Source organism: Tenacibaculum piscium, assembly GCF_021390715.1.
Classification (GTDB): Bacteria; Bacteroidota; Bacteroidia; order Flavobacteriales; family Flavobacteriaceae; genus Polaribacter; species Polaribacter piscius.
Window position 1 is genome coordinate 58,285 of record NZ_JAJGWT010000001.1, and the last position, 57,671, is coordinate 115,955.

52 protein-coding genes and 1 tRNA gene (2 of these 53 only partly in view) are annotated in these 57,671 nt (G+C 29.4%); 18 read left to right on the forward strand and 35 right to left on the reverse strand.

Annotated elements, in window-relative coordinates:
- From L0U77_RS00255 to L0U77_RS00305, 11 genes are all read right to left on the reverse strand, one after another.
- Positions 1 to 1,619, reverse strand: the 5' portion of a protein-coding gene (locus L0U77_RS00255; protein WP_233897069.1) for a DEAD/DEAH box helicase. It extends 1,225 nt beyond the left edge of the window; 1,619 of the gene's 2,844 nt are visible here — the first part of the coding sequence; its start codon is at positions 1,617 to 1,619; its stop codon lies beyond the left edge, outside the window.
- A complete protein-coding gene (locus L0U77_RS00260) occupies positions 1,619 to 3,025 on the reverse strand; it encodes an EH signature domain-containing protein (protein ID WP_215046127.1) in 1,407 nt (468 codons plus the stop codon). Before L0U77_RS00260 ends, L0U77_RS00255 begins: the two co-directional genes overlap by 1 nt.
- A complete protein-coding gene (locus L0U77_RS00265) occupies positions 3,012 to 3,710 on the reverse strand; it encodes an OmpA family protein (protein WP_215046126.1) in 699 nt (232 codons plus the stop codon). Before L0U77_RS00265 ends, L0U77_RS00260 begins: the two co-directional genes overlap by 14 nt.
- Before the next feature lie 5 nt (positions 3,711 to 3,715).
- Complete coding sequence (locus L0U77_RS00270; protein ID WP_232152028.1) at positions 3,716 to 5,509, reverse strand: MotA/TolQ/ExbB proton channel family protein; 1,794 nt, start codon at positions 5,507 to 5,509, stop codon at positions 3,716 to 3,718.
- Positions 5,510 to 6,371: 862 nt separating this feature from the next.
- Entirely contained in the window at positions 6,372 to 7,571 is a 1,200-nt protein-coding gene (locus L0U77_RS00275) for a primase-helicase family protein (protein ID WP_232152029.1), read from the reverse strand.
- Between the two features lie 3 nt (positions 7,572 to 7,574).
- Positions 7,575 to 7,895, reverse strand: a complete 321-nt coding sequence (locus tag L0U77_RS00280) for a hypothetical protein (RefSeq protein ID WP_101907972.1) — start codon at positions 7,893 to 7,895, stop codon at positions 7,575 to 7,577.
- Position 7,896: 1 nt separating this feature from the next.
- Positions 7,897 to 8,190 (reverse strand): helix-turn-helix domain-containing protein, encoded by a 294-nt coding sequence (locus tag L0U77_RS00285; RefSeq protein WP_101907971.1) that lies wholly within the window; start codon positions 8,188 to 8,190, stop codon positions 7,897 to 7,899.
- Between the two features lie 228 nt (positions 8,191 to 8,418).
- Entirely contained in the window at positions 8,419 to 9,270 is an 852-nt protein-coding gene (locus L0U77_RS00290; RefSeq protein WP_232152030.1) for a hypothetical protein, read from the reverse strand.
- A gap of 11 nt (positions 9,271 to 9,281) precedes the next feature.
- On the reverse strand, positions 9,282 to 10,037 hold the full coding sequence (locus L0U77_RS00295) for a tyrosine-type recombinase/integrase (protein ID WP_233900676.1): 756 nt from the start codon (positions 10,035 to 10,037) through the stop codon (positions 9,282 to 9,284).
- A 206-nt stretch (positions 10,038 to 10,243) separates the two neighbouring features.
- Complete coding sequence (locus tag L0U77_RS00300) at positions 10,244 to 10,642, reverse strand: hypothetical protein (RefSeq protein WP_233861151.1); 399 nt, start codon at positions 10,640 to 10,642, stop codon at positions 10,244 to 10,246.
- 3 nt (positions 10,643 to 10,645) lie between these two features.
- Positions 10,646 to 11,029: a hypothetical protein gene (locus L0U77_RS00305; RefSeq protein WP_233861152.1), complete on the reverse strand. Its 384-nt coding sequence runs from the start codon at positions 11,027 to 11,029 to the stop codon at positions 10,646 to 10,648.
- Between the two features lie 787 nt (positions 11,030 to 11,816).
- Here L0U77_RS00305 and L0U77_RS00310 point away from each other — a divergent pair.
- Genes L0U77_RS00310 through L0U77_RS00330 form a run of 5 tightly spaced genes read left to right on the forward strand, consistent with a single transcriptional unit; the run spans position 11,817 to position 16,933 of the window.
- Entirely contained in the window at positions 11,817 to 13,214 is a 1,398-nt protein-coding gene (locus L0U77_RS00310) for a type III PLP-dependent enzyme domain-containing protein (protein WP_233900565.1), read from the forward strand.
- On the forward strand, positions 13,204 to 14,151 hold the full coding sequence (speB, locus tag L0U77_RS00315) for an agmatinase (protein ID WP_233884031.1): 948 nt from the start codon (positions 13,204 to 13,206) through the stop codon (positions 14,149 to 14,151). The genes L0U77_RS00310 and speB overlap by 11 nt, the downstream gene beginning before the upstream one ends.
- Before the next feature lie 28 nt (positions 14,152 to 14,179).
- Positions 14,180 to 15,715, forward strand: coding sequence for a carbon-nitrogen hydrolase family protein (locus L0U77_RS00320; RefSeq protein ID WP_233884029.1), 1,536 nt, complete (start codon positions 14,180 to 14,182; stop codon positions 15,713 to 15,715).
- A gap of 4 nt (positions 15,716 to 15,719) precedes the next feature.
- Positions 15,720 to 16,688 carry a deoxyhypusine synthase family protein gene (locus tag L0U77_RS00325; RefSeq protein WP_233897060.1) on the forward strand — a complete coding sequence of 323 codons (969 nt, stop codon included), beginning with the start codon at positions 15,720 to 15,722 and terminating at the stop codon, positions 16,686 to 16,688.
- 2 nt (positions 16,689 to 16,690) lie between these two features.
- Positions 16,691 to 16,933: a hypothetical protein gene (locus L0U77_RS00330; RefSeq protein ID WP_101916430.1), complete on the forward strand. Its 243-nt coding sequence runs from the start codon at positions 16,691 to 16,693 to the stop codon at positions 16,931 to 16,933.
- 173 nt (positions 16,934 to 17,106) lie between these two features.
- Here L0U77_RS00330 and prfA read toward each other — a convergent pair whose 3' ends face one another.
- The 3 genes from prfA to L0U77_RS00345 form a co-directional block, all read right to left on the reverse strand.
- Complete coding sequence (gene prfA / locus L0U77_RS00335; RefSeq protein WP_233884024.1) at positions 17,107 to 18,183, reverse strand: peptide chain release factor 1; 1,077 nt, start codon at positions 18,181 to 18,183, stop codon at positions 17,107 to 17,109.
- 228 nt (positions 18,184 to 18,411) lie between these two features.
- Positions 18,412 to 19,590 carry an AIR synthase related protein gene (locus L0U77_RS00340; RefSeq protein ID WP_233900567.1) on the reverse strand — a complete coding sequence of 393 codons (1,179 nt, stop codon included), beginning with the start codon at positions 19,588 to 19,590 and terminating at the stop codon, positions 18,412 to 18,414.
- 93 nt (positions 19,591 to 19,683) lie between these two features.
- Positions 19,684 to 21,867, reverse strand: coding sequence for a glutamine synthetase III family protein (locus tag L0U77_RS00345; RefSeq protein ID WP_233897056.1), 2,184 nt, complete (start codon positions 21,865 to 21,867; stop codon positions 19,684 to 19,686).
- A gap of 254 nt (positions 21,868 to 22,121) precedes the next feature.
- On the opposite strand from L0U77_RS00345, the gene L0U77_RS00350 reads away from it, so the two are divergent.
- Positions 22,122 to 23,144 carry a glutamine synthetase beta-grasp domain-containing protein gene (locus L0U77_RS00350; protein ID WP_101916426.1) on the forward strand — a complete coding sequence of 341 codons (1,023 nt, stop codon included), beginning with the start codon at positions 22,122 to 22,124 and terminating at the stop codon, positions 23,142 to 23,144.
- A 409-nt stretch (positions 23,145 to 23,553) separates the two neighbouring features.
- Here L0U77_RS00350 and L0U77_RS00355 read toward each other — a convergent pair whose 3' ends face one another.
- On the reverse strand, positions 23,554 to 24,498 hold the full coding sequence (locus L0U77_RS00355) for a calcium/sodium antiporter (protein ID WP_101916425.1): 945 nt from the start codon (positions 24,496 to 24,498) through the stop codon (positions 23,554 to 23,556).
- A gap of 203 nt (positions 24,499 to 24,701) precedes the next feature.
- Here L0U77_RS00355 and L0U77_RS00360 point away from each other — a divergent pair, with 203 nt between their 5' ends.
- Together L0U77_RS00360 and L0U77_RS00365 are read left to right on the forward strand one after the other, a co-directional pair.
- A complete protein-coding gene (locus L0U77_RS00360) occupies positions 24,702 to 24,926 on the forward strand; it encodes a putative signal transducing protein (RefSeq protein WP_101916424.1) in 225 nt (74 codons plus the stop codon).
- 80 nt (positions 24,927 to 25,006) lie between these two features.
- Positions 25,007 to 25,080: transfer RNA gene (locus L0U77_RS00365), tRNA-Arg, on the forward strand.
- An 810-nt stretch (positions 25,081 to 25,890) separates the two neighbouring features.
- Here L0U77_RS00365 and L0U77_RS00370 read toward each other — a convergent pair.
- The 8 genes from L0U77_RS00370 to L0U77_RS00405 form a co-directional block, all read right to left on the reverse strand.
- On the reverse strand, positions 25,891 to 26,163 hold the full coding sequence (locus L0U77_RS00370; RefSeq protein WP_233884018.1) for a hypothetical protein: 273 nt from the start codon (positions 26,161 to 26,163) through the stop codon (positions 25,891 to 25,893).
- A gap of 1 nt (position 26,164) precedes the next feature.
- A complete protein-coding gene (locus L0U77_RS00375; RefSeq protein ID WP_101917878.1) occupies positions 26,165 to 26,440 on the reverse strand; it encodes an ATP-dependent Clp protease adaptor ClpS in 276 nt (91 codons plus the stop codon).
- A gap of 21 nt (positions 26,441 to 26,461) precedes the next feature.
- Positions 26,462 to 27,301 (reverse strand): 50S ribosomal protein L11 methyltransferase, encoded by an 840-nt coding sequence (prmA, locus tag L0U77_RS00380; protein ID WP_101917879.1) that lies wholly within the window; start codon positions 27,299 to 27,301, stop codon positions 26,462 to 26,464.
- A gap of 51 nt (positions 27,302 to 27,352) precedes the next feature.
- A complete protein-coding gene (tpiA, locus tag L0U77_RS00385) occupies positions 27,353 to 28,111 on the reverse strand; it encodes a triose-phosphate isomerase (RefSeq protein ID WP_233884015.1) in 759 nt (252 codons plus the stop codon).
- 84 nt (positions 28,112 to 28,195) lie between these two features.
- Positions 28,196 to 28,687 carry a TlpA family protein disulfide reductase gene (locus tag L0U77_RS00390; protein ID WP_233884014.1) on the reverse strand — a complete coding sequence of 164 codons (492 nt, stop codon included), beginning with the start codon at positions 28,685 to 28,687 and terminating at the stop codon, positions 28,196 to 28,198.
- A gap of 46 nt (positions 28,688 to 28,733) precedes the next feature.
- Complete coding sequence (locus L0U77_RS00395; protein WP_233897049.1) at positions 28,734 to 29,273, reverse strand: TlpA family protein disulfide reductase; 540 nt, start codon at positions 29,271 to 29,273, stop codon at positions 28,734 to 28,736.
- A gap of 34 nt (positions 29,274 to 29,307) precedes the next feature.
- Positions 29,308 to 29,787: a TlpA family protein disulfide reductase gene (locus tag L0U77_RS00400; RefSeq protein WP_233897048.1), complete on the reverse strand. Its 480-nt coding sequence runs from the start codon at positions 29,785 to 29,787 to the stop codon at positions 29,308 to 29,310.
- 1 nt (position 29,788) lies between these two features.
- On the reverse strand, positions 29,789 to 30,865 hold the full coding sequence (locus L0U77_RS00405) for an ABC transporter permease (protein WP_233897047.1): 1,077 nt from the start codon (positions 30,863 to 30,865) through the stop codon (positions 29,789 to 29,791).
- A 96-nt stretch (positions 30,866 to 30,961) separates the two neighbouring features.
- Between L0U77_RS00405 and pyrF the strand changes: the two genes are divergently transcribed.
- Positions 30,962 to 31,816 (forward strand): orotidine-5'-phosphate decarboxylase, encoded by an 855-nt coding sequence (gene pyrF / locus L0U77_RS00410; protein ID WP_101917885.1) that lies wholly within the window; start codon positions 30,962 to 30,964, stop codon positions 31,814 to 31,816.
- Positions 31,817 to 32,219: 403 nt separating this feature from the next.
- Here pyrF and L0U77_RS00415 read toward each other — a convergent pair whose 3' ends face one another.
- The 3 genes from L0U77_RS00415 to L0U77_RS00425 form a co-directional block, all read right to left on the reverse strand.
- A complete protein-coding gene (locus L0U77_RS00415; protein ID WP_101917886.1) occupies positions 32,220 to 32,939 on the reverse strand; it encodes a DUF4197 domain-containing protein in 720 nt (239 codons plus the stop codon).
- Between the two features lie 56 nt (positions 32,940 to 32,995).
- The gene (locus tag L0U77_RS00420) at positions 32,996 to 33,160 is read right to left on the reverse strand and encodes a C1orf53 family protein (RefSeq protein WP_233897042.1); all 165 of its coding nucleotides are present in this window, start codon (positions 33,158 to 33,160) and stop codon (positions 32,996 to 32,998) included.
- A 101-nt stretch (positions 33,161 to 33,261) separates the two neighbouring features.
- Positions 33,262 to 33,819, reverse strand: coding sequence for a DUF4136 domain-containing protein (locus L0U77_RS00425; RefSeq protein ID WP_233900569.1), 558 nt, complete (start codon positions 33,817 to 33,819; stop codon positions 33,262 to 33,264).
- A 174-nt stretch (positions 33,820 to 33,993) separates the two neighbouring features.
- Here L0U77_RS00425 and L0U77_RS00430 point away from each other — a divergent pair, with 174 nt between their 5' ends.
- The 3 genes from L0U77_RS00430 (at position 33,994) to L0U77_RS00440 (ending at position 36,335) form a co-directional block, all read left to right on the forward strand.
- Complete coding sequence (locus L0U77_RS00430) at positions 33,994 to 34,317, forward strand: hypothetical protein (RefSeq protein ID WP_233900570.1); 324 nt, start codon at positions 33,994 to 33,996, stop codon at positions 34,315 to 34,317.
- A gap of 157 nt (positions 34,318 to 34,474) precedes the next feature.
- Positions 34,475 to 34,897, forward strand: coding sequence for a hypothetical protein (locus L0U77_RS00435; protein WP_233897034.1), 423 nt, complete (start codon positions 34,475 to 34,477; stop codon positions 34,895 to 34,897).
- 475 nt (positions 34,898 to 35,372) lie between these two features.
- The gene (locus L0U77_RS00440; RefSeq protein WP_101917890.1) at positions 35,373 to 36,335 is read left to right on the forward strand and encodes a WYL domain-containing protein; all 963 of its coding nucleotides are present in this window, start codon (positions 35,373 to 35,375) and stop codon (positions 36,333 to 36,335) included.
- On the opposite strand, the gene recQ is transcribed toward L0U77_RS00440, so the two are convergent.
- From recQ to L0U77_RS00480, 8 genes are all read right to left on the reverse strand, one after another.
- Positions 36,336 to 38,450, reverse strand: coding sequence for a DNA helicase RecQ (gene recQ / locus L0U77_RS00445; RefSeq protein ID WP_233900572.1), 2,115 nt, complete (start codon positions 38,448 to 38,450; stop codon positions 36,336 to 36,338).
- Positions 38,451 to 38,664: 214 nt separating this feature from the next.
- Positions 38,665 to 39,432 carry a tryptophan synthase subunit alpha gene (gene trpA, locus L0U77_RS00450; protein WP_233900577.1) on the reverse strand — a complete coding sequence of 256 codons (768 nt, stop codon included), beginning with the start codon at positions 39,430 to 39,432 and terminating at the stop codon, positions 38,665 to 38,667.
- A gap of 4 nt (positions 39,433 to 39,436) precedes the next feature.
- Positions 39,437 to 40,615 (reverse strand): tryptophan synthase subunit beta, encoded by a 1,179-nt coding sequence (gene trpB / locus L0U77_RS00455; RefSeq protein ID WP_233900582.1) that lies wholly within the window; start codon positions 40,613 to 40,615, stop codon positions 39,437 to 39,439.
- 29 nt (positions 40,616 to 40,644) lie between these two features.
- Positions 40,645 to 41,307, reverse strand: coding sequence for a phosphoribosylanthranilate isomerase (locus L0U77_RS00460; protein ID WP_233900583.1), 663 nt, complete (start codon positions 41,305 to 41,307; stop codon positions 40,645 to 40,647).
- 2 nt (positions 41,308 to 41,309) lie between these two features.
- Positions 41,310 to 42,098, reverse strand: a complete 789-nt coding sequence (trpC, locus tag L0U77_RS00465) for an indole-3-glycerol phosphate synthase TrpC (RefSeq protein WP_233900585.1) — start codon at positions 42,096 to 42,098, stop codon at positions 41,310 to 41,312.
- A 30-nt stretch (positions 42,099 to 42,128) separates the two neighbouring features.
- Entirely contained in the window at positions 42,129 to 43,118 is a 990-nt protein-coding gene (trpD, locus tag L0U77_RS00470; protein ID WP_233897021.1) for an anthranilate phosphoribosyltransferase, read from the reverse strand.
- Positions 43,119 to 43,143: 25 nt separating this feature from the next.
- Positions 43,144 to 43,722: an anthranilate synthase component II gene (locus L0U77_RS00475; protein WP_233897020.1), complete on the reverse strand. Its 579-nt coding sequence runs from the start codon at positions 43,720 to 43,722 to the stop codon at positions 43,144 to 43,146.
- Between the two features lie 341 nt (positions 43,723 to 44,063).
- Positions 44,064 to 45,464, reverse strand: coding sequence for an anthranilate synthase component I family protein (locus L0U77_RS00480; RefSeq protein ID WP_233900586.1), 1,401 nt, complete (start codon positions 45,462 to 45,464; stop codon positions 44,064 to 44,066).
- A 379-nt stretch (positions 45,465 to 45,843) separates the two neighbouring features.
- Between L0U77_RS00480 and asnB the strand changes: the two genes are divergently transcribed.
- The 4 genes from asnB to L0U77_RS00500 all read left to right on the forward strand — a co-directional run bounded on the left by asnB (position 45,844) and on the right by L0U77_RS00500 (position 51,998).
- Positions 45,844 to 47,508 carry an asparagine synthase B gene (gene asnB / locus L0U77_RS00485; protein ID WP_233900588.1) on the forward strand — a complete coding sequence of 555 codons (1,665 nt, stop codon included), beginning with the start codon at positions 45,844 to 45,846 and terminating at the stop codon, positions 47,506 to 47,508.
- A 299-nt stretch (positions 47,509 to 47,807) separates the two neighbouring features.
- Positions 47,808 to 49,745 (forward strand): DNA topoisomerase (ATP-hydrolyzing) subunit B, encoded by a 1,938-nt coding sequence (gene gyrB, locus L0U77_RS00490; protein ID WP_233900589.1) that lies wholly within the window; start codon positions 47,808 to 47,810, stop codon positions 49,743 to 49,745.
- A 147-nt stretch (positions 49,746 to 49,892) separates the two neighbouring features.
- Entirely contained in the window at positions 49,893 to 50,936 is a 1,044-nt protein-coding gene (locus tag L0U77_RS00495) for a DUF6588 family protein (protein WP_233900591.1), read from the forward strand.
- Positions 50,937 to 51,071: 135 nt separating this feature from the next.
- Entirely contained in the window at positions 51,072 to 51,998 is a 927-nt protein-coding gene (locus tag L0U77_RS00500; protein WP_233900592.1) for a malate dehydrogenase, read from the forward strand.
- A 112-nt stretch (positions 51,999 to 52,110) separates the two neighbouring features.
- Here L0U77_RS00500 and L0U77_RS00505 read toward each other — a convergent pair whose 3' ends face one another.
- Positions 52,111 to 52,791: a cell division ATP-binding protein FtsE gene (locus tag L0U77_RS00505; protein ID WP_101917903.1), complete on the reverse strand. Its 681-nt coding sequence runs from the start codon at positions 52,789 to 52,791 to the stop codon at positions 52,111 to 52,113.
- A 170-nt stretch (positions 52,792 to 52,961) separates the two neighbouring features.
- Here L0U77_RS00505 and L0U77_RS00510 point away from each other — a divergent pair, with 170 nt between their 5' ends.
- Both L0U77_RS00510 and L0U77_RS00515 read left to right on the forward strand, forming a co-directional pair.
- Entirely contained in the window at positions 52,962 to 56,012 is a 3,051-nt protein-coding gene (locus L0U77_RS00510; RefSeq protein WP_233900596.1) for a tetratricopeptide repeat protein, read from the forward strand.
- A gap of 95 nt (positions 56,013 to 56,107) precedes the next feature.
- On the forward strand, positions 56,108 to 57,671 hold the 5' portion of the coding sequence (locus tag L0U77_RS00515) for a porin family protein (protein ID WP_233900598.1). The gene runs 290 nt beyond the window's last position; 1,564 of the gene's 1,854 nt are visible here — the first part of the coding sequence; it begins with the start codon at positions 56,108 to 56,110; its stop codon lies beyond the right edge, outside the window.

Consider the following 57,671-nt stretch of genomic DNA (forward strand, 5'->3'; position numbering starts at 1 on the left):
TAATTTCTTACTTTATTACCCCATAATAGTTTAATATCTAAATTAGAGTTTTTGAAAAACTTCTTATGTTCTTGCTCCCAATTTTCTAATAATGATACAGGAGCAACAACTAAACTAGGTTTTGTATTTCCTTTTTGATAATACCATTCCATAAAATATAGTACTTGAATTGTTTTTCCTAAACCCATATCATCTGCTAAAAGTACACCTGGTAAATTATAAGGTGCTTCAGATAATGTTTGTAACCAAGCAACACCTTCACGTTGGTGTTTTTTTAATTGAATACCGTCTGATAAATTAGAAATTTCACGTAAACTATAATTTGCATTAGTAATTACTTCTATATTTTCGATATACTCTGTAATTTCGGTATTTTCTTTTATGATTAAAACTTTTCTAACCCCATTATTTTGATTTTCTTTTTGAGGAATAATAGAGCTTTGAGGCTGGCTTAATTGCTTTTCTGCATTTTCTATAACAGGTTTTAAATTTTCTATATCTAAACACTCTCCTTTAAAAAAAACATCCTTATTTCCGCTAGATTCTGCATTTTTAACACTTGTTTTTAAATCTCTTAACTGCTCATTATTTTCTATAGAGATAAGTCTAGTTCCATTAACTACATCTTCTATAGCAATACCTGGTAACCATTCTGATTTATAAGGACTAATAAAAGGATAAAATTTAGGTTGATAAATTCCTAATTCGGCAACTCTTTTACCAAAATCATCTAAATTTAAAAGATCTGTATTCCAAAATTTTGAAGGTGTTTCCACCATTTCACTAATTTCTTGATTAGAATATGTCTTTTGTTTTTTTATTTTTTCTAATTCTATTTTAACACCTTCTTTTTCAGATGAATTATCAATTAAAACCCTAATTTTATTTCCATTTTCAGAATAACTATATTCATCTTTTACTCTATTTAATAAATTAAATTTTTTATCAAAAAGAGTTTGATTAACTTCTTCAAATTTAGGAGTAATTCTATATTTATTTTCAGCTATTTTATGTACATTTAATTCTAAAGATTCAGGATTTAAAATAACCGTTTCTGAAAGTATTCTAGATAAAAAAACATTATTGCATTTTGATGCTAATAATTGCACATTCGAAATAAGTTTTAAGCGTTCTTTTTCTGATAAATCTGTTACAGTATTAAATTTATCTATTGCTTTTACAATATTTAAGTTTGTATTACCTAAAAGATAAGCACTATTTTCGTTTTCTAATAAAACACCATTTCTATCTGAAGTTTTAAAAATAATATTTCCAGTACCATTTTTATTGGTTTTATCTTGATAAGAATATTCTAAAACACTTTTTTTATCTTTTAATCCTGTCCCTTTTAAACTTATAAATATTTCAAAAGGATAATATTTTACCAATCCTAAAAATGAAAAATCTTCTTGTTCAATTAAATTTAAATCTTCATTTTTAATTATGATTTTATCATCAATTTCTTGAGCAATTCCATTAATTAATAAATCATTTAAAATATTGTAAACAATAGTATCTACATTATTATCAATCCAATTATAAAATGATATAATTTCACCAGAACCTTTTTCATAGTAAAACTCGATTACATCTTCTGTATATACTTTTAATAATTTCATTAATTGTAAAAATATTTATTCATCCAAACATTTAGCCTACTCTCCCAATCTCCTCTATGTCCTAGAGTTCCTTCAGGAAGTAAATTTAAATAATTAGAACCTTCTAGTTTAACAGCCCTCAAGCCTTTAGGCAACTTTTTTAGATCAGTAATTCGCTCAATATGTTTCAACCTAACTTCAGTATTAAATGTTTCAACTCTATAAATATAAAGAGCACCTGTATCTGAAAACTCAACAAAAACATATTCTTTTGCCCAAATAATTAATGCACAAGTACTTTGATTTGTTTTAGTACGATAATAACGTGAAGTCACATATTTTTTTATTAGTGGTTCATTGATAAGATTCTTATAGTTATTGTCATTTCCTACAAATTTTATATTCTCTATATTATCTATGAATTTTAACCAATATTCTTTTCTTCGAGAGTCTTGAACAAGTTTAGAAAAGAAAATATCTATAAAGTCTTTATTCATTAAAACAATCAACTTTTTTCGGGCAGTTTCTACAAAAATTGCTTCTTCTTGGTTTAAGTGCTTATTTGACCAATGTCTTTTAATAATAGGATCTCCAATAATATCAACAGCAACTTTTTGTATTAAAGTTATTTCAGAAGAAAACTTATTTTCTAAAAGTAATAAACTCAAAAGTAATAATTTATATTTTGACTTTGTTATTTTTCGTATTTCTATCACTATCTCTTGAACAAAACCTATAGAAATATCATTAAATTTAATACACTTTAAATACAATACAAAACCTTCATTATAATAGTATGTGTCAATTAAGTTTGTATTTAAATTTAAAGACTCACAAATGTTTTGTATTTTAATATTGTTAGAAATCAAATAATTAACAAATACATTAAGACCATCTTTTTCCCAAAAATAAAAATATGATTTTATAGCTAATACATCTTTTCTAGATTTATCATAAACATCACATTTGTTTTTCAACAGACTTGTGTATTCTGAAAACCTAGTTTTATTGTTTCTGAATGTATTCCAATTATTAAGTAATATATACCAAAGAGGAATAATGTAAGAATCCCTCCAATATTCATTAATTAAGTGAATAAATTTTGAAAATTGTGAACCAAATAATATAGAATCTTCTTCTTTATAATCTAAAGACCAAACTAATAAACGTACTTCTCTTCTTGAAAAATGCTCTATTAAAACTGCGATAGGTTCTGTTTCTAAAGATTTGAATTTATCATAAACTTCTTTTATCAATCCGTGTTTTGGTAACTCGTTAGTTTTATATTGCTGATTTGCTATATTATTTAACTCGCGAATATTTACATTGAGGGTTTCTTTGGTTTTATGCGTAATCAATTTCTCTGCATTACCTTTAAAAACAGAGTATAGTAATTTCCAATGTATGAGTTCTTTAATCTTTGCCATATAACAGCATTTCTCTTATTTGTTTTTCAGCATCTGTCTTAATTCTAAACTCTACACGTCTGTTTAGTTTCCTGTTTATTTCTGTATCATTTTTGGCGATTGGTTTTACAGATGACAAACCATTTGCTGTAGTTCTTAATTTAGTCCATTGATACACATTCTCATCTAACTGATTTAAAACAAAAGATAAAACAGACCTTGTTCTATCTTGAGATAATTTCATATTGTAAAAATACGCTTGCTCATCTGTCATTCCATTTTGTCCCTCTAATGATGTGTGTCCTTCTACTCGAATTTCTTCTATATGATCTTTATAATTAATACTATTTAAGACTTTTATATATCTTGGGAAAAAACTTTTTAAAATACCTCTAAATTCTTGTTTGACTTCACTTCGTCCTACTTTAAACAAAATATCAGGTTCTGTAAACCTAAATATTAATTGTTCTTTATCTATTTCTGCTCCCCAAATTTTTAAATCATCTTTAAACTCTTTTTGAAGATCTATATAGATCTGACTTTGTAACTCTTTGTAACGTTCTGCTACTTTACTTTTATCATCAAATTCTTCTTGTAATTGTAGCATAGTACCAATTAAACACAATACAAAAACCATTAAAATAGATGCCATTAAATCGCCTGTAGATAAATCGAATTGATTGTTTTTTTCTTCTAAATTATCCATTATTTTTAGTTAACTTTTCTTAGTTTATCTACAGATTCTGTTAAATCCTCTACCATATCATTTAAATTCCCCAAAATGCTATTTAAGCCATCTTGAGAATCTTTTAATGATGTAGAAAAACTTACTAAATATTCATTTAAAGTACCGCTTGTTGTTGTTTGATATTCTAATAATCCTTTTTGTAAATGTTCAAAAATACCTTGTAACCCTTCTTCTATAGTTTCAAAATTTTGGATATAAGTCCCCGATACGTTTTGAGTCTTATCTATTGTTTTATTAATATCTAGTAATAAATTATTTTGACTACTAGAAATACTTAACACCTCTTTTTTATGTGTATCTATACTCGACAATAGATTATTGGCTGTATTATCTATATGTTCTGAATTTAATTGAAACTTATTCGCAATGCTGTTGATATTTGCCACAACATCTTTAGAACCACTTAAAATTTGTTGATATTCTAGATTTAGGTTTTTATTGTGATCTAATGTTTTTTGTACTTCTTTTGTAATGTCAGAAAATAGCATTAAATTATTTTTTTGTTCATCAATAATCTTATCCATTCTATTATTAACTTCAGATAAGGTTTCTTTATAAACGGAGTTTGCTTCTTCAAAAAGTTGCTTATTTTCTACACTACTTGCTTTAGATTCTTGATTTGCTTTAGTAATATTATCTAATACATTATTTTTTAATAAACCAATAGTTTCCGTTATTTCATTAGAAACATTTTGCATTGTTTCAGGTACAGAAAGTAACGAATCTGAAACTTTAGAAAGACGTAATGATATTTGTTCCATTTCGTTTTTAGTATTTCCTGATACTTCTTCTTTAAAATTCTGCATCATATCTCTCATAGAGTTTGAAAGATTTTCAATAGCTGTTTCTATAATAGCTGTTCCTGAATCTTGTTTAATATCTTTTAATTCATTAAGCACTGGTACTAATTGTCCTTCTATTAAGTCGGTTAATTGTTTTCCATTCTCTTCTGTTAATTTTTCTAAAGTAGCCTCTAAAGTATCAGCAATACTTTCTCCTAAATCATCTGCAAACTTTTGTAATGCAACTGTTTGATTTTCGGATTCTTCTAGTAATTTTCTGAATACATTTTTTGGTAATTGCTTTCCTTCATCTGTATCTGCTACTAAATACTCATTAAACAACTCATGAATAACTGCTTTTTGTTTTTCTGCTTGAATAATATCTAATTCTTTAAGTTCAATTTTATTTTCACTATCTAAAATTAAACATAACTCATTTATTTTTTTAGATATTTTAGATTGATTATACTTGTATATAAATGTAAATATTATTGATAATAACATCCCCCAAATTGAGGTTGCAAAAGCTGTACCCATACCTTTTAATAGAGTATCAATACTTGCTTTTATGGTTGCTGTATTTGTTAATTGTATCGATGAAACACCTAATGATAATCCTATAAAAGTACCTAAAACCCCTAAACCAACTAATGAACTTGCTACATTATTTAATAATCGAACATCTAACTTTACATTAAGAGTTGCATACTCCGAAAAAAACTCTTTTGCATGGTGGTTTGTTTTTGTAAAATTTTGATATTCAATAAATGTTTTCTTGTATGCTAACCAAATAGGAGATAATTCTTTATCTTTTTCTATGTTTTGTAACTCAATAGAGTTGATTAATTTTCTTTTTCTATTATATAAGTAAAAAACTGCAGCTAAAAAACTAACAATTAAAATAACGACTACAACTGTACCTATAGGAAAATTATCATCTTTAGTATACGCAAAGACATTTTCTAATATTTTCATATTTTTTTTATATTTTTTGTTTGAAATAATTATTTGTAAAATTTACCCAATCATCCCTTCAATAATTTATCTAAGCACATAGTACATTTATACTTAATATAAATATTTTGTTTTATAATAAAGTTTATAAATCTAAGTAATACTAGGTAGATGTCAAAATATTTATATTAAAATAAGTAAGATAAATAAGTTTATTTTTAATAAACCTCTTTTATCACTTTTACATACTATTTATATAAATTCTACTTTTTCGATAAATTCACGGAAAACACACTACATAATACAGGCTATTATTCTAGCTAAACAATCAAATTACGGTACACACCCTACTCTATTTTCGATAAATTCTGCTTTTTCGGGAAATTCAGGAAAAATAGACTACATAATACAGACTATTATTCTAGCTAAACAATCAAATTACGGTACACACCCTACTCTATTTTCGATAAATTCTGCTTTTTCGGGAAATTACTATTTAATAACAACACTAAAACAGATGAACTAAAATTCATGTTGTACTGTTGAATAAACCCCTAAAATCAATACTATAAAAGGGCGCAAGCTAAAAACAGTAGTTCAACAATCTGTCAACAATAAAATAATTAAACCTGTTGACGGATTGTTGAACTACTGTTATCTGCTAAAACTCTTTCTGTATATGCTAATTATTGATATTTGTCAACAATCAACAGTTTTTCAATGAAATTACTTATATACTCTTCTATATTTTCAATAAATTCTGACTTTTCTATAAAATTACAGTATTTAGCAATGTTTTATCAAACGCAATAAAGCGCAAACACAAACGCAAAATCAAGAATTTAGTGTTATACTAAAAACTCTTTATATATACTGACTCTTACTATTTATCAAAAGACAAAGGCATCTCTATAAAATCACTTTTCTGAAACTCGTAATATCGTCCTTTTTTAGTTTCAAAATTTACCATTGTTTTTTGCAACGTATTTAAAGAAAGAAAATACTTTTGGTAACTTCCATTTAAAGAGGTTAAGTTATAATCATTTTTTAAGCTTTTAGTAATTTTAAAGCGAGTTGTCTTAAAACCTTTACTTAATTTATCAAATAAATCTGTTGCGGTGTATTTTAAAACATCAACTTCAAAAGTAATAAAATCATCCATTAAAATTTCTCTAATTTCTTGACTTAAATATGTTTTATTTCCTTTTACAACTTTATCTAACGCAGGTGTATAAATTTGTTGCTTTGTAAACCACATTCTTGTTTTTCTTTCTGATATAATTTTTCGATTATTTAAAAAATATAAAAAACTCGAAATTTCATTACTAAGTTTTTTTAGCATATCAACATCTTCTTCTTTAAAAGAATTTACTTTAATCACCCAATATCTAATTTCTTTTTCATCTATCTGAATAAAATTTTCTTCATTATTAGAACACAATATAAACTTTCCAAAAAAATTAGATTCAACTTTATCTTTTCCTTTAGATTCTGTTTTATATGAACCCGCTGTAGAAAGGTTTTTAATACGTTCACTATCTTCTCTCCTATCTAAAAGAACCTCATCTACAGAAATAATTAATTTAGATGCCCAATCACTATTAAATCGACTTCGAAAATCTTCATTTTTATTAATTGTCATATTTCCTTGAAACAACAATTTCAACCAATTTAAAAAAGATGTTTTTCCTGTATTCCTAGAATTACTAACCAAACATAAAATTGGTAAAATTTGCGTTGGTTGTTGCCATAATATAGTCAGGTAATCTAACCCTAATTCATACTGTTCTTTAAAAATATGCCTTAAAAATTCTTCGGTTTTATCAAAATTACCTTTTACTAATTTATGTTCTATTTTTTCATACTGATTATAAAACGAATTTATTTCCTGTTTATAATTTTGATGTGCAGGAATAGTAGTAAATCCGTCATACTTTTTTATAGATTTCAAAAAATCTTTTCCTTTATCTGTAATTATTTCTCCTTTAGCCCATTTAATTAAAGTCTTTGCAGTGTCCCCGCTTAAAAGAGGAACACTACAAATTTTAAAATAATCTGTACCTATTCTAACGTATTCCATCATTATTTAAAGTTTAAAATTAAGTAAAACTCTATTTGAAACTATACTTTCTTTCCAATCAAAAATAATATTTGCTCCTGTTAACGATTTATCTTTTTTAAAACTAGAATCTATTTCTTGTTCTAATAATTGCCATTTAAACCTTGGATTATTAACTGCTAAAATTTTAATTTTATCTATTTCTTTAGTATAAAAATCTAAATGCTTCATTAGTAAAAAATCCGATGCTCTATTGAATTTTAACTTATACATTTCAGCTTGTAAATTATCGGCTATAAGAATTAAATTATTCTTATCTACTTCACTTTCTATGTTAAAATCTTCCATCTTATCTACGATATTTTAAAGATTTAACTTCGTTTAGATTATTTTCTAAACTCTCTAAATTAATCACAATTCTACGTCCTATTTTAGAAGCATCAATAAATCCTTTTTTTATATAATTTCTTATTGTTAGCTCTGTAACGTTTAACCTTTTTGCAGCTTCTTTAACCGTTACATTTTCCTTCTGTGGATTTAATTTATTATTAATCAATTCCTGTAAAGGATTAATTCTTTTTGATATTGCTAAATCAATCATTCCAGAAAGTTCTTCTGATGTTGTTACTATTATACTTGCCATAATATGTTTTATTTATATAAATTAATATTTAAAAACACATCATATTCAGTAATTACTAATATCCATGGATTGAATATTTATGTTTTATTACTGCAAAGATTGTATATATAACTATAACAAATAAAGTTTAAATGGTTACTTAATGACACTAAAAAAAACCATAAACAAGTAAAAAACAATGATTTAAATATAAATAAAGAACAAAAAATCATATTATTTTGATGGTGTTTATTTCCTCTGTTTATACATTTTAAGACATGAAATAAAATTTTTTATACCCTTTACATCTTTAATTTTACTTAAAATAACATCAATCATAATATTTTTATCATAATTAGACTTTCTTGATGCGTTGACCCCACTTAAGAAATAATTATATTTACCTTTACCTGTTATTGCCTTATTAATGTCTTTTTCTTCCAAAATTCCAGAAACTAAAGACAAAACTCTAAAATATTCTGGACTTGGCTTCTTATAATTTTCTTTAACAAATCGATGTAATAACACATGTAAAAGAATCATTTTTTCATTTTGAGTTAAAGCGTACATTGATTCTTTTCTTATATCAACTTGTTTCTTAATTTCTTTAATATTAGCAAGAGTGTGTAATTCGTTTTTTTTCTTTACAATAGTTAAAAAATCTCCAATATTCCTTGAAAGAAACTTTTTATTTAATTCTTTATCGTTGTTCCTTATAAATATAAAATAACGACGAATTACTTCCCATTCAGAAAATAAAATGAGATAATCTAAATAATTTATTTTTAAGTTATCTTGTTTTTTCTGTAATATAAAACCTTCTTTTACTTCATCATTAATTAAAGAAATTGTTATATCAGAAATGTAATTGTATCTATAATTATTTAGAAATTTATGACTTTTTTCAAATATCTCTGACCTATTATTTAATGATTTAATAATTAATTCCATCTCTTTCAATAAAGGCTCTTCAATTAATTCTTTTGCTTTTCTAAAGGAATAATTAGTACTATAATAACTTTCAAACTGAATAGTAGATTCTGAAAGTATCTCCTTAAACTTATCATTAAATAATTTAACAAATTCTTCTCCGTAATTCATTTTTATTTTTTTTAAGATTTATTTTTTTCAGGAATAATTAAATCAAAAGTTTCATCAACAGCATCTTTTACATCTTCATTTGTAACTTGATAATATTGATTCAATGTTTTCATATCATTATGACCAGAAATTTCTGCAATTAATTTATCACTTTTACCTTTTCTTTTCATCATCGTAATAAATGTTCTTCTAGCTGTGTGAGAACTTATTCTTTTATAAAAAGGAATTTCTTCTCTTATTACTTCTTTACCTCTAGTAGATGTTTTCTCTACATTATGAGTATAACCAGCATATTCAAAAACATCTTTTATATAGTCGTTATATTTTTGATTTGCGATTAAAGGTAAACTGTAATCATATTTTTCTAAAATGTATAACGCAATACCACTTAATGGAATTTCTCTACTTTTTTTACCTGATCCTTTTTCTTCTTTAAGTAATAATGTTTTTCCATTTATGTTATTTTTAGAAACAAACTTTAGTTCTCCAAACCTCATACCCGTAACACAAGAAAAAATAAAAACATCTTTTACTTTTTCTAATTTCTCAGAACTCATTTCTACTTTTAATAACGTTTCTAAATCCTCTTTTCTAAGTGCTATTTGATTTGTAATTACTTTTGGTTTCTTTTTAAAATTTATAAAATCAGCTTTATAAGTATATCCATTTTTTAATGCCCAGAAAAGAAACGTTTTAACTAAACCTACATTTCTTGAAAATGTATTATTAATGTGTCCTCTACCTACCATACAAACAGGCGTCTCCACAAATAACAAACCCTGTAAATTTTATATTTACAGGGTTTGTTATTTTATACTGACAATTTTACTGATTTACTAACTTTTTATTTTTTAAAACTTTTACTTCCAAGAGAGAGATAATATCTCAGTCCATAAAAACATATTCAAAAACCAAAAGATTCAGAGCAAAAATAAATTTTAACTAAACCTTCCTAATCTAAAAAAGTAATATTTCATTTTTTTGTTTTTAATTGTTTTTGTAAATCTATAAATTCTTTCATATTAAAATTAAATACTTTTACACCTCTAAAAACTTTGAACTTATGTGTATGTTTTTTTTTCACTATTGAGTCTTTTAATTTTATTTTTTGAAAAAAATAATTATAAACATATACTCTTTTTCCATTATTAAGTGTTAATACAGGACTATTATTATTTAATTCATCTACACTTTTTTTAACAACAATTCCATTAAATTCCATATTATTACTATAAACTAAAGCTTTTTGATGGAGTTCATTAATTATTTTATTAGGATAATTTTCTTTATAAAGAAACCCTCCTATAATACAAAAAAAAACTACTCCTAAAAGAATCTCTAAATAAAAATCATATTTTTTTTCTGAAATCATATTTTAAAAATTAAACGCTTTATAGGTATCTACTTCAGGAGGAATAACAACGTTAAATTCATATATATGTTTATTACTAAATACCTTAACTGATAAAGATCCTTTCTTTTTTACAATAGAATCATTTACTTTTATTTTCTCGTAAAACTCTTCTCTCATATTAATTTTTCTTTTATTTTTAAGTATTAATATAGCTGCATTATGATTTATTTTATCTCTACTTTTTTTAATAACAACCCCTTCATAAAAGTTATTTTCATACATACGCAAATAATCTTCATAATTTTCTTTAGTATTATCCTTTAATAAAGAATATGCTACAACAATTACGAAAATTAACATTGCTTTTTTTAAAAGTATATTTAACATTGTCTCTGAAAACTCCATAGTTTATTAATTAATTTTAAATATAATCTCATTATAAGAAATATTTTCTTTATCCTCTAAAAAAGATATTTCTATAATAGATAACCACCAGTAATATTTATAACTACTAGTAGTATTTTTGAAAATAGTATTAATAGGGATTAAATTCATTGTTTTTTAAATTTGAAAAAAATACTCAATTGTATTGGCAAGCTACAAAATGATTTTCAGAAATATTAAAAAATTTTTGATACTATTATCCAGCTCTTTTCATCATTAAAAAGCAGTTAAATTGATTAAATAATATCTTTAATATAGCAACAGTAAATTATTTAAAGCGTAGTAATCCGTAAAATAAACCTAAATTAAACAATTACTAATCAATATTTTAGATATAAAAAGTAGTTCAAAAAAAAGATAGCATTATTTTTATCAAAAAAAATAAAAAAAAGTTTACATTTACCACATCTTATTAGATAGGTTCAATGCAACGTTTTACTTATTTCGAAAATAACTTTTGTTGGGAGATAAAAGGTTATTTTGTGTTTTGGAAACACAACGGAAAAATTAAGGTTTCTTCCTCTTCGTACAATTATTCATTACCACTGAATTTTCATAATCAGTCTGGTGATTGTCTTGCGTTAAGACTCTAACTATTCATTTTCTTTTTGGTCTAACAAATTCGCTATAAGATAGCCGTATTATTTGTTTTTTAAAATTTTATTAATTTGAAAAAGTTACAGCATTTTGTTGTTACTATTTTTTGAACAAATCCTGCTGTGCTTAAAACACAGCCAAACCAAAGATAATGAATACCAGATATAAAGATTTAATCGAACAAACTTTTGATTTTCCGCAAGAAGAATTTCATACTAAAAATGATAACTTATTTTTTCATAATATTGATATGATGGCTTTAGTAAAGCAATATGGTTCGCCATTAAAATTTACTTATTTGCCAAAAATATCAGAAAATATACATAAAGCAAAAAATTGGTTTCATAAAGCAATGGAAAAACACCAATATAAAGGAACTTATAATTACAGTTATTGTACTAAAAGTTCGCACTTTAAATATGTATTGGAAGAAGCTCTTAAAAATGATATCCATATAGAAACCTCATCGGCTTTTGATATCGATATTGTTAAAAACTTAAAGAAAGAAGGCAAGTTAAGCAACGATGCTTTTGTGTTATGTAACGGTTTTAAAAGAGATCAATATGTTACAAATATTGCGAATTTAATTGATTCAGGACACAAAAACTGTGTGCCTATTATTGATAATTATGAAGAACTAAGTTTACTTTTAAAAGAAACTAAAAGCAACTTTAAAGTAGGAATTCGTATTGCTTCGGAAGAAGAACCAAAATTCGAATTTTACACCAGTCGTTTAGGAATTGGTTATAAAAATATTGTATCGTTTTATCAACGTGAAATTGCCAAAAATCCACAGGTAGAATTAAAAATGCTACATTTTTTCATCAATACAGGTATAAAAGATAACGCCTATTATTGGAATGAATTATTAAAATGTTTAAACGTTTATACTGCTTTAAAAAAAGTATGTCCAACTTTAGATAGTTTAAATATCGGTGGTGGTTTTCCTATTAAAAATTCATTAGCATTTGAGTATGATTATGAATATATGGTTGATGAAATCATAAATCAGATAAATCTTACCTGTAAAGAAGCTGGAGTAGATGTTCCTAATATTTTTACCGAATTCGGAAGCTTTACCGTAGGAGAAGCTGGAGGTGCTGTCTATGAAATATTGTATCAGAAAAAACAAAACGACCGTGAAAAATGGAACATGATTAATTCCTCTTTTATTACCACTTTACCTGATGCTTGGGCGATTAACAAACGTTTTATTATGCTTCCTTTAAACAAATGGAATCATAGATATGAGCGTGTTTTATTAGGTGGTTTAACTTGTGATAGTGATGATTATTACAATTCTGAACAACATGTAAACGGTATTTATCTGCCTGCTTACGAAAAAGAAAATCCATTATATATCGGATTTTTTAACACAGGTGCTTATCAAGAAACTATTGGTGGTTTTGGCGGATTACAACATTGCTTAATTCCACATCCAAAACACGTGTTAATTTCAAAAGATATCAACGGAAATATAACAACTAAATTATTTAAAGAACAACAAAAAAGTGAAGCATTACTTGCTATTTTAGGATATGAAAAATAAAACAACATACGCAGGGATTCCTGAAAACTACGCAAAATTAGAAACAGCAAACATCGTTTTAATTCCTGTGCCTTACGACGGTACAAGTACTTGGCAAAAAGGTGCCGATAAAGGACCAGAAGCATTTTTAAAAGCTTCTGAAAATATGGAATTATACGACATCGAAACTGATAGCGAAGTTTATAAAGAAGGAATTTATTTAGCCGATGCTGTACTTGAAAACGCATCACCAGAAAAAATGGTAGAAGCGGTTCATCAAACAACTAAAAAGTACATCAATAAAAATAAATTTGTAACTCTTTTTGGCGGAGAACACTCAATTTCTATTGGAACAATTAGGGCTTTTAATGAATGTTACAACAACTTAACGGTATTACATATTGATGCACATGCTGATTTACGTAAAGAATATGAAGGCTCATCATGCAATCATGCTTGTGCTGTTTACGAGGCTAGTCAAAATACCAATTTAGTACAAGTAGGTATCAGAAGTATGGACGCTTCAGAAAAAACAGCTATGAACATGGATAAAACTTTTTTTGCTCATGATATGGCTGTCAATGAATATTGGATGGAAGATGTTATCGATCAATTAACAAACAACGTGTTTATTACTTTTGATTTAGATGCCATAGACCCATCAATAATGCCAAGTACAGGAACACCTGAACCTGGAGGATTGTTTTATTATGAAACACTAGAATTCTTGAAAAAAGTATTTACAGAGAAAAATGTTGTTGGTTTTGATATTGTAGAATTATGCCCTAATACAATTGATAAATCATCAGATTTTTTAGCTGCTAAATTGTACTATAAAATGTTGAGTTATAAATTTTCTTCAAATGATATTGATGAAGACAACGAAAAAGACACCAATACACAACGTACTTTTAAGATTGCTAAATTTAAAAATCATGATGATAACGAAACTATCTAGCACATTAATAAGTTTTTAAACGTTACAAATGATTCAAAATATAGAAAATATAGAACTTCAGTTTTTAACGCTTGATGATTACAAAGCTTTAAAAAAAGCAATGATTGAAGCTTATTCAACCATGCCTGATTCTTACTGGAAAGAATCACAAATAAAACGATTGATTGATAAATTTCCTAAAGGACAAGTTGTTATCAAAATTAATGGTGAATTAGCGGGTTGTGCCTTATCGATTGTAGTGGATTATGATAGTTTTGATGACAAACACACATATCAAGATATTACAGGAAAATACACCTTTGATACTCATAAAGAAGACGGCGATGTTCTATACGGAATTGATGTTTTTATAAAAGCAGAATACCGAGGCTTACGCCTAGGGAGAAGACTATATGATTATAGAAAAGAACTTGCTGAAAAATTAAATTTAAGAGGAATTGCCTTTGGAGGAAGGATTCCTAATTATCATAAGTTTGCAGCAACCTTATCACCAAAAGAATACATAACAAAAGTAAAACGAAAAGAAATTTATGATCCTGTTTTAAACTTTCAAATTTCAAATGATTTTCATCCAACAAAAATTTTAAATGGTTATTTAGAAGGTGATAATAATTCTGGAGAGTTTGCAGTACTATTAGAATGGGATAACATTTACTACAAGAAAATATCAAAAAAAGCAACGACTAAAAAAACAGTTGTTCGTTTAGGATTAATTCAGTGGCAAATGCGTTTGTATAAAAACTTAGAAGAATTAATGCAACAAGCAGAGTATTTTGTAGACGCCGTTTCGGCATACAGATCTGATTTTGCATTGTTCCCAGAATTTTTTAATGCTCCCTTAATGGCTGATAATAATCACTTGCCTGAATCCGAAGCAATTAGAGAATTAGCAAAGTATACGCCTAAAATTGTTCAAAAATTTTCGGAGTTGGCAATTACATACAACATCAATATTATTACTGGAAGTATGCCAGAGATTAAAGGTGAATTATTGTACAATGTAGGTTATATATGTAAAAGAGATGGAACTACAGAACGTTATGAAAAACTACACGTAACTCCTGATGAAGCAAAAGTTTGGGGAATGCAAGGTGGAAATGAACTTAAAACATTTGATACCGATTGTGGAAAAATAGGTGTTTTAATTTGTTATGATTCTGAATTTCCTGAATTAAGTAGATTATTAGCCGAAGAAGGTATGGATATATTATTCATTCCTTTTTTAACAGATACACAAAACGGATATTCAAGAGTAAGACATTGCGCACAAGCAAGAGCGATTGAAAATGAATGTTATGTTGCCATTGCAGGTAGTGTAGGAAATTTACCAAAAGTAAATAATATGGATATTCAGTATGCACAATCTATGGTATTTACACCTTGTGATTTTTCATTTCCTGCCAATGGAATAAAAGCCGAAGCTACCACAAATACCGAAATGATTTTAATTGCTGATGTCGATTTAGATTTATTAAAAGATTTAAATAAATTTGGTAGTGTACGAAATTTAAAAGATAGAAGAACAGATATATTTGAGGTACGTAAACTTCAAAAAAACAACTAAAAAAATGCAAAAACCAATTACAAATTTTATAGAAAAATATTTTTTACACTTTAACGCAGCATCTTTAGTCGATGCTGCCAAAGGGTATGAAACACAATTAGCTGAAGGATCTAAAATGTTAGTTTCATTAGCTGGAGCAATGAGTACTGCCGAATTAGGTAAAATATTTGCAGAGATGATTCGCCAAGAAAAAGTACATATTATTTCGTGTACAGGTGCAAACCTAGAGGAAGATGTGATGAATTTAGTTGCACATTCTCACTACAAACGCATTCCTAATTATCGTGATTTAACTCCACAAGATGAATGGGATTTATTGTTAAAAGGTTTAAACAGAGTTACAGACACGTGTATTCCTGAAGATGAGGCATTTAGGAGATTGCAAAAACACATTTTCAAAATTTGGAAAGATGCCGAAGATAATGATGAACGTTATTTTCCACATGAATACATGTATAAATTATTACTTTCAGGCGTATTAGAAGAGTATTATGAAATCGATTTAAAAGATTCATGGATGTATGCTGCTGCCGAAAAAAACTTACCAATTGTTGTTCCTGGATGGGAAGATTCTACGATGGGAAATATTTTTGCTTCTTACGTGATGAAGGGCGAATTAAAGGCTAGTACGATGAAATCAGGTATCGAATACATGACTTTTTTAGCTGATTGGTATACTGATAATTCTGATAATGGTATCGGATTTTTTCAAATAGGTGGTGGTATTGCTGGTGATTTTCCTATTTGTGTAGTGCCAATGTTATATCAAGATATGGAAAGAGAAGACACGCCTTTTTGGAGTTATTTCTGTCAAATTTCAGATTCAACAACAAGTTACGGTTCATACTCTGGAGCGGTACCAAATGAAAAAATAACTTGGGGAAAATTAGATGTTGACACGCCAAAGTTTATTATTGAAAGTGATGCGACTATTGTTGCGCCATTAATTTTCGCGTATCTTTTAGAGATGTAAATATGAAACGAGTAATTGTAGAATATAAAAAACTAACAACTGATATTTTAGATTTATTAATTGAAAAATATCCTGACGGTTATGATTATACGGATATTATTTCCTTTAAAAATAGCAAAGGAGAAACTATAAAAGCGGTAGAAGTTAAAACTGATGATACACTATATCTTGTAAAAATCAGTGCAATGTTAGAACAAACTATGGAAGATTATTTAGAAGATGAAGATTCTTTTGAAGAACTATAATCCGATAAATAAAAATTATTAGTGCTAGTTTTTTTTCAAAACGGTATCGAGAACTTTGCGGAGAAACTCAAATTCTCGATACTAATTTTAAGTATTGTATCATTATTTTCCAAAAAAACACGTAATCAAGTTGATTACGTGTTTTTTTATATATAATAGTAAGTACTATTTTATTAAATAGTTTCTCCTAATTCTTTTAATTTTGATGTATTTTCGGCAAGCATTAATTCGTCGATAATTTTCTGAATATCACCATTCATAATATTTGATAAATCGTATAACGTTAAACCAATTCTATGATCGGTCATACGTCCTTGCGGGAAATTATAGGTTCTAATTTTTGCAGATCTATCACCAGAAGTAACCATTGTTCCACGTTTTAAGGCATCTTCAGCATTTTTCTTTGCTAACTCCATTTCGTATAAACGAGAACGCAATACTTTAAAGGCTTTTTCCTTATTTTTATGTTGTGATTTTTGGTCTTGACATTGCGCAACTAAACCAGTAGGAATATGTGTTAAACGCACTGCTGAATACGTTGTATTTACCGATTGTCCTCCAGGTCCTGATGAACAGAAAAAGTCAATACGCACCTCTTTTGGATTAATTTCTACATCAAATTCTTCTGCTTCTGGGAAAACCATACACGTAGCTGCTGAAGTATGTACACGTCCTTGTGTTTCGGTTTGTGGCACACGTTGTACACGGTGTACTCCTGCTTCGAATTTTAGTGTTCCGTAAACGTCATCACCAGAAACCTCAAACTGAATTTCTTTAAAACCTCCATTTGTTCCTTCAGAATAATCTACTGTTGATACTTTCCATCCTCTACCTTCGCAGTATTTGGTATACATTCTAAATAATTCACCAGCAAAAATACTTGCTTCATCTCCTCCTGCTCCTGCTCTAAGTTCGACAACGGCATTTTTAGCGTCTTCAGGATCTTTAGGAATAAGCATGAATTTAATTTCATCTTCTAAAACAGGAATACGTTTTTTAGCATCATCCATTTCCATTTTAGCCATTTCGGTCATTTCGGCATCACTTCCGTCGGCTATAATTTCTTTTGCTTCTTCAATTGCATCGGTTAAGCTTTGATACTCCTCTCCTTTCTTAACAACTTTACCTAAATCTTTATATTCTTTACTTAACGCAACGTAGCGTTTTTGATCCATTATAACTTCTGGTTGGATAATTAAATCCGAAATTTCGTCATAACGTTGCTTTATAATTCTTAATTTGTCTAACATCTTCTAGCTTTTCTGGTGTGCGAATTTACGGATTTTATCGGAATTAATTCTAAAATTCATTTTACTAAATTATCTATTTAAATTTTCTATTGCTATTTTGTTGATAATTTTTGATACTAAAAAACCCAAAAATCAACAACTAAGTTTAATAATTGTTGGGTTTTGGGTTTTTTTAGATTTTCTCTAGAAGTTTTTTTTAGTAAATTAGCTTATTAATAAGCTAAAAAATTAATATTCAAAAGTTCCAAATTCACTATTTATGGTTAATTTTTTAGTTGCTGATGCTTCTACACGTCCTACAATTTGTGCGTTTACATTGTATGATTTTGAAATTGCGATAATATCTTGGGCAACTTCTGGCGATACATAAAGTTCCATTCTGTGTCCACAATTAAATACCTGATACATTTCTTTCCAATCTGTTTTCGATTGTTCTTGTATCAGTTTAAATAAAGGCGGAACTGGAAACATGTTCTCTTTTACAATATGTAATTCATCAACAAAATGCAAAATTTTAGTTTGCGCTCCACCAGAACAATGAATCATTCCGTGAACTATATCAGCATTAAATTTTGATAAAATTTCTTTAATAATTGGTGCGTATGTTCTTGTTGGCGATAACACTAATTTCCCAGCATCAATTGGAGAATTTTCAACAGCATCTGTTAATTTCATTTTCCCAGAATACACTAAATCTGCAGGAACTGCATCGTCAAAACTCTCTGGATATTTGGTTGCTAAATAGTTATCAAAAACATCATGACGTGCCGATGTTAATCCATTAGAACCCATTCCGCCATTGTACTGTGTTTCATAAGTTGCTTGTCCGAAAGATTCCAAACCAACAATTACGTCACCAGCTTTAATGTTTGCATTATCGATAACATCGCTACGTTTCATGCGTGCTGTTACGGTCGAATCGACAATAATGGTACGAACTAAATCACCAACATCGGCAGTTTCGCCACCTGTTGAATGAATTGTTACACCAAAACCTTTTAAATCTTCGATTAACTCTTCCGTTCCGTTGATAATTGCTGCTAATACTTCACCAGGAATTTTACTTTTGTTACGTCCGATTGTGCTAGAAAGCAGTATATTATCGGTAGCTCCAACACATAATAAATCATCAATATTCATGATTAAAGCATCTTGTGCAATTCCTTTCCAAACAGAGATATCACCTGTTTCTTTCCAGTACATATAGGCTAACGAAGATTTTGTTCCTGCTCCGTCGGCGTGCATTATTAGGCAATAATCTTCATCATTGGTTAAATAATCAGGTACGATTTTGCAAAAGGCTTTTGGAAATAATCCTTTATCGATATTTTTTATTGCATTATGAACATCTTCTTTAGATGCTGATACGCCTCGTTGTGCGTAGCGTTTAGAAACTTCGTTACTCATTATGTTCTGTGTGTTCTGTTGTTGTTGGTTGCAAATTTAATTAATCTTTTTAAATAAACTTTTTAATTAAATTTTTAATTGAATTTTTATTTTTTATCTGATAAATAATAATTCTCGATATTTTGTTAGTGGCCATAAATTATCATCGACCATTAATTCTAATTTATCGCAATGATATCGAATTTGGTTAAAAAACGGTTTTACTTTATAGCAATAATTATCGGCATTTTTTTGTCCGTGTAATTTATTTGCCTCTTTACGTTCTTCTGTCATTTTTTCAACATTGGAATTTATTCCTGTAATATGTGCTGATATTTTTTTTATAAGTTCGATTTGTTCTTTGGCATAATTTTGAAAATCATTTCCGAAGATTTCTTTCAATCCTTTTACGTTTTCTATTAAGGTATTTTGATATTGAATTGCCGTTGGGATTACATGATTTCTAGCAATATCTGCGAGTACTCTGCTTTCAATTTGGATTTGTTTCGAATATTTTTCGAGTTCAATTTCGTGTCTTGCGATAACTTCGATGTTGCTCATTACTTTCATTTCTTGAAAAAGTGCGATTGATTTTTCAGAAATTTTAGTTTTTAATGCTTCAGGTGTTGTTTTATGATTGCTTAATCCTCTTTTTTCGGCTTCTTTTTCCCATTCGATTCCGTATCCATCGCCTTCAAATCTAATTTTTTTGGATGCTTTAATATATTCTCTTAATACATTAAAAACAGCTTCATCTTTTTTCAGATTTTTGACCTCTACTAATTCATCAACTTCAATTTTAAATTCTTTTAATTGCTTTGCGATAATGGTATTTAAAATCGTCATTGGTTCGGCACAATTTGCCCATGAACCTACGGCACGTAATTCGAATTTATTTCCTGTAAAAGCAAAGGGAGATGTTCTATTTCTATCGGTATTATCGAGTAAAATTTCGGGAATTTTCCCGACAATATTTAATTTCAGGTCTGTTTTTTCTTTGGGTGATAATTTTCCTTTGGTTACGTTTTCGAGTTCGTCCAATACGGCGGATAATTGCGAGCCAATAAATACCGACATAATTGCCAAAGGTGCTTCATTTGCTCCTAACCTGTGATCGTTACTAGCACTTGCGATAGATGCTCTTAATAATTCTTCATAATCATGAACAGCTTTAATTGTATTTACAAAAAAGGTTAAGAATTGTAAATTTTTCATAGGAGTTTTCCCAGGACTTAATAAATTAACGCCTGTATTGGTTACTAGCGACCAGTTATTATGTTTTCCTGAACCGTTAATTCCTTGAAATGGTTTTTCATGAAACAATACTTTAAATTGATGACGTTGTGATACTTTTTCCATGACATCCATCAATAATGAATTATGGTCAACGGCTAAATTAGCTTCTTCAAAAATGGGTGCTAATTCAAATTGATTTGGTGCTACTTCATTATGACGTGTTTTTACAGGAACGCCTAAAAGCATCGATTCTTGTTCTAAATCACGCATAAAACTCATGACTCTATCAGGGATTGACCCAAAATAATGGTCGTCTAATTGTTGTCCTTTTGCGGGAGAATGTCCTAAAAGTGTTCTTCCTGTCATCATTAAATCTGGTCGAGCAATTGCTAAAGCGGTATCAATCAAAAAATATTCTTGCTCCCATCCTAAAGTTGCATTTACTTTTGATACATTTTTATCAAAATACTTACAAACTGCCGTTGCTGTTGTGTCGAGTGCTTGCAAGGCTTTTAATAACGGTGCTTTATTGTCTAGTGCTTCGCCTGTATAGGCGACAAAAACTGTTGGAATACATAATGTTGTTCCATATATAAATGCAGGTGATGTTGGATCCCAAGCAGTATATCCACGGGCTTCAAAGGTGTTTCTTATCCCGCCGTGCGGAAAACTAGAAGCGTCAGGTTCTTGTTGCACTAATTTACCACCGTCAAAATGTTCCATCGCGCCTCCACCCTGAACTGTTTCAAAAAAAGCGTCGTGTTTTTCCGCTGTTGCGCCCGTTAAAGGCTGAAACCAATGTGTATAATGAGTCGCATTTTTAGATAATGCCCAATCTTTCATACTTACCGCAATTTGATCGGCTATTTTTCGATCTATTTTAGTGCCAAATTCAATAGCATCCATCACACTTTTATACGCATCTTTTGTCATATATTGACGCATCGCTTGTTCATTAAAAACATTTTTTCCAAACAATTCTGAACGACGTCCTTTCTCTTCTATAAAAACAGGTTTTCGATGTAAAGTTTCTTGTAAAGCGCTAAATCTTAAAGTTGACATTATATATAGGTGTTATAAAATAGTTATAAAGTGTGAAAAATGAAATAAAAGATATGAAAAATATAAAAGATATGAAATCGAACATCAAAAGTACACAATTTTATCAATTATAAAGAATACCCCTATAAAAAACAGGGGTAAATTATTTTAAAGTTAATTTTAAGTTTTTTACCCCTATAAATTTTAACATATAATATAAATTATTTATTTTTGCATCGAATTTGATTATAAAAAATATAGATTCTTATAGTATCATGGCAAAAATTAAGTTAGAGTACATTTGGTTAGACGGTTACAAACCAACGCAAAACCTACGAAGTAAAACAAAAGTTGAAGAACACGAAAATTTTCAAGGAACTCTTGAGGAATTAAAAAATTGGTCTTTTGATGGCTCATCAACAAGACAAGCTTCAGGAGGCGCTTCTGATTGTGTTTTAAAACCTGTTGCAATTTATCCTGATCCTGCTCGTATTAACGGATATTTAGTAATGAATGAAGTATTAAATGCTGATGGAACTCCGCATGAATCTAACGCTCGTGCTTCTATTAATGATGATAATAACGATTTCTGGTTCGGTTTTGAACAAGAATATTTTATCATGGATAGAAAAACACAACTTCCTTTAGGATTTCCTGTTGGCGGATATCCTGGACCTCAAGGAATGTATTATTGTTCAGTTGGCGGAAAAAATACACATGGAAGAGATTTCGTAGAACAACATGCTGATTTATGTATCGATGCAGGTTTAAATTTTGAAGGAATTAATCAAGAAGTTGCTTCAGGACAATGGGAATTTCAATTATTTGCAAAAGGTGCTAAAATAGCTGGTGATGAAATCTGGATTGCTCGTTATTTATTAGATAGATTAACTGAACAATATGGTTATTATATTGAATATCATCCAAAACCTGTAAAAGGAGATTGGAATGGTTCAGGAATGCACGCAAATTTCTCAAATACCGTATTAAGAACTTGTGGTTCTAAGGAAATTTACATGAAGGTTTGTGAAGCGTTTAGACCAGTAACTAAAGAACATATTGATATTTACGGAGCTTATAACGACCAACGTTTAACAGGTTTACACGAAACGGCAGCTATTACAGATTTCAGTTATGGTATTTCTGATAGAGGTGCTTCAATTCGTATTCCTATTTTAACAGTTGATAGCGGTTGGAAAGGATATTTAGAAGACAGAAGACCTGCTTCAAACGGAGATCCTTATAAAATTGCATCAAGAATTATACAAACAGTAAAACCAGTTTGTGATAATTTATAAAATCTTATAAAAAATTATAAATTTTAGATATCAAAAAAGCCTTTAAAGTAATTTAAAGGCTTTTTTATGTGATGTTATTTTATACTAAAAATTATTTGAAGCTATTTCCCGCTTTCCGCACTCGCTTTTTTTATTTTTCAAAAGAAAAAAATAAAAAAGAGCTCAAACAATTGCTTCAATCGGGGCTAGGCATTTTTGCTAATTTTGATAATTTTAGAAATTAATTATAATTTTATCACAAAAATTCATAAATAAACTGTCAGTTCGAGTGATTTTTTTCCTTTAAAAAAATGGTATCGAGAACTTTTTAAGTATCAATTTCTCGATACAATATTTAATTCCTTCTTGTCATTAAAATCACTCGAATCGACAAATTCAATTTAAACAGACTCTAGCTTAAAAAATATATTTAACTCAATTTTAGATATACAAAAACAGTATAAGCTACTAATAATAGGATTCCGTGTACCCAATTTAAACGCAATTTCTTTGGAAAAAACGCAAATGGTAATACGATAAATGAAATGGCAAGCATCCAATAAATATCGCTATTTACTAAACTTAACGCATCATTTTCCAATTGTATCGGTGTAATAATGGCGGTAATTCCTAAAACTGCCAAGATATTAAACACGTTCGAACCGATTAAATTCCCTAAAGAAATAGCTTTTTCTTTCTTCAAAACTGCAATTATTGATGCCGCTAATTCTGGTACACTTGTTCCTACGGAAACGACAGTAACTCCAATAATAGCATCACTTACACCCATATTTTTAGCCAAACTTGTTGCTCCTTCGATTAACCATTCCGAACCCAACCATAAACAAAAACCACCAATCACTAAGAATAAGATAATTTTATACAACGGCATCTCCTCTTCCTCTTCTGATATTTCATCAACAACAACCGTATTTTTTTGAAAACGTAATAAATACACTAAAAATGCAATTAACATTGTAAATAAAATAATACCTTCATAGCGTTGAATCGTATAATCAAAGGCGATAAAAAAATATAACAATCCAGAGGCAAGCATCATTACGGGCCAATCAGTTTTATAAAAACTTTTTTCAACTTCAATGGTGGATAAGATTATCGTAATCCCTAAAACCAAACCTAAATTTGCAATATTAGAACCAATTACATTTCCTACCGCCAAGCCAGTAGCACCACTTAATGCCGATTTAATACTAACTATTAGTTCTGGTGCAGAGGTTGCAAAAGAAACTACCGTCATCCCGATGACAACTTTAGAAATATTTAATTTTAATGACAATCCTACCGCTGCTTTTAACAACCAATTCCCTCCAAGAACCAGTAGTAACAACCCTAATACTATGTAAATGATACTCATTTTTTATATTTTTTTACAAAGATAGTACATTGATTATAATTTTTATAGCAAAATAAAAATGCTATATTTCACTTAAATTTTAAAACTGATTTTTATAAAGATATTAAGTGATTAATTGTTAAAATATACTAGAATATGACAGAAAAAAGAATAAAATTTTGTATTTTAATTACTTGTAATCTATAAAACTAAAAAATTCAACGATGAAAGAACACATAAAGGTATACACAGGAACAACAATTTTAACAAATCGACTTGCTTTTTTATTAGATGAGGCAAAAATTCCGACATTAATTAAGGACACAAAAGAATCTGGAAGATTAGCAGGTTTTGGTGCTACGGGAGATTCTTGTGAATTATTCATTTATAAAGCTGATTATAAGGATGCTGAAAAAATAATTATCGACTTTAAAAAAGAGGTAAATTAAATTTCTGAAAATAAAATAAAAAAAAGTGCTATTTTATTTTTTAGAACCGAAAAACAGTTGTAGATTTGCACTCGCAATACGGCCTCGTGGCGCAACTGAATAGCGCACTTGATTACGGCTCAAGAGGTTGCTGGTTTGAATCCAGCCGAGGTCACAAAAAAACACTAAGAATTATATTCTTAGTGTTTTTTATTTGACCACATTTTACCCGTAAACACTGGTTAAATGCCTTATTTTTAAATTTTATTTAATATAGTTTTATTCCAAAACGAGTGGTTTACTTACTAAAATTGGTACAATTAAGAAAAAATAGTATAAAAATATACCATACTAAAATGGCTTTTTTCCAGACAATCGAATTAATTTGAATGATTAGACTATATAAAACAAAATTCAACAAGTTTTTTCGTTTCTAAATTGATTACCTTAATATCCTTTGAATTAAATTTTCTTCTATTACTTTATCTAGCAATTCAAATTAATTCCCATTCATTGCACGATTACATAAAAATCAGAAAAGTAAACGCTAAAATTATTTTTTATCATATTTCGTATTGTTTTTAATCTTTTTTGAAGTTTTAAAACCAATAAATATATGCTACTTTAAAAAAATCACAAGAAATTAGGATAAAATAATCAACATAAAAACAACTGCTATAAAAAAGACCCTAAGCTTTCGCTTAAGGCCTTTTCGTCTAACCAAACTTAGTATAAAAACTAACTACTACTATCTTTAAACTCTTAAATTTTTTTTAAACTTCTCTAAAACTTCTCTTTTATTGAATTATCCTAAAAAAGGATACTGTAAAAACGCTTCAACAAAGAGAAGTTTAAAAAGGGGACTTCAATTTAAGGCTATTATATTTTACTGATATTTAATAGATTCTACACACTTATGACACATTTATTAATTAAAGGTCACATAAAAACAAAAAAAAACTCAAAAAATTTTTTTTTTGAGTTTTTAATATAAGTATTTTCTTAAAAATACCCGATGTTCAGGAATTGATTTATCATAATTTCTCACTAAAACCTCTAGTATTTCTGGAGGCTTAACACCAATTTCTGATACTTCTTTATATTTAGAAACATATAAATTATAGGTTTCTTTATCTTTTTCAAAAATTAAAAAATGTTCTTCATTTAAAATGGCATAACAAATTTCATTTCCTAAAAAACTTGCTGATTCATCCTTAAAAAAATCAGAAAATTCGTAATACCTAAAAATATTTTCCATATTAAATTATTTCTGCAGATAATCCTAATTCTAGTAATTTACTACATCTTGGTTCTAAGTCTTTATATTCGCCTGTTTTCACGGCACATTTTCCTTTATGATGAACCAAAATAGAACATTGTTCTGCTTGTTCCAATGTGTGTTCACAAACATCGACCAAACTATCAATTACAAAATCGAACGAATTTACATCATCATTATGTAAAATAATTTCATGCTTTTTTGTTTCTTGAATTAAAACATCTAGCTCTTCTTGTATTTTTTCTATTGTGCTCATTTGTGGATATTTAGTACTATTTTATGCTTTTTTTTGATACTGCAAAGCTACCCAATTATTTCTTTTTATTGTTTTATTTAATGTTAAACCGTATTTTGAAACTTCGGCATCTATAATTGGAATATCTTCACTATAAAAACCGCTTAACAATAGAACACCTGTTTTATTTAGGCAATTTGTATAGGTTTTCATATCGTTTAATAAAATATTACGATTGATATTCGCGATAATAACATCATATTTTTTATCGGTTAAAAGTGATGAATCACCTTCAAAAACTGAAATATTTTTACAACCATTTCTTGTTACATTTTCTACGGAATTTTCGTAACACCAAGCATCGATATCGATAGCATCAATAGGATTTGCACCTTTCATTTCAGCAAAAATTGCTAAAATTCCTGTTCCGCATCCCATATCGAGCACTTTTTTATCCGCAACATCTAGATTGATTAAATGTTGTACCATCATGTGTGTTGTTTCGTGATGTCCTGTACCGAAACTCATTTTCGGTTCGATAACAATATCGTATTTTAATTGAGGATTTTCATGAAATGGCGCTCGGATACTTACTAAATCATCTACTTGAATTTGATTAAAATTCTTTTCCCATTCGGCATTCCAATTGGTTTGTTCAATTTCTTTTTGTTCAAAATTGATGGTAAAATCAGCAGATTTTAAAATAAAAATAGCATCTAATATAGTTTCTTTCCAGTCATTTTTTTGAATATATGCGGTAACGCCATTTTCATTTTCGACAAAACTTTCAAAACCAACGTCACCTAATTCAGCGATTAAAATTTCTGTTGCGGGTTCTTTTGGGCTTATTTCAAAAATATATTCTATATAAATATTATCCATTTTTTTTAACTTCTCTTGATTTTTTTGTTGATTTCTGTTGATTTCTCTTACTTAAATTGCGTTAACAATTGCTAAAAAATCTTTAGCATTTAAAGCTGCACCTCCAATTAATCCGCCATCGACATCTTGTTTTGAAAAAATTTCTTTGGCATTTTCGGGTTTTACGCTTCCGCCATACAATATTGAAATATTTTCTGCTATTTCATTTCCGTATTTTTTAGCGATTGTTTTCCTTACAAAACTGTGGATTTCTTGTGCTTGTCCAGCCGATGCTGTTTCTCCCGTTCCGATTGCCCAAACAGGTTCGTAGGCTAAGATAATATTTTTAAAATCTTCTTTTTTTAGATGAAATAAGCCATTTTTCAATTGATTTTCAACAATTTCAAAATGATTTTCAAGTTTTCTATCTTCTAAAACTTCGCCAAAACAAAAGATAACTTCTAAGTTATTTTGAAGAGCTGTTGTTACTTTTTGAGCAAGAATTGCATCGGTTTCGCCAAAATATTCTCTTCTTTCAGAATGTCCTAAAATCACTAACTTCAAACCTAAATTAGTCAGCATATCAGCAGAAATTTCGCCTGTAAAAGCACCATTATCAGCTTGATGCATATTTTGTGCGGCTACTTCAATATTTGATTTTTTTGTTTTTTTAACAGCCGTATTTAAATTCACAAAACTCGGTGCTATAATTACTCTGGTAGTATCACTTATTTGCTTGTCTGCCTGCTTTTTAAGTTCCTTGATTAACGTTTTAGTTTGGTCAAGATTATTATTCATTTTCCAGTTACCTGCAACTATCTTTTTTCTCAAAATTATGTTCTAATTTATAATTTAAACGTTACTAATTAGTGTTTTACTATTAGTGTTTTTATGATTAATATTTTATCCTTTTTATTATTCTTTTAAAGCTGCTTCTAACCTTGGATCAAACGGTTCTGTTACATTTGATAACGAAATAATTCCAAGCTCATTAACGACCATATAACCTGGTATATCTTTAATTCCTAATCCTTTAGCATATCCTCCTTTTAATGCATTAGACATAAAATAATGATCTCCTTCTATATTAAAAAATCGTTCTATTCCTTTTTTCCAATGTGGAATTGTTTTATCTATTGATAAGAAAACAAAAACAACGTCAGGATTTTTGGCTTTTAATTCTTTAATTTTTGGCGTTCCAGAAACACATTCAGAACACCAAGAGGCACATACCTCAAACATTACTTTTTTACCTTTATATTTTTCTAAAATTTCTCTAAAAGTGATTGTTTCCTCTTGAATTGTTAAAAATTTTTCATTTAAAACTTCTTCAGGAAATGGTGATGGTTTTTCACCACCACAAGAGGCTAATACAATAAAGATAAATGCGTAAATAATTTTTTTCATAACTTTTTTTTTAATATTTTCACTAACTATTTCGGCTAAAAATACGTTATTTTTTTAATATTTTACCTATAAAATCATCGGTAATTTTTGTTTCATTAAAAACAGTTATTGCTCCATTTTCAGCAATTAATAAATAGCGAGGAATCCAATTTACCCCCAAAAACTTCGCAAATTTTCCTTCCCAGCCCGATTGCATAAAATAATGTTGTCCTTTTAGATTTAGGCGATGAACAGCAGTTTCCCAGGATTCTAAATCTTTATCAAGCGACAAATATACAAATACTACCGTTGGATTTTCGGCTTGAAGTTTTTTAACATCAGGCAGACTCTCTAAGCAATCTTTACACCACGAAGCCCACACATCAATCACTATTTTTTTTCCTTTATTTTGTGATAAAATATCTTTAAAAAGTACTTCTTCTATTTCTCTTTCTGTTTTATTTTGATTTTGATTTTGATTTTGATTCTTTATACCGAATGAAATAAAAGTATCGTTTAAGGCTTCTTTTGAAAATTCGGTAGGGTTTTTAAGAGAACAATTCCCTAAAAAAAATCCTGTAAAAATTAATAGTATATATTTTATCATCTTGATTATTTATTTTACTTAAAGTTGGTTTAAATTATTTTACTTTTGAAACTTTTGATGCTTTAAAAAGCGTAATTTTCTGTTTTTCATCAATCATGATAAATCTCGGAATTGTTTTGAGTTTTAAAAATTTCGCTAATTTCCCTTTTCCTTTTTTCGGAATATAATAATATTCTCCTTTTATGTTGTTGTTTTTTTTGATGTTTTCAAGTCCTCTTTTCCAATCAAAATAAGAATGATCGACCGATAAAAACACATATTTTATCGCTGGATTTTTTTGTTGAAATTCCAAAACCTCTTTAAAACTTCGCTGACTAATTGGGCAATAGGTTGCAAAAATTTGTATAAATTGCTTCTTATTTTTATTTTTTTGAAAGATTTCTCTTAAAGTTATCGAATCTCGATGTATGGTTACTAATTTTTCTGATAACGCATCCGAAGAAAAATATTTAGGCTGAAAAACAGCACAACTTTGTAATACTAAAAACAGCATAAAAATAAAAAAATACTTCATTTTAACTTAATTTAATCCGTGGATCTAACCAACTATAAATAACATCTACTAAGATATTTATCAAAATAAATAACGTAGCGATAACCAATACACTCCCCATTATTACGGGCAAATCGAGTGTATTCAACGAATTTACGATTTCTTTTCCTAATCCGTTCCAATTGAAAATATATTCGACAAAAACGGCACCTGCCAACATCGAAGCAAACCAACCTGAAATTGCCGTTACTACTGGGTTTAACGAGTTTTTTAAGGCGTGTTTTTTAAGTACTTGATATTCAGTTAATCCTTTTGCTCTTGCGGTTCGGATATAATCTTGTTGTAGGGTTTCTAATAACGAATTTCGCATCAATTGAATCACCACCGCCAATGGACGAATGCCTAATACAATCGCTGGTAACACCAAATTTTTCCACTCAATACGGATTCCTTCGCCAAAATCATCGACTTCATATAAACTTCCTGTCATTTCTAATCCTGTGAATTTATGCAATACAAATCCGAAGAACCAAGCCACTAAAATTGCCGAAAAAAAAGACGGAACACTCATTCCTAAAGTACTGATAATCGCTATGATTTTATCAAAAAAAGTATCTTTATATAATGCCGATAAAATTCCTAAAATAATTCCTAAAAATAACGCAATCGCAATGGAAAAAATGGCTAAAACGGCCGTATTTGGCAACGTTTCTACAATAACTTCCGATACATTTTTACCGTTTTTCTGAAAAGATTGTCGTAAATACGGATATTTTAATACAATATTCGTTCCATTTATTTGGATTATTTTCTGAAAAGAATATTTTTCTTCGGATAAAAAAGTATAATCTCCCGAAAAATCACTGTGAAATGATAACGGCGAAACATCATTTAAATAATATAAATATTGCGTAGATATCGGCTTATCAAAACCGTATTTCTTTCTGATATTTTCAAGCTGTTTGGTATCTTCTCGTTGATCTAACATCATTCTAGCAGGGTCGCCTGGCAACACATTGAACAAAAAAAAGATAACTGTAACAACTCCAAAAAGTGTTAAAAATCCGTAGAAAATTTTATGAATTATATATTGAAACATACGATACAAAGATAGAATAAGATATAAGAAAGTCTTAAAAAAAGTATTTAAAAAGTGTACTTTTGCCTAACTTTTACCATAATTTTAGAACAACACATGACCACACAAGAATTAGTTGCACAAATTAAAAAAAAGAAGTCGTTTTTATGCATCGGTTTAGATGTCGATTTAACCAAAATACCGCAACATTTATTACAGAAAAAAGACCCGATTTTCGCCTTCAATAAAGCCATAATTGATGCGACACATCATTTATGCGTTGCCTACAAACCAAACACCGCTTTTTACGAAGCTTACGGAATAAAAGGTTGGAAATCTTTGGAAAAAACTATCAAATACATCAACAAAAAGTACCCTGAAATTTTTACCATTGCAGATGCAAAACGTGGCGATATCGGCAATACTTCTACCATGTATGCCAAAGCTTTTTTGGAAGATTTAGCCTTCGATTCGGTAACCGTTGCCCCGTATATGGGAAAAGATTCCGTAGAACCTTTTTTAGCTTTTCAAGATAAACATACCATTATGTTGGCATTAACTTCCAACCAAGGTGCGTTTGATTTTCAAACAAAAAATGTGGTAGAAAGTAATAAAATTGATAAAAATAATAAAATTGACACTCCAAAAGAATTATATAAACAGGTTTTAGAAACGTCTAAATCTTGGAAAAATTCTCAAAATTTAATGTATGTTGTCGGAGCAACAAAAGCGGAATATTTCAAAGAAATTCGAAAAATTGTGCCTGATAGCTTTTTATTAGTTCCTGGAGTTGGAGCGCAAGGTGGAAATTTACAAGATGTTTGTAAATTCGGAATGAACAAAAATATCGGTTTATTAATTAATTCTTCTCGTGGAATTATTTATGCTTCGGATAAAAAAGATTTTGCTGATAAATCCGCAGTAAAAGCACTAGAATTACAACAACAAATGCAAGATATTTTAAACCAATAAGTATCAAAAAATAAGCATCAAAAAAAGCATAAAAACCTAAATACTTATTTTAATATTTTAAGTATTTAGAGCCTGTTTAAATTTCATCAAAAAAAGTTTTATAGCAGGAAAACAGAAAATCGAATCGTCAAACTGAATTTATTTCAGTTTCGCATCCTGATTTGCCGTAGTTCTTTTCTTTTTTTTGATGATTCTTGTCAATTCGAGTGATTTTAATGACTAAAAGGAATTAAAATTGTATCGAGAATTTGAATTCTTTTATGTTGATGAATTTTGACGCTAAAAAAATTCTCGATACAATTTTTTTGAAGGAAAAAAAATCACTCGAACTGACAGTTTATTTAATTTTTAAACAGGCTCTTAGGTTTTTATTTGTTGTTTTTTAAATTTCAATAACTATTTTTTAGTATTTATCTTGTAACGCAAATACTTGACGCAATAAAGCCGTATTTCGTAACGCCGATTTTTCACGGATTCCTTTTTCTTCCACAGCAATCATTTTAAAAACACCTTGCAACGCTTGCTTGGTTACATAATCTGTTAAATCAGGATTTACCCTTTTTACAAAAGGAATGCTGTTATATTTATTGATTAAATTTGTCCAAATTTTATCGGCACCAACTTTCGAAAATGAGTTTTTTATAACAGGATTAAATTTGCTATATAAAGCCGTATTTGTTTTTGATTCTAAGTAAGAAGTTGCCGAATTTTTATCGCCTAATAAAATAGTTTTGGCATCGTTAAAAGAAATTTCTTTCACTGCTTTTACAAAAATTGGCGTGGCAGTTTTAACGGCATCTTCCGCAGTTCTGTTCATCGCTTTTATACCTTGATCTGCCAAATTACTTAATCCGATTTTACGCAATCCTTTATCAACGGCTTTTAATTCTTCTGGCAATACGATTTTCACCAAATTATTTTTATAAAAACCATCGGTTGCCGTTAGTTTTGCAACTTGATGTTTAATTCCGTTATCCAACGCTTGACGCAATCCATTTCCTATTTGCTGTTGCGATAAAACGCCTCCCGTTCCTTGTGGTAATTGACTGACTACTTTTTGTAATTCGGCACATCCTGTTAAAAATGTTACGGAAAACACAAATATTGCTATAATTTTTTTCATTCTTACGAGTTTATTTTGATGTTAAATTTAATGTTAAATTATTTCTTTAGATATTATCATTGAAAACTATCGGTTTTTTTATCATATCCGAACGGACAATGTTTACAGCCACTTTTACAGCAATATCCACGCCTTAAATGATACGATTCTTTAAAAACTCGGTATCCTTGTTCGTTTAGATAATATTCGTCGGGAGTTGCTTTTAAAATGATATTTCTCATAATGCAAATATCAAAAAAAGATACATTATATAATGTATCTTTTAATTTATTTACAGTTAATTTATTTTAATTTGTCTTGATTTATCTTGATTTATTTTGATTTATTTTTTATTTTGATGTTTTTCTGGCGGATATACTGCCATTATTTCAGCGACAAATTCTTTAATTCTCGCTTGTTTTTGTTCCACATTTCGAGTGCTTAAAGTCCCTGTTCCAATGCCTTGCCAAACTAATTCTTTTTTCTGAGCATCTAATATATCAATAAAAAGTGTTCCTTGTGTGTATTTAGAAACTTGTATCGGATTGATGCCGTAATAATACGGATAATAAAACCCACCGTAAAGATTATCAGTAACCATAATTCGTTCTGTTGATTTTGTAAAAATACTTACTAAAATATCAGGCGAATCGGATTTTGTCATTCCCTTTGCCGTTAATTCTTGCTCGATAGCACGCATAATCCGTCTTTTATCTAAATCGGAAATCGTTGCTTTATCGATGCCTTTTTTATAAAATGCAAATGTTTTATAATTTTTGAAATTTACCTTCGTATCGTAGTCTGTTGCTACGTTTACTGAAACACAGGAAGTTATCAAAAATAACACAATCAATAAAATTAATGATTTTATCGAAAAAGAAAATAAAGTAGCTGATTTCATAATAATTAATTTTTTAAGGATAAAATGTTAAAAAAATATAGCAATAAATATGCCAAATAACTGATTTACAAACAATAAAAATTAATACAAAAAAATAACAGTTACGATGCAAACAAGAAACATCATCCAAAATATAAATGAGTATTTTTGTGGCTAAATCCCTTCCATTTTAATATGATTTTTATAGCAAAATATATTATTCCTAAAGGTTTTTCGGGCATTGCCTTATTTCCTTTTATCTTTTTAAAAACTAAGGATTTAAAAGAAAATGATGTGTTAATAAATCATGAAAAAATTCACCTAAAACAACAAGTAGAATTGTTCATTATTTTCTTCTATCTTTTCTACGCAATCGAATGGATTTTTAAATATATAAAATACAAAAATGCCTATTTAGCCTATGAAAATTTAAGTTTTGAAAGAGAAGCGTATATCAACGAAGAAAATTTATATTATATTGAATCTCGTAAATTTTGGGCTTTTATGTATTATCTATAATATATCAAATTAATGATAAAATCAACAACAAAAACAGCAATAAATAATGATAAACAATGATAAACAATGATAAAAGTCATTTAAGAACATAAATAGTAAGCGTAATTTTGCAGTATCAATTAATATGTGATTAATTAACAATTAAAAAAAACTACTTATGAAATTAAATATAACAGACGGAGAATTAAAAATTGTAATGGATACGCCTGCTTTTAACAAATTTTCTCTTAAAGATGCTGGTTTAAAAGAAGATTCATACACTGTTGAAGGTGGTAATTTACGTTTAAATATCGCTTTAGGATATATTCAAGATTACAACTTTTATAAAATGCCTGTAATTGAATTAGAATATGAAAATAATATCCACGAAAGTGAATGGATTGTAGAATTTAACGGCGAAAATATCTTAGAGAAAAAAGACCATTCTGGAACTAAAACGATTTTATTATTAAACCGTAATAAAATGAATAAATTAGTACATCGTCATGAAAATAATTTAATTATTCATGGTGATTTTTCTGAAAAAGTAAACATCAAAAATTCTAGTACACTTAACTTACTAGAAGAACCTGGACAATAATATTGTTATCCCCCATTTATCATTATTTTTTATAATTTATCATTGATAAAAACACTAAAAAATCCTTCAAAAATATATTGAAGGATTTTTTTTTGATAATTTGTCTTAGGTTATCTCATCATAGCGGTGCGTTGATAATCTAAAATAAATGATATGCTTTTTTCTTTTTCTAAATTTTCCCACTTAAAATAAAATTTTACAAAATTGCAATTTTTCTATAATTTTCATATTCTCTATTTTTAAATAGTTATTTTTAATAATTGTATTTCTTTCTTTTAAATTCCAATCATCGGCGATGTATAATTTAGCATCATTATAAGGCGTTGTTCTTGTTTATTTTTTTCTTGAGAAGCATTTTCTACTTCATTTACTTCTTGCACTTCATTCATAGTAACTTTTTTTTTGATTTATTTATACTACAAAGTAACAGCTTCATTTTCCACGAAATTAGGAAAATAAAAGATTTCCCATTTTTATGGAAAATCAAAGCGTATCTTTGATTGATAAAAGAAATATCAACAATAAAAAAGAAGAAAAAATTATGAAAAATAACATCAGTAAAAAAATACAACGGCAAATTACTATCATCAATTTTCTAAAAACAGAAACAAAATCTAGTAATGCAATTTTACAGCATCTCGCACTAAAAGGACACAGTAAAAGTACCAGTACTTTAAGTAATGACATTAAAAGTTTAAAAGAAAGTGGCTTCAAAATTGATGACAATACCAAAGGATATTATACCTTATTTTTTGAGGAATGTAACGAACTTTTTTCACATTTTGTAAAATATCAATCCATGGCAATTGCCTATGAGAAAGCTTTACAAATCCCCGAAAAATATATGCAATATATTTTATTTGAACCCAATGCTCTAGAATTTAATTTAGATATTTTCAGTACTATTTTTGATGCAATTATCAAAAAAGTAGCAGTAACTTTTAATCATGTAAATTATAAACGAAATAACGCTGTAAAAAAATATATTTTTGAACCCTATGTATTAAAAGAATTTCAAAATAGATGGTATGTTATCGGTAAAACCGAAAAAGGATACCGAACTTTTTCTTTGGATAGAATTTCAGATTTAGAACTTACCAAAAATAAAATCGCTATTAATTTAGAACGTATTGAAGAAAAATTACGCTATACCGTTGGTGTTAGTTTTAATGAAGAAACCATCAAACCGATACAAATTAAATTGAAAATTAATAACAGTCAGAAAGAATATATAAAAACAACCCCTATTTTTAAATATCAAAAAATAACCGAAGAAAATCCTGATTTTTTTATCTTGAGTTTATTTGTTGGAAATTCGATTGAACTGCATCAAAAAATATTAAAATACGGACATCGAATTGAAGTTTTAGAACCGCTTAGTTTACGAAAAGAAATTGCAGATGAAGTAACAGGATTAATGAAAAATTATCATCTTTAATTACTTATTCTTTTGTAAAATAGTCAATCCGACACGTATTTCTCCATACGGAACTTTTTCTCCTAAAAACTCAAAATAAGGTTTTAGTGTTGGTTCATTTTTTAAAACTTTTTTAGCATTTGCTATTAATTTTAAGGTATCTACACTAATAAATTTATTTAGATTTACATCTTTTCCTTCTAAATATAATTTTGATAAATGAGAAAATATTGTTGGTGATTTTAAATTTCGTTTCTCCGCTATTTCATCAATAGAAAAACCTTCTTTGTATAAATTATACGTTTCTAAAGTAGTATCTTTTTTTCCTTGTTTTTTATGTTTGATAAATTTTTTAATTTCTTCCATAAATTCACCTCCGTACACTTCTAACTTTCTATTTCCTACACCACTAACGGCTAAAAATGCCGAATCTGTTTGCGGACGTTCGTTTTCTAAGGCTCGTAATGTAGCATCACTAAAAACCAAATAAGCAGGAATATCTTCTTCTTTTGCAATACGAGTACGTAATTTTCGTAAAGCTTCAAATAAACTACCAGTTGGCGTTTTTATTGCTGATTTTTTCTTTTTTACACCTGCTACTTTTACTTCTTTCTTAAATTCAACAGGCGTTGTTAATTGCACTTTTTGACCATCAAAAAGTACTTTTTTTGAAAATTCTGTTAACTGTAAGCTATTCTTTAAGTGAAAAGCAATTCGGCAATACCCTTGATTTATCAACTGAACAATATAATGTTGCCAATGCTGCCATGAAATATCATTTCCGATGCCGTAAGTTTTTAAAGTTTGATAATTCTTATCAAAAACATTGGCGTTTTTTGCCCCTCGAAGCACGTCAATTACAGTTCCCATTCCTTCTTTTTCTCGCAATCTGTAAATTGCCGAAAGCGCTTTTTGAGCAATAATAGTTCCGTCAAAAAACTGTACTGGATTTTTACAAACATCACAATTTCCACAATTTTTCTCGATTAATTCACCAAAATAACTCAGTAAAATTTTTCGTCGGCAAACCGTTGCTTCAGAAAATTGTTTCATGCGATCTAATTTCGCATTTTCTAATTCTTGATTATTTCCATTTTCAATAAATTGACGCAACTGAATTACATCTGCATAACTATGAAATAGTAAGGCTTCGGCAGATAAACCATCTCTTCCTGCACGTCCTATTTCCTGATAATATCCTTCAATATTTTTGGGCATATTATAATGAATTACCCAACGCACATTCGATTTATCGATTCCCATTCCAAAAGCAACTGTTGCACAAATAATTTGGACATCATCTTTAATAAAATCTTCTTGATTTTTTGCACGTTCTTCAAAAGTTAAACCTGCATGATACGCTTTTGCATTGATATTATTTTGCTTTAATTTACTTGCCAATTGCTCTGTAGCTTTTCTACTTAAGCAATAAATAATTCCTGCATCATTTGGCTTTTTGTTGATAAATTTAATAATCTGTTGCACTCTATCATTTGCAGGTCGGACTTCTAAACTGATGTTTTCTCGATTAAAAGAACTCACATATTTTGTAGCATTTGGTACAGCTAATTGTGCTAAAATATCTTCTTGAGTCGCTTTATCAGCAGTAGCAGTTAAAGCGATAATTGGCACATCGGGTAAGGTTCTTTTCAGAAAAGATAACTGTTTATAAGAAGGTCTAAAATCATGACCCCAAGAAGAAATACAATGTGCTTCATCAATCGCAACACAACTAATATATTGCTGATTTAATAAGTTTTGAAGCAATGCTAAACTCTCAGGAGCAACGTATAAAAGCTTCACTTTTTTATTGATAACCGCATCAAAAACGGCTTTTTGCTCTTCCGAAGATTGACTACTATTATAATACGTTGCAGGTATTCCGTTGGCTTTTAAACTATCAACCTGATCTTTCATCAGCGCAATTAATGGCGATATTACCAAAGTAATTCCTTCAAAAAATAATGCAGGCAACTGAAAACAAATAGATTTCCCTCCTCCTGTTGGCATTATTACTAAGGTATCTTTTTTAGCTAAAACATTTTCAATAATTGCTTTTTGCTGTAACCGAAAACTGTCGTATCCAAAATTAGTTTTTAATTTTACTAATAAATCTTTTTCTGTTAGCTGTATCATTTCACAAAAATAATCATAAAAAAAAACGTAGAAATTAAATTCTACGTTTCTTTTAAATACTTATTAAAATATTTTGAAGCTATTTCCCGCTTTCCGCACTCGCTTTTTTTTGAAAAAAAATCAAAAAAAGAGCTCAAACAATTGCTTCAATCGGGGCTAAACATTTTTACTTTATTATTTACAACTATTAAAACAAATTGCATCTTTATAGAAATTAAGCGTTAATAACAGTACTAACAAAATTAGAAATACCTGCTACTCCATTTTTATCTAAATCTTTAATAAAAGCAGAACCTATAATTGCACCATCGGCATAACTACAAGCAGTTGTAAATGTTTTATTGTCTGATATACCAAAACCAACAACTAATTTACTCTTTAAATTCATTGCTTCAATTCGCTTAAAGTAATCAATTTGTTCTGTTGATATTTCTCCTTTTGCTCCTGTAATAGATGCCGAAGCAACTACATAAATAAAAGCATCAGTAAGTGCATCAATTTTTCGAATACGTTCTTCAGATGTATGAGGCGTAATTAAAAACACATTAGTAATTCCGTACTTTTCGAATAATGCTTTATAATGATTTTCATATTCAATCATTGGTAAATCAGGAAAAATAACAGTTTTCATACCGCAATCTTTTACTGCTTGACAAAATTTATCCTCACCATATTTAATAAGCTGATTCAAATATCCCATTAAAACTAATGGTGTTTTATTGGTGTCTTTAATTGATTTTAATTGCTCAAAAACAACATCTAAATTCATTCCGTTTTGTAAAGCTCTATGGCTACTGTCTTGTATCGTAGTACCATCTGCTAAAGGATCAGAATACGGCAAACCAACTTCTATAAAATCAACACCATTTTCACTTAAATCGTGTATAATTTTGGTGGTATCATCTAACTTTGGAAAACCTGCTGTAAAAAATATAGAAAGTAAATCTTTCTTTTCTTGAAATATTTCTTTTAATAATTTCATGGCTTTATTCTTTTAAATACTTCATATACGTTTCTAAATCCTTATCACCTCTTCCTGATAAGTTTATAACAATTACTTGATCTTTTTTCAAATCCATTTTAGATAAAACAGCCAATGCATGTGCTGTTTCTAAAGCAGGAATAATTCCTTCTAATTTGGTTAATTCAAAAGCAGCAGCTAAAGCTTCATCATCTGTTGCATTCAAAAATTCGGCACGCTTAGTTTCATGTAAAAAAGCATGTAAAGGACCAACTCCAGGATAATCTAATCCTGCAGAAATAGAATATGGCTCTGTAATTTGTCCGTATTCATCTTGCATTAAAATAGTTTTACTTCCATGAATTACACCAACTTGTCCTAATTGAGATGTTGCTGCACTTTCACCAGAATCAACTCCTAAACCACCAGCTTCTACTGCTACTAAACCTACTTCTTCATCTTCTAAATAATGATAAAAAGCACCAGCCGCATTACTACCACCTCCAACACAGGCAATAATTGTATCAGGGTTTTCTTTTCCTGTTTTTTCTTTTAGTTGCCATTTCATTTCTTCTGAAATAATAGCTTGTAAACGTGCTACCATATCAGGATACGGAGCAGGACCAACAACAGAACCAATTAAATAATAACTATCTGGATGTTGAATCCAATAACGAATTGCTTCGTTTGTAGCATCTTTTAAGGTTTTACTTCCACTTAATGCAGGCACAACTTTAGCTCCTAACATTTTCATTCGAGCAACATTAGGCGCTTGCCTTGCAATGTCTTTTTCACCCATAAAAACAATACACTCTAAACCCATTAAAGCACAAACTGTAGCTGTTGCAACACCATGTTGTCCTGCTCCTGTTTCTGCTATAATTTTTGTTTTACCTAGCTTTTTAGCTATTAAAATCTGTCCAACAGTATTGTTTACTTTGTGTGCTCCTGTATGATTTAAATCTTCACGTTTTAAATAAATAGTAGCACCATATTTTTCTGATAATCTTTCTGCCAAATACAACGGAGTAGGACGTCCAACATAATCTTTTAACAATGCTTTGTATTCGTCTTGAAACTCTTTAGATTCGATAATTTTAATATAATTATCTTCTAACTCTTGTACGTTTGGATGTAATAATTCAGGAATAAATGCACCACCGAATTGCCCGTAATATCCTTCTTTAGTTGGTTGATATTTCATTTTTTATCTATTTAGTATTCCTCACGGGTTTAAAAAACATTGAGGTCTTTTTTAAATTTTGTTATATCTTCTACTGATTTTAAGCCAGCTGATGTTTCAAATTTACTATTTACATCTAAAGCATAAATAGGTAAATTTAATGATTGTATTTTTTTTATTTCTGATACTTCTTCTAACCCAATTCCTCCACTTAAAAAAAATGGTTTTGTTAAATTATATTTTTGAAGTACAGCCCAATCAAAAGTAATTCCATTTCCTCCACGCTCTTTTCCTTTAGTATCGAATAAAAAGAAATCAACTAATGATTCGTATGGTTTTAAAACTTCAAAATCGAACGCATCTTTAATTCCAAATACTTTTATCAATTCTGGAATTTTATATTTAAGATGTTGCTTTTTTTCAGCAATACTTTCTTCAAAAATGATTCTTAAACGCTGTACATATCCTGGAGATTCATCACCATGTAATTGTAACGTATTTAAACCATATTCTTCAGTTAATGAAACTACAATTTCTGGAATTTCATTCACAAAAACACCTACTTTTTTTATCTCCTTAGGTAAATCGGGAATAATTCCTTCAAAATTTCTTTTTGATTTTTCATAGAAAATAAACCCTAAATAATCAGGTTGCAATGCTGCAACTTGTTGGATATTTTCTACATATTTCATTCCACAAACTTTCAATTTCATATTTATCTTATTTGAGCGATAAAATCTTTACAAGCTTCTCCAGGGTTTTTTGTTTTCATAAAATTCTCTCCTATTAAAAATCCTTGAAAACCATATTCTTTTAAGCCTGTAATAATTCTAGGATCTGAAATTCCACTTTCTGAAACCTTAATTGCGGTATCAGGAATTTGCCCTGCCAAGTTGATAGAATGTTCTAAATCAACTTCAAAAGTTTTTAAATTTCTATTATTAATTCCGATAATTTTATTATCCAAATCACTAATTTTATCTAAATCCTCTTGTGTGTGTATTTCGTATAAAACTTCTAAACCTAAATCGGTTGCTAATTGTCCGTAATTTTTAAGTTCTTGTTTTGTTAAACAAGCGGCGATTAATAAAATTACATCCGCTCCTATTGCTTTTGCTTCAACAATTTGAAAACCATCAACAATAAAATCTTTTCTTAAAATTGGTATTTGCTGATTTACAGTTCTAGCTTCTAACAAATCTGCCATTGTTCCACCAAAAAAATTCGTATCCGTTAAAATAGATTGCGCTGCTACGTTGGCATTTAAATAACCTTCTGTTACTTCTAATATTGATGAAGTATCATTGATAATTCCTTTTGATGGCGATTTTCGTTTAAATTCGGCAATAATTCCTGTTGAACCTGCTTTTAATAAGGACTTTTTTAATGAAAAAGGGTCATTTTTAAAATTCGGACTTTTCACCAATTTACTCACAGGAACTTCCGCTTTTATTTTAGCAACTTCTGTTTTCTTAAAGGCAATTATTTTATCTAAAATTGTCATTTTTTTGTACTTTTTTTATGCTTTTTATTTTTACAAACCTGTAATTGCCGATAAACAAGATTTTGCTTTCAATCCTAATAAAGAATCTTTTGCTTCTTGATATGCATCTTCAAAACTCTTATTTTCATCAACAATTTTCAGAGCAAAAGCGGCGTTTGTTAAAACTACGCTATTTTGTGCTTGAGTTCCGTTTCCTTCGATAATATTTTTGAATATTTTAGCCGCATCAGCAACCGATTGTCCTCCAAAAACATCGGATTGTTGCAATCTTTTTTGCCCTAAATCTTCTGGATTTATTAATTGTTCGCCATTTTTAGTGAACAATTTAAAACCGCTTGTTAATGAAATTTCATCATAGCCATCAAGCGAATGTACAATTCCGTAATTTGTATTTTCTTCTTGCAAAATATAATTATACAGACGAGCAACTTCTAAATTAAACGTTCCTAATAATTGATTTTTTGGCGAACTTGGGTTTACTAAAGGTCCTAAAATATTGAAAAACGTTTTTAACGCTAATTCTTTTCTTGTTGCACTTACCGCTTTCATTGCTGGATGAAATTTCGGCGCGTGTAAAAAGCAGATATTTGCTTTTTCTAAATGCGATTTTAAAACCGCTTCATCGTTGGTAAATTTATAGCCAAAACTTTCTAACATATCCGAAGAACCCGATTTTGATGACACCGAATAATTACCATGTTTTGCCACTTTTTGCCCAGTTCCTGCCACGACAAAAGAAGTCATTGTTGAAATATTAAACGTATCTTTTCCATCGCCACCAGTTCCGACAATATCGATGGTATTATAGTCTGATAAATCTACTTTTATTGCCAATTCTATTAACGCATTTCTAAAACCCGCAAGCTCATCCGCCGTAATTGGACGCATCATAAAAACCGTCATAAAAGAAGCTAAATGTGCTTCGTTAAATTTTCCAGAAGAAATATCAATTAAAACCTGTTTTGCTTCTTCTTTTGATAATCTTTTATGTTGATATAAATTATTTAAAATTTCTTTCATGATTTTAAAAGACTTTTATAAGGTTTTATTTTTTGATATTTTCTAAAAAGTTTCGAACTATTTGCTCACCAACTTCTGTTAATATTGATTCTGGGTGAAATTGCACTGCGGATAAATTAAATTCTTTATGCTGAATTGCTTGAATTCCTCCTTGCTCATCTTTTGCCGTAATCATTAATTCTGATGGAAAATTTTTGTGCGATGCTGTCCAAGAATGGTATCTAGCAGCTTTAAATTTCTGTGGAATATCTTTAAAAATAACCGCATCTTTTTTGATGATTTCCATTTCCGTAGCAACTCCGTGAAATACTTCGCCCATGTTTTCGATTGCTCCGCCAAAAACTTCAGTAATTGCTTGTAAACCTAAACAAACACCAAAAATGGGTTTTTTCCCTGCATAATTTCTGATAACTTCTTTTAAAATTCCTGCTTCGTCAGGAATTCCTGGTCCTGGCGATAAAAAAATCACATCATAACGGTCAATTTCTGCTATTGAAATTTCGTCATTTCTAAATACATCGGGCAAATTTCCCGTAATATCTTCGACCATGTGCACCAAATTATAGGTAAATGAATCGTAATTATCTAGTATTAATATTTTCATCTTCTTTTAAAAATTGAATGATTAAATAATTTTTAGAGCCTGTTTAAATTTCATCTGAAAAAAAAAATATCACAGAAAAATAAGGAATCGCATCCGTCAAACTGAATTTATTTCAGGTTCGCATCCTGATTTGCCGTAGTTCTTCTGTTGATGCGATGCTGAAATAAATTCAGCATGACGAGAATCTAGTCTTTATTTAATTTTTAAACAAACTATTAATCTTTTTAAATATTTATTTTCTTGATTTCTGGCTGATTTTTTTTTGCGTTAGGGATTGCAACGGCATCCTTTTTATTTTTCTTCAAAATAAAAAGATATAGTGGAAAGCCCGCTCGAACGCCCTAAATATTTTCCGCTAAAATCAAGGCTTTTTTCAAGGCCGCTAATTTATTATTTACCTCTTGCAATTCTTTTTCTTCATCAGAATGAATTACAATTCCCGCGCCCGCCTGATAATACAACCTATTATTTTTACTGACAAATGAACGAATCGCAATCGCTAAATTTACAGAACCGTCTAAACCGATAATTCCAACTGCACCGCCATAAAAACCACGAGATTGATTTTCATAGGTATCGATTAATTGCATCGCTTTATATTTTGGAGCGCCACTTAAAGTTCCTGCGGGAAAAGTTGCACCGACAATTTCAATCGGATTTCCTTTAATTTCGCCTCTTACGGTAGAAACCAAGTGAATTACGTGGCTAAAATATTGCACTTCTTTAAACACCTCAACTTTTACATTATTCGCGTGTTTGCTTAAATCGTTTCGTGCTAAATCGACTAACATTACGTGTTCCGCCGTTTCTTTTTTATCTTCGGATAATTTTTTTCCAAGCTTAATATCTTGCGCCATATCGCCAGTTCTTCTGAAAGTTCCTGCTATTGGATTGATAATCGCTTTTCCTTCGCTAATTTTAATTTGTGCTTCTGGTGAAGATCCCATTAATTTAAACGAACCATAATCGAAATAAAATAAATATGGCGATGGATTTATCGAACGCAATGCTCTATACACATTAAATTCATCTCCTTTAAATTTTTGTTGAAATTGGCGTGATAAAACCAATTGAAAAACATCGCCTCTTTTACAATGAGCTTTTGCTTTTACAACATATTCTTTAAAATCTTCGTTGGTGCAATTAGAAGTTTCTTGTCCATCGATTTCAAATTTTTGAGTGTTGAAAGTTTGGGCTTCAATGATGGTTTCTATTGCTGAAATTCTTGATTCAGTTCCTGCTTCTACGTTTTCAATAATCATCATTTCATCATTAAAATGATTGATGGCGATTATAAATCTGTAAAAACTATACTGCATTAAAGGTATTTTTGACGGTGCATCTTTTACATTTAATACGATATTTTCAAAATATTGAACGCTATCATACGTTGAATATCCGTATAATCCGTTGAACGATTTTAAAGCAGAATCACAATCTAAATTGATTGATTTTGAAAATTTATCAAACAAGTTATAAAAATTAGTATCCTTTTTATCAATCGCATTTTTTTCGATAATATTTCCTTGCCTAGAAACAATAAAATCATGATTTTCTACTTTCATCGTTAGCACAGGTTCGATAGCAATAAAAGAAAAACTTTCTTCTTTACTATGATAATCGGAACTTTCTAACAATAAAGTATTTGCATATTTATCTCTAAATCGTAAATACAAACCTACTGGAGTAATTGTATCTGAAATTCGTTTTTTACTGACTGTTTTGAATGTCGTTTTATTCATTTTAATTTTATTATTAAAAACAAAAAAGGCTTATCGTGAGATAAGCCTTTTCTTTATATAATATAACATATAGGTTTCCGCTCACTTATTTATTAAGAGAGTTCCACCACCATATGTTGTTTTGTTTCATCATTGTGATACAAATATATGAAAGTTATTTTAATAATTTATTTTCTTCTTTAAATTATTACAATTTTTATCTAAAATGATAAAAAACATCTAAAACAACTAAAAATAGTTTTTAAAATTACAATAAATAACCAAAAAACAAATTATTGTTTCAATATGTAATCAAAAAACAAATTATTGTTTATAAAAACAAACCTTTATCTGATATTTGCATCATAAATAAGAACAAGAAAATTAAAAATATAAAGTTATGTGTGGAATTGTATGTGCGTTTGATTTAAAACAACCTTCGGATAGTTTACGACCTCAAGTTTTAGAAATGGCTAAAAAAATCAGACATCGTGGACCAGATTGGAGTGGTGTTTATAGCGATGACAAAGTAATTATGGCGCACGAAAGATTGGCAATTGTAGATCCTGCTTCTGGGCAACAGCCTTTATTTAGTGCTGATAAAAAACTCATTTTAGCAGCAAACGGCGAAATATACAACCACAGAGAATTAGCTAAAAATCTTACAACTTCGTACGAATTTCAAACCGCTTCCGATTGTGAAGTAATTTTAGCACTTTACAAAGAAAAAGGCGTTGATTTTTTAGATGATTTAAACGGAATTTTCGGTTTCGCTTTGTACGATGTTGAAAAAGATGAATATTTTATCGCCCGTGATCACATGGGAATTATTCCTTTATATATCGGTTGGGATCAGAATGGAACTTTTTATGTTGCTTCTGAATTAAAAGCTTTGGAAGGAGTTTGTGCGAAAATCGAATTATTTCCTCCAGGACATTATATGTCGAGCAAAGATGGAAAATTTGTGCAATGGTACAAAAGAGATTGGGAAGATTATCAAGCCGTAAAAGACAACGAAACGAGTATTTCCGAAGTAAAAGAAGCTTTAGAAGCAGCAGTTCACAGACAATTAATGAGTGATGTTCCTTACGGAGTTTTACTTTCTGGAGGATTAGATTCTTCTGTTATTTCTGCAATTGCGAAGAAATATTCACAAAAAAGAATTGAATCTGATGATACCTCAGCAGCTTGGTATCCGCAGTTACATTCTTTTTCTGTCGGTTTAGAAGGTTCGCCCGATTTGGCTGCCGCAAAAAAAGTTGCCGACCATATCGGAACGGTTCATCATGAAATAAAATTTACCATTCAAGAAGGTTTAGATGCGATTAAAGATGTTATTTACAACATCGAAACCTACGATATTACTACCATTCGTTCTTCTACGCCAATGTATTTAATGGCACGTGTTATAAAGTCAATGGGTGTTAAAATGGTATTATCTGGCGAAGGAGCTGATGAACTTTTTGGAGGATATTTATACTTTCATAAAGCACCAAACGCACAAGAATTTCACGAAGAAACTGTGCGTAAATTAGAAAAATTACACATGTACGATTGTTTAAGAGCCAACAAAAGTTTAATGGCTTGGGGAATTGAAGGACGTGTGCCATTTTTAGATAAAGAATTTATGGATGTTGCAATGCGCATCAATCCGCAGGATAAAATGATTAACGGTGAACGCATGGAAAAATGGGTAATTCGTAAAGCTTTTGAAGATATGTTACCTGAAAGTGTTGCTTGGCGACAAAAAGAACAATTTTCTGACGGCGTTGGTTATGATTGGATTGATACTTTAAAAGAAGTTGTTGATAAAGAAGTTACGGATGAACAATTAGCAAATGCTAAATTCAGATTCCCAATTCAAACGCCAACTAACAAAGAGGAATTTTATTATAGAACTATTTTTGAAGAGCATTTTCCTAGTGATACTGCGGCATTAAGTGTTCCACAAGAAGCGAGTGTTGCTTGTAGTACCGCTATTGCTTTAGAATGGGATGAAGCTTTTAAAAATATGAACGAACCTTCTGGAAGAGCAATTGCTAATGTTCACGACGATTCTTACTAAAAAAAATAATTTTAAATATTTAAAACCTCGCTTTTGCGAGGTTTTTTTATTATTAATTAATTTTATCATCTTAAAAAAACAAAAAAAACCTAAATAAAGAATTTTAAATACATTTTAAGACACTTTTAAAATATCAGCAAATATTTTGATTTTTAAACATCAATAACTAAAAAGCTTTAAAATATTTTGAAATAATTGTATTTTTGTAAAAGCTGTTTTTTTATCCGCAGAAAAAAATTTAATAGTTTTTTTGTGATAAAAACAGTAAAAAAACAAAAATTAATTAACTCTTTTTTATAATGAGCGAAGAAAATAAAGGTAATTATGATGCGTCGAGTATCCAGGCCTTAGAAGGTATGGAACACGTTAGAATGCGTCCATCAATGTATATTGGAGATGTTGGCGTTAGAGGTTTACATCACTTAGTTTATGAAGTTGTCGATAATTCTATCGATGAAGCAATGGGTGGTTATTGTGATACCATTGATGTTACAATTAATGAAGATAATTCTGTTACAACCAAAGATAATGGTCGTGGTATTCCTGTAGGAATTCATAAAAAAGAAGGCGTTTCTGCATTGCAAGTTGTAATGACTAAAATTGGTGCTGGTGGTAAATTTGATAAAGATTCTTATAAAGTTTCTGGAGGTTTACACGGTGTTGGTGTAAGTTGTGTAAATGCTCTTTCTGATCTTTTAACGGCAACTGTTCATAAAGAAGGAAGTATTTGGGAACAACAATATTCTCAAGGAAAGGCTTTATATCCTGTAAAGAAAATTGGCGAAACTGATTTTACAGGAACGATTGTTACTTTTTTACCTGACAAATCTATCTTTAAGCAAACAACGGAATTTAATTACGAAACGTTGGCTACTCGTATGCGTGAGTTATCGTTTTTAAATAAAGGTATTACCATTACCTTAACCGATAAGCGTAACACCAATGATGAAGGAAATTTTATTTCTGAAGTTTTTCATAGTAATGAAGGTTTGCCTGAATTTATTAAATATTTAGATTCTACACGTGAGCAACTAACTTCCAAAGTAATTTCTATGGAAGGTGAAAAAAACGGAATTCCTGTTGAAGTTGCCATGGTGTATAATACGTCATATTCTGAAAATTTACATTCGTATGTAAACAATATTAACACACACGAAGGTGGAACACATTTATCTGGTTTCCGTAGAGGATTAACTGGAACATTAAAAAAATATGCCGAAAATTCTGGTTTATTAAAAAATGTGAAATTCGAAATTGCTGGTGATGATTTCCGTGAAGGGTTAACGGCAATTATTTCTGTAAAAGTTGCAGAGCCTCAATTTGAAGGACAAACAAAAACAAAATTAGGAAATAGAGAAGTTTCTGCCGCAGTATCACAAGCTGTTTCAGAAATGTTAACGAATTACTTAGAAGAAAATCCGAATGATGCTAAAACAATTGTTCAAAAAGTAATTTTAGCAGCAACCGCACGTCATGCAGCAAGTAAGGCAAGAGAGATGGTACAGCGTAAAACTGTAATGTCAATTGGTGGTTTACCTGGGAAATTATCAGATTGTTCTGAAACTGATCCTGCACAATGTGAAATTTTCTTAGTTGAGGGAGATTCGGCAGGTGGAACAGCAAAACAAGGACGTGATAGAAATTTTCAAGCAATTCTTCCATTACGTGGGAAAATTTTGAATGTTGAAAAAGCCATGCAACACAAGGTTTTTGAGAACGAAGAAATCAAAAATATGTTTACTGCATTAGGTGTTTCTATCGGAACAGAAGAAGATCCTAGAGCTTTAAATTTATCAAAAGTTCGGTATCATAAAGTAGTTATTATGTGTGATGCCGATGTCGATGGATCGCATATTGCTACCTTAATTTTAACATTTTTCTTTAGATATATGCGTGAAATGGTTGAGCAAGGGTATATTTATATTGCTACGCCTCCTTTATATTTAGTGAAAAAAGGACAAAAACGTGAATACGCTTGGGATGATAATCAACGTGATTTAATTGCTAAAAAGTTAGGTGGAAACGTAAGCATACAACGTTATAAAGGTCTTGGGGAAATGAATGCAGAACAATTATGGGATACTACCATGAATCCTGAATTTAGAACTTTACGTCAGGTTGTTATTGACAGCCCTACCGAAGCAGATAGAGTTTTTTCGATGTTAATGGGAGATGATGTACCGCCTCGTAGAGATTTTATCGAACGAAATGCTAAATATGCAAATATTGATGCTTAATATTTTATCTTTTTTAAAGAAAAGATTTTTATATTAACTTTTTATTGAGTTTCTATTAAATCTTCATTAAGAAATAAAATTTAAAAAGCTCCGTCTTATAAGACGGAGCTTTTTTGATACATTTGTTTAAAAATTAAATCTAGTAAAATGAAAAAAATCCCCCTAGTTATATTGGCTATTTTTAGCATAATAGGTACTATAAAAGCACAAGAATTAGAAACCATTCTTTTAGCAAAAAAAGATGCTGAAAAGTTAACAGAAGCCTATATCAGTCCTGCTATGAAAGGGTTAATATATAGTATGAATAATGGCTGGTATCACACAGCGAAAGTCCATAAAAAATTTGGTTTTGATATTACCATCGGTGCAAATGCCTCTCTTGTGCCTTCAAAAGATGAAGTTTTTAATCTTACAACCTTAAATTTATCAAAAAATACAACCGTTGTAAATGGCGTAACTTCTTCTTCAACAGTGGCAGGAAGTAAAGAGAACGCTCTTGCTAAACTAAAATATGAAACAACTATAAAAGGTCAAAAAGTAAGTGCTAAATTTACACTTCCAGAAGGAATTAAAGAAGATTTACCAATAAGTGCTATTCCTGCACCTGCCGTTCAAATAGGCGTAGGATTACCCTTTAAATTAGAAGCTATCGTACGTTATATTCCTGAAGTAGGTTCCGATGAAGTGAAAGGAAACTTACTTGGTTTCGGTTTGAAAAAAGAAATTACAAGCCTGTTTGGACCTATGGAAAAAACACCATTACATGTTTCCATAGTAGCGGGTTACACCAAAATGACTGTTGATTATAGTATGGATATTATCAATGAAAATATAAGAGCCACAAATGCCATTACTGAATTTCAATTAAACAGTTATACAGTTCAAGCAATTGCCTCTATTAACTTTCCATTTATCAATTTTTATGGTGGAGCAGGTTACAACGGCGGAACAACCAAATTAAAAATAAAAGCAGATACCGATTTTATTGCAAGCTATCAATTAGAAAATTTTCCAGCAATAAATGTCGAAGAAAACTTAGGGAAAAATCCAGTATCATTAAATCAAAAAACAAACGGATTTAATGCTACTATCGGAACTCGCTTAAGTTTAGGATTCTTTAAAATATTTGGAAGTTATACGCTACAAGAATACAATACTGTAAATGCTGGAATTGCATTTAGTTTTAGATAAAATCAACCTAAAAAAACACCTAAAAAATTAGTATAAAAGCCCGTTGAAATTTCAATGGGCTTTTACTTTTATATCGATGTTCAAATCGTTATTTTTGTATAACTAAATTAATCATCACAATTAAAATATAAAAATATGAAAGTAACAGTTGTAGGAGCAGGTGCTGTAGGGGCAAGTTGTGCAGAGTATATTGCTATTAAAAATTTCGCATCAGAAGTTGTATTAGTGGATATTAAAGAAGGTTTTGCAGAAGGGAAAGCAATGGATTTAATGCAAACAGCCTCTTTAAATGGTTTTGATACTAAAATTACTGGTACGACTGGTGATTACAGTAAAACTGCGGGTTCTGATATTTGTGTAATTACCTCTGGTATTGCTCGTAAACCAGGAATGTCTCGTGATGAATTATTAGGAATTAATGCAGGAATCGTAAAAATGGTTGCTACTAGTTTAGTGGAACAATCACCAAATACGATTATTATTGTAGTTTCGAATCCTATGGATACGATGACCTATTTAGTACACAAAGCGACTGGATTGGCTAAAAATAAAATTATAGGAATGGGTGGAGCCTTAGATTCTGCACGTTTTAAATATCGTTTAGCAGAAGCTTTAGGTGCGCCTATTTCTGATGTTGATGGAATGGTAATTGGTGGACATTCTGATAAAGGAATGCTTCCTTTAACGCGTTTAGCAACTCGTAATTCTGTACCTGTTTCTGAATTTTTATCAGAAGAAAGATTAGAAAAAGTATTGCAAGATACCAAAGTTGGTGGTGCTACTTTAACTGGTTTATTAGGAACTTCTGCTTGGTATGCACCAGGAGCAGCAGTTTCAGGAATGGTACAAGCGATTGCTTGTGATACTAAAAAAATATTCCCTTGTTCAGCATTATTAGACGGTGAATTTGGTTTGTCTGATTTATGTATCGGAGTTCCTGTTGTTTTAGGAAAAGACGGAATTGAAAAAATCGTTGAAATTAATTTATCAGAAGCAGAAAAAGCAAATTTAGTTGCCTCTGCCGAAGCAGTAAAAAATAACAATGCTGCTTTAAACTTATAAAAAATAATTCTTTACTATTTTTTAAAGCGATAAAAAAACCCGTATAATTTTAATTATACGGGTTTTTATTTTTGATGTTATTTTAATATAAAAGCACTCAAATTAATAAAAGTTAAACCGATTGCTGTACTTCAAAAAGTTCGCCATCTTCACATTTTAATGTTTTTTGCTTAAACTTCACAATTAATTGATAATCATGTGTTGCCATTAAAATTGTTTTCCCGCTTTTATGAATTTCATTTAATAATTCCATGACTTCTAACGATGTTTTCGGATCTAAATTTCCTGTTGGCTCATCAGCTAAAATTAATTCAGGATCGTTTAATAAAGCCCGAGCAATCGCAATTCGTTGTTGCTCCCCTCCCGATAATTCAAACGTGTTTTTATAGCATTCTTCTTGCATGCCAACTTTACCCAACACTTCGTGAATTTTATTTTCAATCTCAACTTTATCTTTCCAGCCAGTTGCTTTTAAAACAAATTCTAAATTTTTAAACACATTTCTATCATTTAAAAGCTTAAAATCCTGAAAAACAATACCTAATTTTCTTCTTAAAAAAGGAATGTCATTTTGTTTGGTTGCTGTTAAATCGAATCCTACAATTTCTCCGACACCTTCTTGTAATGGTAAATCGCCATATAGCGTTTTTAATAAACTGCTTTTTCCACTTCCTGTTTTTCCTATCAGATAATAAAAATCCCCTTTATGTAAACTAAAATTAACGTTTGATAATACGAGCGTATCTTGCTGATAAATATCGGCATTTTCAAGATGTAAAACAGGTTTTTCCATTTTTTATATATCGTTAATTTGATTTAATTCGAGTTGTTACAAAGCTAAAATTTTATTACTTAATTCTAGAACATTTCTTACTTTTGATGTATATTTTAACACATCGTTTACCAACAAAAATAAAAAAAGAACGTTATAGTTCTTATAATTAAAATAGATAATTAAAAAACATGAGATTTATTTATTCAAAAAAAAGCTATTATCTATTATTTTTAATAGCATTTTCTACTATTTCAACTACGATAATAGCACAAGAATCGGAACTAAATATTGGGGTAAAATCCAAGTATTATCAAGCGATAAAACTGTATAACAATAAGGCATATGGTGCCGCACAAGCCTTATTCAAAGAGGTTTATAAAAATTCTGAATCCCATAAAAATATAAAAGCCGATGCCCATTATTACGATGCCATGTGTGCCATCAAACAAGGACAAGATGATGCCAATGAAAAAGTGTTGGCATTTGTAAGAAATTATCCGCAGAACAATAAAAAAGAAAAGGCTTTTTTAAATGTCGGAAACCATTATTTTGCCAACAGAAAAGCCGCACACGCCTTAAAATGGTATCAAAAAGTAACCATAAATCAATTAAATAAACCAGAAAGAGATGAATTAAATTATAAAATGGGCTATGCACTACTGGTTTCTAATTATCTAAAGGATGCAAAAGAACATTTTAAAACCTTATTAGGAAGTTCTGTTTATGGAAACGATGCCCGATATTATTTCGGATATATCGCCTATAAACAAGAAAATTTTGGCGAAGCTGAAGATAATTTAAGCCAATTAGCAAACGATGCAACCTACAAAGCAAAAGCAAATTATTATATTTTAGATATCAGCTTTAAAGCAGGACGCTTTGATAAATCAATAAAAATTGGAGAACAACTGTTAACAGCATTAAAAGAATCAAAGAAAAATAAAAAAGAGGAAAAAGAAATTTCTCAAATCTCTAAAATAGTAGGAGAAAGTTATTTTAATCTGAAAAAATATGAGGCTTCTATTCCCTATTTAAAAGCCTACAAAGGTACAAACGGAAAATGGAAAAACACCGATTATTATTATTTAGGATATGCCTATTATCAGCAAAAAAACTACGAAGAAGCCATTAATAATTTTAATAAAATTATTGATGGAAGCAACAAAGTAGCACAAAATGCGTACTATCATTTAGGCGAATGTTATTTGGAATCGCAGAAAAAAATGGAAGCCTTAAACGCTTTTAAAAATGCCAGCGAAATGGATTTCGATGCCAAAATAACCGAAAGTGCTTGGCTAAATTATGCCAAATTAAGCTACGAATTAGGAAATCCTTATCAAAGTGTTCCCGAAGTTTTAAAAGGGTTTTTAGCTAAATATCCAAACAATACCAACGCCAACGAAATTAGCGATTTGCTAATTACCTCCTTCTTATACCAACAAGATTATCAAGGTGCATTAACATATTTGAAAAACTCTAAATCAGCAAAAAATAAAAATCTTGTCAACGAAATTTCTTTGTACAGAGGAATTCAATTATTTAATGAAAATAAACTGCTCGAAGCAACACCACATTTTGAAAAAGCAACCCTATCAATAAACGAAATTACTCGTAATAAAAGTATTTTTTGGCTTGCGGAAACTGATTATACTATCGGAAATTATCAAAATGCCCTGAACCACTTTTTACAAATCTCCAATACAGATTTTAAAGAAGCTGAAAAATTACCGTATCATATTGCCTACACCTATTTTAAACTGAAAAATTATCAAAAATCAGCCGAATATTTCCAGCAATTTTTAAATACAAAATTAAATGATAACAACTTAAATGATGACGCTTCTAACCGATTAGGAGATTCTTTTTATGCCTCTAATAAATTTTCAGAAGCGATTAATTCGTATCAAAAAGTAATTGAACAAGGAGGCGTTGGTGCAGATTATGCCCAATATCAAACAGCGATGAGTTACGGTTTTATGGGGAAAAATACCCAGAAAATTATCGCCTTTAAAACACTTGAAAATCAATATCCTGATTCTCAATTACAAGATGATGCCCTGTTTCAATTAGCAACCACTTACACAACGGTAAACAACACCCAAAAAGCTCAAAAAACATACGAAAATTTATTAGCAAAATATCCAAATAGTAATTATGTTCCCAATGTACTTTTGCGTCAAGGATTATTATATAATAATCAAAATGATAAGCAAAAAGCATTACAGAAATATAAAGAAGTCGTTGCAAAACACCCAAATTCGAAAGAAGCAAAACAAGCCGTTAGCAACGTGAAAAATGTATATATCGACCTAGGAAAAGTAGATGAATACGCCACTTGGGTTAAAAATGTACTCTTTATAAATGTTACCGATGCCGACCTCGATAACGCAACCTATCAATCGGCTGAAAATAAATTCCTTGAAAATAAAAACCAAAAAGCAATTATCGGTTTTAAAAAATATTTAACCGCTTTTCCAGCTGGAATACACGCCTTAAATGCACACTTTTATCTCGCCGAAGCTTATAATAATACCCATCAATTTAAAAGTGCAATCCCTAATTATAGCTATGTAATTCAACAAGAAAAAAGCGAATTTACCGAAATTGCACTCACTAAACTTGCCAAAATATATCTGGAAAAAGAAGACTGGAATAACGGAATTACAATCCTCGAAAAATTAGAGAAATCAGCCAATTATCCGCAAAATATTATTTTTGCACAAAGCAATTTGATGAAAGGATATTATCAAAAAGAAAACTATAACAATGCAATTTCATACGCAGAAAAAGTATTAGCAACCGATAAAGTAGCCACAAATATTACCGAAGATGCTAAAATAATTATCGCACGCTCCGCCTTTAAAACAAACGATTTTGTAACCGCTGAAGAATATTTTTACGAAGTAAGCAGAAAAGCAACAGGAGAATTAAAAGCAGAAAGCCTATACTATAACGCCTTCTTTTTAAATGAAAATAAAGAATATCAAGCGTCTAATAAAGCCGTGCAAAACTTAATCGCCAATTATTCTTCCTATAAATATTGGGGCGTGAAAAGTTATATTATCATGGCAAAAAATTATAACGCACTAAATGATGCCTATCAAGCAACCTATATCTTAGAAAATATTATCAAAAATTTTACCGAACATAAAGATATTACCGAAGAAGCAACTAGCGAACTTAGAGCCATCAAAATTAAAGAAGCGAAAACAAACGAATCTGTTAGTACTAAAAACTAAAATTCGTTCAAATTTATACTCGAAATTTTATACTCGGCAATTTATATTTAAAAAAAATAATTCAAAATTAATTCAAAAATTTAATGATTAATTCAATGATTAATTTAATACAAAAATACTCAATACTACTTGTTTTATTCGTGATATCAATCGCAAATGCACAAGAAAAAAAACAAGAAAACAAACAGGAAAATAGACAAGAAAAAAATGCCATAAAAACAGATACCATCATAAAAACAGAAGTCGTAAATGTTGTTACTTCCTACGTTCCAAAAATTACAGATGCTTTTAAAATCAAACAAAAACCACAAATAGAACACACCAAAGAAACTCAAAAAAAAGCACTAGAATATACCATTTTTTCCGTACCCGTTGCCTCTACTTTTATCCCCAAAAGTGGCGTAATGAAAAAAATTGATTTAGGAAAAAAAGAAGAATTTTATCCAAACTATTTCGCCTTAGGTTTCGCCAATAAAATGACTCCATTTTTTGAAGCATCTATTAGAAAAAATGAAAATTATGACAGCGAATTTGGTGCAGATTTAAAATTTTTACTATCGTCAAATCCTATCGAAAATAGCCAGCTCAATAGCACATATTATACCATGGGTTTGAAATTATTTTATACCCAATACGAACGCTATTACAACTGGAAAGCTGGAATTAATGCTTCTAGAAATAAACATAATTGGTACGGTTTACCTGAAAATATCAGCTTTACAGATGCCACAATTAGCCGTATCGAACCCGAACAAGCATATAATTCAATCCATGTTTTTGGTGAAGTTATCTTTGATGATTCTTTTATTTCATCAGCAAACACAAAGGTTTCTTTATTTTCTGATATACTAAGCAGTAGTGAATTTGAATTTGATGCAGATGCAACCTTTAAATTCCCGTTAGATGTTATTTATCGTGATTTAAACGACTTGGAAATAAAAACAACTCTTACGTATTTAGGAACTAAATTTGAAAAATCATATCTGAAATCAACAACAAATTCAAACAATTCAAACAATTCAGACGGATTAAAACACAGCTTTTTTACTTTTGGAATACATCCAAGTTACGAATTTTTAGCACACGATATTTCCGTGAAAATTGGAGCTAAAACATACTTTTCAATGGACATCGAAAATAGTCAAAATAATATTTTTGTATATCCTGATGTTGAAATTTCATATCCTATTGTAAAAGAATATCTAACCATCTTTTTGGGAGCTTCTGGAGATTTAAAAACCAATTCGTATCAATCTTTAGCAAATGAAAATCCGTATATTTCACCCACGCAAAAACTCCTACAAACCAACGAAAAATACAATGCTTTTGCTGGGTTTAGAGGGAAATTACCCAATCAATTTAGTTATCATCTAAAAGCGAGTTATGCCGATATTGAAAATAACGCTTTTTCAAGCATACAGCAATCAAAATCGAATGGAAAAAATATCGCTGGAACAGATGCTTTCTCCTTCCTCGGATACGATTACGGAAACTCTTTTAATACCGAATATGACGATATTACAAAAGTTTCTTTCTTCGGTGAACTTGCTTTTGATGGCTTCAAAAATATGAGTTTAGGAATTAATGGACAATTCAACCAATTTACGCTTACCAACGAATTAGCACCTTGGAATACACCAGAAATAAAAGGAGAATTTT

What these genes read in the sequence shown, in the direction of transcription:
- L0U77_RS00280 (WP_101907972.1), bottom strand. Translation starts at nt 7,895, where the DNA reads ATGGAAGATTTTAACATAGAAAGTGAAGTAGATAAGAATAATTTAATT.
- L0U77_RS00395 (WP_233897049.1), bottom strand. Translation starts at nt 29,273, where the DNA reads ATGATAAAATATATACTATTAATTTTTACAGGATTTTTTTTAGGGAAT.
- prmA (WP_101917879.1), bottom strand. Translation starts at nt 27,301, where the DNA reads ATGGATAATATTTATATAGAATATATTTTTGAAATAAGCCCAAAAGAA.
- asnB (WP_233900588.1), top strand. Translation starts at nt 45,844, where the DNA reads ATGTGTGGAATTGTATGTGCGTTTGATTTAAAACAACCTTCGGATAGT.
- L0U77_RS00340 (WP_233900567.1), bottom strand. Translation starts at nt 19,590, where the DNA reads ATGAGTAACGAAGTTTCTAAACGCTACGCACAACGAGGCGTATCAGCA.
- L0U77_RS00330 (WP_101916430.1), top strand. Translation starts at nt 16,691, where the DNA reads ATGAAACGAGTAATTGTAGAATATAAAAAACTAACAACTGATATTTTA.
- L0U77_RS00475 (WP_233897020.1), bottom strand. Translation starts at nt 43,722, where the DNA reads ATGAAAATATTAATACTAGATAATTACGATTCATTTACCTATAATTTG.
- L0U77_RS00390 (WP_233884014.1), bottom strand. Translation starts at nt 28,687, where the DNA reads ATGAAAAAAATTATTTACGCATTTATCTTTATTGTATTAGCCTCTTGT.
- trpA (WP_233900577.1), bottom strand. Translation starts at nt 39,432, where the DNA reads ATGAAATTATTAAAAGAAATATTTCAAGAAAAGAAAGATTTACTTTCT.
- trpC (WP_233900585.1), bottom strand. Translation starts at nt 42,098, where the DNA reads ATGACAATTTTAGATAAAATAATTGCCTTTAAGAAAACAGAAGTTGCT.
- L0U77_RS00310 (WP_233900565.1), top strand. Translation starts at nt 11,817, where the DNA reads ATGAATACCAGATATAAAGATTTAATCGAACAAACTTTTGATTTTCCG.
- L0U77_RS00285 (WP_101907971.1), bottom strand. Translation starts at nt 8,190, where the DNA reads ATGGCAAGTATAATAGTAACAACATCAGAAGAACTTTCTGGAATGATT.
- L0U77_RS00420 (WP_233897042.1), bottom strand. Translation starts at nt 33,160, where the DNA reads ATGAGAAATATCATTTTAAAAGCAACTCCCGACGAATATTATCTAAAC.
- L0U77_RS00505 (WP_101917903.1), bottom strand. Translation starts at nt 52,791, where the DNA reads ATGGAAAAACCTGTTTTACATCTTGAAAATGCCGATATTTATCAGCAA.
- L0U77_RS00500 (WP_233900592.1), top strand. Translation starts at nt 51,072, where the DNA reads ATGAAAGTAACAGTTGTAGGAGCAGGTGCTGTAGGGGCAAGTTGTGCA.
- L0U77_RS00430 (WP_233900570.1), top strand. Translation starts at nt 33,994, where the DNA reads ATGATTTTTATAGCAAAATATATTATTCCTAAAGGTTTTTCGGGCATT.
- gyrB (WP_233900589.1), top strand. Translation starts at nt 47,808, where the DNA reads ATGAGCGAAGAAAATAAAGGTAATTATGATGCGTCGAGTATCCAGGCC.
- L0U77_RS00275 (WP_232152029.1), bottom strand. Translation starts at nt 7,571, where the DNA reads ATGATGGAATACGTTAGAATAGGTACAGATTATTTTAAAATTTGTAGT.
- L0U77_RS00460 (WP_233900583.1), bottom strand. Translation starts at nt 41,307, where the DNA reads ATGAAATTGAAAGTTTGTGGAATGAAATATGTAGAAAATATCCAACAA.
- L0U77_RS00375 (WP_101917878.1), bottom strand. Translation starts at nt 26,440, where the DNA reads ATGAGCACAATAGAAAAAATACAAGAAGAGCTAGATGTTTTAATTCAA.
- L0U77_RS00360 (WP_101916424.1), top strand. Translation starts at nt 24,702, where the DNA reads ATGAAAGAACACATAAAGGTATACACAGGAACAACAATTTTAACAAAT.
- L0U77_RS00495 (WP_233900591.1), top strand. Translation starts at nt 49,893, where the DNA reads ATGAAAAAAATCCCCCTAGTTATATTGGCTATTTTTAGCATAATAGGT.
- L0U77_RS00345 (WP_233897056.1), bottom strand. Translation starts at nt 21,867, where the DNA reads ATGTCAACTTTAAGATTTAGCGCTTTACAAGAAACTTTACATCGAAAA.
- L0U77_RS00265 (WP_215046126.1), bottom strand. Translation starts at nt 3,710, where the DNA reads ATGGATAATTTAGAAGAAAAAAACAATCAATTCGATTTATCTACAGGC.
- L0U77_RS00370 (WP_233884018.1), bottom strand. Translation starts at nt 26,163, where the DNA reads ATGGAAAATATTTTTAGGTATTACGAATTTTCTGATTTTTTTAAGGAT.
- L0U77_RS00405 (WP_233897047.1), bottom strand. Translation starts at nt 30,865, where the DNA reads ATGTTTCAATATATAATTCATAAAATTTTCTACGGATTTTTAACACTT.
- L0U77_RS00440 (WP_101917890.1), top strand. Translation starts at nt 35,373, where the DNA reads ATGGAAAATCAAAGCGTATCTTTGATTGATAAAAGAAATATCAACAAT.
- L0U77_RS00320 (WP_233884029.1), top strand. Translation starts at nt 14,180, where the DNA reads ATGATTCAAAATATAGAAAATATAGAACTTCAGTTTTTAACGCTTGAT.
- L0U77_RS00415 (WP_101917886.1), bottom strand. Translation starts at nt 32,939, where the DNA reads ATGAAAAAAATTATAGCAATATTTGTGTTTTCCGTAACATTTTTAACA.
- L0U77_RS00355 (WP_101916425.1), bottom strand. Translation starts at nt 24,498, where the DNA reads ATGAGTATCATTTACATAGTATTAGGGTTGTTACTACTGGTTCTTGGA.
- L0U77_RS00400 (WP_233897048.1), bottom strand. Translation starts at nt 29,787, where the DNA reads ATGAAGTATTTTTTTATTTTTATGCTGTTTTTAGTATTACAAAGTTGT.
- L0U77_RS00480 (WP_233900586.1), bottom strand. Translation starts at nt 45,464, where the DNA reads ATGAATAAAACGACATTCAAAACAGTCAGTAAAAAACGAATTTCAGAT.
- L0U77_RS00290 (WP_232152030.1), bottom strand. Translation starts at nt 9,270, where the DNA reads ATGAATTACGGAGAAGAATTTGTTAAATTATTTAATGATAAGTTTAAG.
- L0U77_RS00325 (WP_233897060.1), top strand. Translation starts at nt 15,720, where the DNA reads ATGCAAAAACCAATTACAAATTTTATAGAAAAATATTTTTTACACTTT.
- prfA (WP_233884024.1), bottom strand. Translation starts at nt 18,183, where the DNA reads ATGTTAGACAAATTAAGAATTATAAAGCAACGTTATGACGAAATTTCG.
- L0U77_RS00300 (WP_233861151.1), bottom strand. Translation starts at nt 10,642, where the DNA reads ATGATTTCAGAAAAAAAATATGATTTTTATTTAGAGATTCTTTTAGGA.
- trpB (WP_233900582.1), bottom strand. Translation starts at nt 40,615, where the DNA reads ATGAAATATCAACCAACTAAAGAAGGATATTACGGGCAATTCGGTGGT.
- L0U77_RS00510 (WP_233900596.1), top strand. Translation starts at nt 52,962, where the DNA reads ATGAGATTTATTTATTCAAAAAAAAGCTATTATCTATTATTTTTAATA.
- L0U77_RS00435 (WP_233897034.1), top strand. Translation starts at nt 34,475, where the DNA reads ATGAAATTAAATATAACAGACGGAGAATTAAAAATTGTAATGGATACG.
- recQ (WP_233900572.1), bottom strand. Translation starts at nt 38,450, where the DNA reads ATGATACAGCTAACAGAAAAAGATTTATTAGTAAAATTAAAAACTAAT.
- L0U77_RS00305 (WP_233861152.1), bottom strand. Translation starts at nt 11,029, where the DNA reads ATGGAGTTTTCAGAGACAATGTTAAATATACTTTTAAAAAAAGCAATG.
- trpD (WP_233897021.1), bottom strand. Translation starts at nt 43,118, where the DNA reads ATGAAAGAAATTTTAAATAATTTATATCAACATAAAAGATTATCAAAA.
- speB (WP_233884031.1), top strand. Translation starts at nt 13,204, where the DNA reads ATGAAAAATAAAACAACATACGCAGGGATTCCTGAAAACTACGCAAAA.
- L0U77_RS00350 (WP_101916426.1), top strand. Translation starts at nt 22,122, where the DNA reads ATGGCAAAAATTAAGTTAGAGTACATTTGGTTAGACGGTTACAAACCA.
- pyrF (WP_101917885.1), top strand. Translation starts at nt 30,962, where the DNA reads ATGACCACACAAGAATTAGTTGCACAAATTAAAAAAAAGAAGTCGTTT.
- L0U77_RS00260 (WP_215046127.1), bottom strand. Translation starts at nt 3,025, where the DNA reads ATGGCAAAGATTAAAGAACTCATACATTGGAAATTACTATACTCTGTT.
- L0U77_RS00425 (WP_233900569.1), bottom strand. Translation starts at nt 33,819, where the DNA reads ATGAAATCAGCTACTTTATTTTCTTTTTCGATAAAATCATTAATTTTA.
- L0U77_RS00270 (WP_232152028.1), bottom strand. Translation starts at nt 5,509, where the DNA reads ATGAAAATATTAGAAAATGTCTTTGCGTATACTAAAGATGATAATTTT.